General features: G+C 67.0%; 58 protein-coding genes (2 of these 58 cut by a window edge). 33 read left to right on the plus strand and 25 right to left on the minus strand.

Features of this window, described 5'->3' with window-relative positions; all coding sequences use genetic code 11:
* Positions 1–805 carry the 5' portion of an adenylosuccinate lyase gene (gene purB, locus KQ910_RS03570; protein WP_216957106.1) on the minus strand. It extends 605 nt beyond the left edge of the window, so 805 of the gene's 1,410 nt are visible here — the first part of the coding sequence; the start codon lies at positions 803–805; its stop codon lies beyond the left edge, outside the window.
* A 69-nt stretch (positions 806–874) separates the two neighbouring features.
* Between purB and KQ910_RS03575 the strand changes: the two genes are divergently transcribed.
* A complete protein-coding gene (locus KQ910_RS03575) occupies positions 875–2,503 on the plus strand; it encodes an acyl-CoA dehydrogenase family protein (protein WP_216957107.1) in 1,629 nt (542 codons plus the stop codon).
* Here KQ910_RS03575 and KQ910_RS03580 read toward each other — a convergent pair.
* Positions 2,500–3,849 carry an MATE family efflux transporter gene (locus KQ910_RS03580; RefSeq protein ID WP_216957108.1) on the minus strand — a complete coding sequence of 450 codons (1,350 nt, stop codon included), beginning with the start codon at positions 3,847–3,849 and terminating at the stop codon, positions 2,500–2,502. The genes KQ910_RS03575 and KQ910_RS03580 overlap by 4 nt on opposite strands.
* 239 nt (positions 3,850–4,088) lie before the next feature.
* Here KQ910_RS03580 and KQ910_RS03585 point away from each other — a divergent pair, with 239 nt between their 5' ends.
* From KQ910_RS03585 to ychF, 7 genes are all read left to right on the plus strand, one after another.
* The gene (locus KQ910_RS03585) at positions 4,089–5,558 is read left to right on the plus strand and encodes a M81 family metallopeptidase (RefSeq protein ID WP_216957109.1); all 1,470 of its coding nucleotides are present in this window, start codon (positions 4,089–4,091) and stop codon (positions 5,556–5,558) included.
* Between the two features lie 86 nt (positions 5,559–5,644).
* On the plus strand, positions 5,645–6,034 hold the full coding sequence (locus KQ910_RS03590; protein WP_216957110.1) for a RidA family protein: 390 nt from the start codon (positions 5,645–5,647) through the stop codon (positions 6,032–6,034).
* Positions 6,035–6,059: 25 nt separating this feature from the next.
* A complete protein-coding gene (locus KQ910_RS03595) occupies positions 6,060–6,248 on the plus strand; it encodes a hypothetical protein (protein WP_216957111.1) in 189 nt (62 codons plus the stop codon).
* On the plus strand, positions 6,245–7,177 hold the full coding sequence (locus KQ910_RS03600) for a ribose-phosphate pyrophosphokinase (protein WP_216957112.1): 933 nt from the start codon (positions 6,245–6,247) through the stop codon (positions 7,175–7,177). The genes KQ910_RS03595 and KQ910_RS03600 overlap by 4 nt, the downstream gene beginning before the upstream one ends.
* A 76-nt stretch (positions 7,178–7,253) precedes the next feature.
* On the plus strand, positions 7,254–7,937 hold the full coding sequence (locus KQ910_RS03605) for a 50S ribosomal protein L25/general stress protein Ctc (protein WP_216957113.1): 684 nt from the start codon (positions 7,254–7,256) through the stop codon (positions 7,935–7,937).
* 27 nt (positions 7,938–7,964) lie between these two features.
* Complete coding sequence (gene pth / locus KQ910_RS03610; RefSeq protein ID WP_216957114.1) at positions 7,965–8,606, plus strand: aminoacyl-tRNA hydrolase; 642 nt, start codon at positions 7,965–7,967, stop codon at positions 8,604–8,606.
* 3 nt (positions 8,607–8,609) lie between these two features.
* Complete coding sequence (gene ychF, locus KQ910_RS03615; RefSeq protein ID WP_216957115.1) at positions 8,610–9,707, plus strand: redox-regulated ATPase YchF; 1,098 nt, start codon at positions 8,610–8,612, stop codon at positions 9,705–9,707.
* Between the two features lie 233 nt (positions 9,708–9,940).
* Here ychF and KQ910_RS03620 read toward each other — a convergent pair whose 3' ends face one another.
* Positions 9,941–11,872, minus strand: a complete 1,932-nt coding sequence (locus KQ910_RS03620; protein ID WP_216957116.1) for a PhoX family protein — start codon at positions 11,870–11,872, stop codon at positions 9,941–9,943.
* A gap of 153 nt (positions 11,873–12,025) precedes the next feature.
* Here KQ910_RS03620 and KQ910_RS03625 point away from each other — a divergent pair, with 153 nt between their 5' ends.
* A complete protein-coding gene (locus KQ910_RS03625; RefSeq protein WP_216957117.1) occupies positions 12,026–13,396 on the plus strand; it encodes an esterase-like activity of phytase family protein in 1,371 nt (456 codons plus the stop codon).
* Here KQ910_RS03625 and KQ910_RS03630 read toward each other — a convergent pair whose 3' ends face one another.
* The 5 genes from KQ910_RS03630 to KQ910_RS03650 form a co-directional block, all read right to left on the minus strand.
* On the minus strand, positions 13,397–14,905 hold the full coding sequence (locus KQ910_RS03630) for a tripartite tricarboxylate transporter permease (protein WP_216957118.1): 1,509 nt from the start codon (positions 14,903–14,905) through the stop codon (positions 13,397–13,399).
* Between the two features lie 12 nt (positions 14,906–14,917).
* Positions 14,918–15,391, minus strand: coding sequence for a tripartite tricarboxylate transporter TctB family protein (locus KQ910_RS03635; RefSeq protein WP_216957119.1), 474 nt, complete (start codon positions 15,389–15,391; stop codon positions 14,918–14,920).
* The gene (locus KQ910_RS03640; RefSeq protein ID WP_216957120.1) at positions 15,391–16,371 is read right to left on the minus strand and encodes a Bug family tripartite tricarboxylate transporter substrate binding protein; all 981 of its coding nucleotides are present in this window, start codon (positions 16,369–16,371) and stop codon (positions 15,391–15,393) included. The genes KQ910_RS03635 and KQ910_RS03640 overlap by 1 nt, the downstream gene beginning before the upstream one ends.
* Positions 16,372–16,382: 11 nt before the next feature.
* A complete protein-coding gene (locus KQ910_RS03645; protein WP_216963539.1) occupies positions 16,383–17,306 on the minus strand; it encodes a tripartite tricarboxylate transporter substrate binding protein in 924 nt (307 codons plus the stop codon).
* 139 nt (positions 17,307–17,445) lie between these two features.
* Positions 17,446–18,069 carry an FMN-binding negative transcriptional regulator gene (locus tag KQ910_RS03650; protein WP_216957121.1) on the minus strand — a complete coding sequence of 208 codons (624 nt, stop codon included), beginning with the start codon at positions 18,067–18,069 and terminating at the stop codon, positions 17,446–17,448.
* A 67-nt stretch (positions 18,070–18,136) separates the two neighbouring features.
* Here KQ910_RS03650 and KQ910_RS03655 point away from each other — a divergent pair, with 67 nt between their 5' ends.
* The 3 genes from KQ910_RS03655 (at position 18,137) to KQ910_RS03665 (ending at position 21,049) form a co-directional block, all read left to right on the plus strand.
* Positions 18,137–18,808: a dienelactone hydrolase family protein gene (locus KQ910_RS03655; RefSeq protein ID WP_216957122.1), complete on the plus strand. Its 672-nt coding sequence runs from the start codon at positions 18,137–18,139 to the stop codon at positions 18,806–18,808.
* 112 nt (positions 18,809–18,920) lie between these two features.
* On the plus strand, positions 18,921–20,159 hold the full coding sequence (locus KQ910_RS03660) for a CaiB/BaiF CoA transferase family protein (protein WP_216957123.1): 1,239 nt from the start codon (positions 18,921–18,923) through the stop codon (positions 20,157–20,159).
* Positions 20,156–21,049 carry an HpcH/HpaI aldolase/citrate lyase family protein gene (locus tag KQ910_RS03665; protein ID WP_216957124.1) on the plus strand — a complete coding sequence of 298 codons (894 nt, stop codon included), beginning with the start codon at positions 20,156–20,158 and terminating at the stop codon, positions 21,047–21,049. Before KQ910_RS03660 ends, KQ910_RS03665 begins: the two co-directional genes overlap by 4 nt.
* Before the next feature lie 27 nt (positions 21,050–21,076).
* Here KQ910_RS03665 and KQ910_RS03670 read toward each other — a convergent pair whose 3' ends face one another.
* Genes KQ910_RS03670 through petA form a run of 3 tightly spaced genes read right to left on the minus strand, consistent with a single transcriptional unit; the run spans position 21,077 to position 23,723 of the window.
* Positions 21,077–21,874, minus strand: a complete 798-nt coding sequence (locus KQ910_RS03670; protein WP_216957125.1) for a cytochrome c1 — start codon at positions 21,872–21,874, stop codon at positions 21,077–21,079.
* Positions 21,875–21,879: 5 nt separating this feature from the next.
* Positions 21,880–23,115, minus strand: a complete 1,236-nt coding sequence (locus tag KQ910_RS03675) for a cytochrome b (RefSeq protein WP_216957126.1) — start codon at positions 23,113–23,115, stop codon at positions 21,880–21,882.
* A gap of 41 nt (positions 23,116–23,156) precedes the next feature.
* Positions 23,157–23,723, minus strand: a complete 567-nt coding sequence (petA, locus tag KQ910_RS03680) for a ubiquinol-cytochrome c reductase iron-sulfur subunit (protein WP_216957127.1) — start codon at positions 23,721–23,723, stop codon at positions 23,157–23,159.
* Between the two features lie 159 nt (positions 23,724–23,882).
* Here petA and KQ910_RS03685 point away from each other — a divergent pair, with 159 nt between their 5' ends.
* Both KQ910_RS03685 and hemF read left to right on the plus strand, forming a co-directional pair.
* Complete coding sequence (locus tag KQ910_RS03685; protein ID WP_216957128.1) at positions 23,883–24,341, plus strand: tRNA (cytidine(34)-2'-O)-methyltransferase; 459 nt, start codon at positions 23,883–23,885, stop codon at positions 24,339–24,341.
* Positions 24,338–25,264 carry an oxygen-dependent coproporphyrinogen oxidase gene (hemF, locus tag KQ910_RS03690; protein ID WP_216957129.1) on the plus strand — a complete coding sequence of 309 codons (927 nt, stop codon included), beginning with the start codon at positions 24,338–24,340 and terminating at the stop codon, positions 25,262–25,264. The genes KQ910_RS03685 and hemF overlap by 4 nt, the downstream gene beginning before the upstream one ends.
* A gap of 68 nt (positions 25,265–25,332) precedes the next feature.
* Here hemF and KQ910_RS03695 read toward each other — a convergent pair whose 3' ends face one another.
* The 5 genes from KQ910_RS03695 to KQ910_RS03715 are packed head-to-tail and all read right to left on the minus strand — an operon-like array spanning position 25,333 to position 28,974.
* The gene (locus KQ910_RS03695) at positions 25,333–26,481 is read right to left on the minus strand and encodes an AAA family ATPase (RefSeq protein WP_216963543.1); all 1,149 of its coding nucleotides are present in this window, start codon (positions 26,479–26,481) and stop codon (positions 25,333–25,335) included.
* Positions 26,482–26,483: 2 nt separating this feature from the next.
* Positions 26,484–26,888, minus strand: a complete 405-nt coding sequence (locus KQ910_RS03700; RefSeq protein ID WP_216957130.1) for a hypothetical protein — start codon at positions 26,886–26,888, stop codon at positions 26,484–26,486.
* Positions 26,885–28,099: a CCA tRNA nucleotidyltransferase gene (locus KQ910_RS03705; RefSeq protein ID WP_216957131.1), complete on the minus strand. Its 1,215-nt coding sequence runs from the start codon at positions 28,097–28,099 to the stop codon at positions 26,885–26,887. The genes KQ910_RS03700 and KQ910_RS03705 overlap by 4 nt, the downstream gene beginning before the upstream one ends.
* Positions 28,096–28,329 (minus strand): hypothetical protein, encoded by a 234-nt coding sequence (locus KQ910_RS03710; protein ID WP_068192718.1) that lies wholly within the window; start codon positions 28,327–28,329, stop codon positions 28,096–28,098. The genes KQ910_RS03705 and KQ910_RS03710 overlap by 4 nt, the downstream gene beginning before the upstream one ends.
* A gap of 18 nt (positions 28,330–28,347) precedes the next feature.
* On the minus strand, positions 28,348–28,974 hold the full coding sequence (locus KQ910_RS03715) for a CoA pyrophosphatase (protein ID WP_216957132.1): 627 nt from the start codon (positions 28,972–28,974) through the stop codon (positions 28,348–28,350).
* Between the two features lie 68 nt (positions 28,975–29,042).
* On the opposite strand from KQ910_RS03715, the gene KQ910_RS03720 reads away from it, so the two are divergent.
* From KQ910_RS03720 to KQ910_RS03740, 5 genes are all read left to right on the plus strand, one after another.
* Positions 29,043–30,056 carry an AAA family ATPase gene (locus KQ910_RS03720; protein ID WP_369408284.1) on the plus strand — a complete coding sequence of 338 codons (1,014 nt, stop codon included), beginning with the start codon at positions 29,043–29,045 and terminating at the stop codon, positions 30,054–30,056.
* Between the two features lie 33 nt (positions 30,057–30,089).
* Complete coding sequence (locus KQ910_RS03725; RefSeq protein ID WP_216957134.1) at positions 30,090–30,986, plus strand: DUF58 domain-containing protein; 897 nt, start codon at positions 30,090–30,092, stop codon at positions 30,984–30,986.
* 4 nt (positions 30,987–30,990) lie between these two features.
* Entirely contained in the window at positions 30,991–33,783 is a 2,793-nt protein-coding gene (locus KQ910_RS03730; RefSeq protein WP_216957135.1) for a DUF4159 domain-containing protein, read from the plus strand.
* On the plus strand, positions 33,780–35,864 hold the full coding sequence (locus KQ910_RS03735; protein ID WP_216957136.1) for a hypothetical protein: 2,085 nt from the start codon (positions 33,780–33,782) through the stop codon (positions 35,862–35,864). Before KQ910_RS03730 ends, KQ910_RS03735 begins: the two co-directional genes overlap by 4 nt.
* A gap of 92 nt (positions 35,865–35,956) precedes the next feature.
* Positions 35,957–36,490 (plus strand): hypothetical protein, encoded by a 534-nt coding sequence (locus tag KQ910_RS03740; protein WP_216957137.1) that lies wholly within the window; start codon positions 35,957–35,959, stop codon positions 36,488–36,490.
* Between the two features lie 11 nt (positions 36,491–36,501).
* Here KQ910_RS03740 and KQ910_RS03745 read toward each other — a convergent pair whose 3' ends face one another.
* The 3 genes from KQ910_RS03745 to KQ910_RS03755 are packed head-to-tail and all read right to left on the minus strand — an operon-like array spanning position 36,502 to position 39,274.
* Positions 36,502–37,242, minus strand: a complete 741-nt coding sequence (locus KQ910_RS03745) for an SDR family NAD(P)-dependent oxidoreductase (RefSeq protein WP_216957138.1) — start codon at positions 37,240–37,242, stop codon at positions 36,502–36,504.
* Complete coding sequence (locus KQ910_RS03750) at positions 37,239–38,210, minus strand: Bug family tripartite tricarboxylate transporter substrate binding protein (protein ID WP_216957139.1); 972 nt, start codon at positions 38,208–38,210, stop codon at positions 37,239–37,241. Before KQ910_RS03750 ends, KQ910_RS03745 begins: the two co-directional genes overlap by 4 nt.
* Positions 38,211–38,233: 23 nt before the next feature.
* Positions 38,234–39,274 carry a LacI family DNA-binding transcriptional regulator gene (locus KQ910_RS03755; RefSeq protein WP_216957140.1) on the minus strand — a complete coding sequence of 347 codons (1,041 nt, stop codon included), beginning with the start codon at positions 39,272–39,274 and terminating at the stop codon, positions 38,234–38,236.
* An 81-nt stretch (positions 39,275–39,355) separates the two neighbouring features.
* Here KQ910_RS03755 and KQ910_RS03760 point away from each other — a divergent pair, with 81 nt between their 5' ends.
* From KQ910_RS03760 to KQ910_RS03785, 6 genes are all read left to right on the plus strand, one after another.
* Entirely contained in the window at positions 39,356–41,017 is a 1,662-nt protein-coding gene (locus tag KQ910_RS03760) for a flavin-containing monooxygenase (protein WP_216957141.1), read from the plus strand.
* On the plus strand, positions 41,014–41,553 hold the full coding sequence (locus tag KQ910_RS03765) for a VOC family protein (RefSeq protein ID WP_216957142.1): 540 nt from the start codon (positions 41,014–41,016) through the stop codon (positions 41,551–41,553). The genes KQ910_RS03760 and KQ910_RS03765 overlap by 4 nt, the downstream gene beginning before the upstream one ends.
* Before the next feature lie 210 nt (positions 41,554–41,763).
* Complete coding sequence (locus KQ910_RS03770) at positions 41,764–42,480, plus strand: pirin family protein (RefSeq protein ID WP_216957143.1); 717 nt, start codon at positions 41,764–41,766, stop codon at positions 42,478–42,480.
* Between the two features lie 59 nt (positions 42,481–42,539).
* Positions 42,540–43,166: a 2-hydroxychromene-2-carboxylate isomerase gene (locus KQ910_RS03775; protein WP_216957144.1), complete on the plus strand. Its 627-nt coding sequence runs from the start codon at positions 42,540–42,542 to the stop codon at positions 43,164–43,166.
* 83 nt (positions 43,167–43,249) lie between these two features.
* Entirely contained in the window at positions 43,250–44,023 is a 774-nt protein-coding gene (locus tag KQ910_RS03780) for an SDR family NAD(P)-dependent oxidoreductase (RefSeq protein ID WP_216957145.1), read from the plus strand.
* Positions 44,024–44,062: 39 nt separating this feature from the next.
* Positions 44,063–44,587, plus strand: coding sequence for a hypothetical protein (locus KQ910_RS03785; RefSeq protein ID WP_216957146.1), 525 nt, complete (start codon positions 44,063–44,065; stop codon positions 44,585–44,587).
* Positions 44,588–44,754: 167 nt separating this feature from the next.
* Here KQ910_RS03785 and KQ910_RS03790 read toward each other — a convergent pair whose 3' ends face one another.
* Entirely contained in the window at positions 44,755–45,510 is a 756-nt protein-coding gene (locus tag KQ910_RS03790) for a glucose 1-dehydrogenase (RefSeq protein ID WP_216957147.1), read from the minus strand.
* Positions 45,511–45,582: 72 nt separating this feature from the next.
* Here KQ910_RS03790 and KQ910_RS03795 point away from each other — a divergent pair, with 72 nt between their 5' ends.
* Both KQ910_RS03795 and KQ910_RS03800 read left to right on the plus strand, forming a co-directional pair.
* A complete protein-coding gene (locus KQ910_RS03795; protein ID WP_216957148.1) occupies positions 45,583–46,179 on the plus strand; it encodes a 2-hydroxychromene-2-carboxylate isomerase in 597 nt (198 codons plus the stop codon).
* Positions 46,176–46,613 (plus strand): OmpA family protein, encoded by a 438-nt coding sequence (locus tag KQ910_RS03800; protein WP_216957149.1) that lies wholly within the window; start codon positions 46,176–46,178, stop codon positions 46,611–46,613. The genes KQ910_RS03795 and KQ910_RS03800 overlap by 4 nt, the downstream gene beginning before the upstream one ends.
* A 173-nt stretch (positions 46,614–46,786) precedes the next feature.
* Here KQ910_RS03800 and KQ910_RS03805 read toward each other — a convergent pair whose 3' ends face one another.
* The 5 genes from KQ910_RS03805 to KQ910_RS03825 all read right to left on the minus strand — a co-directional run bounded on the left by KQ910_RS03805 (position 46,787) and on the right by KQ910_RS03825 (position 51,039).
* Positions 46,787–47,779 carry an NADPH:quinone oxidoreductase family protein gene (locus KQ910_RS03805; RefSeq protein ID WP_216957150.1) on the minus strand — a complete coding sequence of 331 codons (993 nt, stop codon included), beginning with the start codon at positions 47,777–47,779 and terminating at the stop codon, positions 46,787–46,789.
* A 34-nt stretch (positions 47,780–47,813) separates the two neighbouring features.
* A complete protein-coding gene (locus KQ910_RS03810) occupies positions 47,814–49,649 on the minus strand; it encodes a carbamoyltransferase family protein (protein WP_216957151.1) in 1,836 nt (611 codons plus the stop codon).
* Positions 49,650–49,667: 18 nt separating this feature from the next.
* Positions 49,668–49,820 (minus strand): DUF5989 family protein, encoded by a 153-nt coding sequence (locus tag KQ910_RS03815; protein ID WP_216957152.1) that lies wholly within the window; start codon positions 49,818–49,820, stop codon positions 49,668–49,670.
* Positions 49,821–49,838: 18 nt separating this feature from the next.
* The gene (locus KQ910_RS03820; protein ID WP_216957153.1) at positions 49,839–50,282 is read right to left on the minus strand and encodes an SxtJ family membrane protein; all 444 of its coding nucleotides are present in this window, start codon (positions 50,280–50,282) and stop codon (positions 49,839–49,841) included.
* A gap of 82 nt (positions 50,283–50,364) precedes the next feature.
* Positions 50,365–51,039: a TetR/AcrR family transcriptional regulator gene (locus tag KQ910_RS03825; protein WP_216957154.1), complete on the minus strand. Its 675-nt coding sequence runs from the start codon at positions 51,037–51,039 to the stop codon at positions 50,365–50,367.
* Between the two features lie 116 nt (positions 51,040–51,155).
* Between KQ910_RS03825 and KQ910_RS03830 the strand changes: the two genes are divergently transcribed.
* The 6 genes from KQ910_RS03830 to KQ910_RS03855 all read left to right on the plus strand — a co-directional run.
* Positions 51,156–51,821 carry an HAD-IA family hydrolase gene (locus tag KQ910_RS03830; RefSeq protein WP_216957155.1) on the plus strand — a complete coding sequence of 222 codons (666 nt, stop codon included), beginning with the start codon at positions 51,156–51,158 and terminating at the stop codon, positions 51,819–51,821.
* Positions 51,822–51,825: 4 nt separating this feature from the next.
* Entirely contained in the window at positions 51,826–52,377 is a 552-nt protein-coding gene (locus tag KQ910_RS03835) for a regulatory protein RecX (protein ID WP_216957156.1), read from the plus strand.
* Between the two features lie 33 nt (positions 52,378–52,410).
* The gene (gene arsC / locus KQ910_RS03840; protein ID WP_216957157.1) at positions 52,411–52,761 is read left to right on the plus strand and encodes an arsenate reductase (glutaredoxin); all 351 of its coding nucleotides are present in this window, start codon (positions 52,411–52,413) and stop codon (positions 52,759–52,761) included.
* A 4-nt stretch (positions 52,762–52,765) separates the two neighbouring features.
* Positions 52,766–54,433, plus strand: coding sequence for an adenylate/guanylate cyclase domain-containing protein (locus tag KQ910_RS03845; RefSeq protein ID WP_216957158.1), 1,668 nt, complete (start codon positions 52,766–52,768; stop codon positions 54,431–54,433).
* 61 nt (positions 54,434–54,494) lie between these two features.
* Positions 54,495–54,977: a tetratricopeptide repeat protein gene (locus KQ910_RS03850; protein WP_216957159.1), complete on the plus strand. Its 483-nt coding sequence runs from the start codon at positions 54,495–54,497 to the stop codon at positions 54,975–54,977.
* A 125-nt stretch (positions 54,978–55,102) separates the two neighbouring features.
* Positions 55,103–55,492: the beginning of an indolepyruvate ferredoxin oxidoreductase family protein gene (locus KQ910_RS03855; protein WP_216957160.1), read on the plus strand. It continues 3,132 nt past the right edge of the window; 390 of the gene's 3,522 nt are visible here — the first part of the coding sequence; the start codon lies at positions 55,103–55,105; the stop codon falls past the right edge of the window.

Consider the following 55,492-nt stretch of genomic DNA (forward strand, 5'->3'; position numbering starts at 1 on the left):
ACGTGTCGTGCGGCTCGATCTGGGTCGTCACTTCGTTCAGCGCGAGGCGCACGGAATGCCCGCCGGCCGATCCCGGGCGGTTGAGGCGTTCCACGAAGGTGTGCGCAAACGCCAGCCAGTCGACCTGCGGCAGCGCCACCATCTGGGCGTTGTAGTTGGCCGTGGGGCCGCCCCACTTCACCAGCACGGGGTTGCTGCCGAGATAGGCGACCTGACGGGCAAGACGCGTCGCGAAGACGTTCATCTCCTTGCCGAAGGTGGTGGGCGTCGCGCTCTGCCCGTGGGTGCGCGCCAGCATGGCGGTGTCGGCGTGCCGCCGGGCGAGGCCCTCGATCTCCTTCGCGACCTTCGCGAGCGACGGCAGCATGACCATCTCGACGGCGCCGCGCAGGCAGAGCGCGTGGGCGGTGCTGTTCACGTCCTCGGAGGTGAGCGCGAAATGCACCCATTCCAGCACGTCGGCCAGGCTCGATCCCTTGAGCTTCAGCTTGATGAAGTACTCGACCGCCTTGACGTCGTGATTGGTGGCGGGGATGCCGGCATGACCCTCGCGCTCGAATTTGCGGATGATCCGCGCATCCTCGATCGAGATGTCGGGCAATGCCTTCAGCAGGGCCGTCTCGGCCGCCGTGAGCGGGCGCATGCCGACGCCCCTGGTCTCGGAGAGGGCGGCGAGATATTCGCACTCCACGACGACGCGCGCCTTCATGAGCGCGTACTCGCTGAAATAGCCTGCCAGCGCCTCGGAGGTGGTGCGATAGCGGCCGTCGATGGAGCTAACGGCGGTAAGGGAATCGAGCTGCATGCCGGCCACATAGCACAGCCGGCGGCCGGCTGCTTGCCCTCCCCGGGACAGGGGGGTCAGACTGGCCCGATGAGCATCTCAGGCTTCCTCGAAGACGCCTCGTTCAACCAGTCGCCGGGCTTCGGCGACGTCGACCTGTTCTCGGCCGACCGGCCTTTGGCCGACGCGGCGATGCGGGCGGGCCTCGACCTCGCTTCCCTGTCGGCCTGCGGAAAGGACTACGGCGCCAGCGACACGCTCGATCTCGGGCGGATGGCCAACGAGAACCCGCCGAAGCTCCGCACCATGGACGGCAAGGGCAACCGCCTCGATCTGGTCGAGTTCCATCCCGCCTATCACGCGTTGATGCAGAAGAGCATCGGCCACGGCATCCACGCCTCCGCCCATGACGGCAGCGACCGTCCGGCGCCGATGTCGGCCCGCGCGGTCCGCCTCTATCTCGCGACGCAGGCAGAGAGCGGCCATATGTGCCCGATCACCATGACGCATGCCTGTCTGGGCGCGCTGCGGTCCGAGCCGGCGCTGCTTGCGAAGTGGCTGCCGAAGATCCAGACCCGCACCTACGATCCGCGCCCTCTGCCCTGGTGGGAGAAGAACGGCGTCACGCTGGGCATGGGCATGACCGAGCGCCAGGGCGGCACCGACGTGCGCGCCAACATCACGAGCGCCACCGCACATGGCGACCATGTCGAGATCAGCGGCCACAAATGGTTCATGTCGGCGCCGATGTGCGACGCCTTCCTCGTGCTCGCCCAAGCAGAAGGCGGCCTCACCTGTTACCTGATGCCGCGTTACCGGCCGGATGGCTCGCAGAACACGATCCGCTTCCAGCGGCTGAAGGACAAGCTCGGCAACAAATCCAATGCCTCCTCCGAGGTCGAGTTCCACGACGCCTGGGCCGAGAGGGTCGGCCCAGAGGGCGGCGGAATCCGCACCATCATCGAGATGGTGAACCTGACGCGTCTCGACTGCGCCATCGCCTCGGCCGGCCAGTCGCGCATCGCGCTCAGCCAGGCGATGCATCACATCCGCAACCGTTCGGTCTTCCAGCGGCGGCTGGCCGACCAGCCTTCGATGCGGTCCGTCACGGCCGACATGGCGCTGGAGCTCGAAGCGCAGGTCGCGCTGGTCTTCCGCCTCGTCCGCGCCGCCGAGCATGCGGCCCACGATCCGCGCGAGGCCGCCTATGCGCGGCTGCTCACGCCCGCGGTGAAGTTCCTCGTCTGCAAGAGCACGCCGCAGCTCGTCTATGAATCGCTCGAGTGCCTGGGCGGCAACGGCTACACCGAGGACCTGCCGCTGGCGCGCTACTTCCGCGAATCGCCGCTTAATGCCATCTGGGAAGGCTCTGGCAACGTCATGGCGCTCGACGTGCTGCGCGCTGCTGGCCGCCATCCCGAAGCCGCCACCGACACGCTCTCACGGCTGGTGCGCACCGCCGACCAGGCCTTCAAGGCCGGCCCGTTGGCGCAAGCGCTGGAGCAGGTGTTGAAGTCGGGCGAAGCCGAACGCCGCGCGCGTTTCGTCTGCGAGAGCCTGGCCAAGCTCGCCGCCGTGGCGGCGCTGGTCGAAGCAGGCTCCCCCTTCGCCGCCCTCTATGCCGAGACACGCCTTGGCGGCTCGCCCTTCGCGCAGTTCGGCAGCGCCGATCTCGTTGGCAGCGAGACGGCACTGATGGACCGCGCGCTGGCGGCCTAGCGCTTCGCGGGAAGGCGCGACTGCCAGGGCCGCAGCAACAGCATGCCGCCCATCACGACGCCGTAGACGGCGAGCCCGATTCCCATCGCCCAGAACAGCGCATCGAGCCCCTGCCCCAGCTCGATCGCGAGCCAGCCGCCGCCGACGGTAACGACCAGCCGCACCAGCACGGCCGCGACCGGCACGGTCATGCGGCCGGCGCCCTGGCTGCCGAAATGCAGCGTCAGACCAAGGCCGTAGAGGATGTAGAAGGGCGCCGCGCGCGTGAGATAGCCGACGCAGGCGGCGATCGTTGCGGGATCGCTCGTGAACAGCAGCGACCATTGCTCCGGCAGGAGCGCGATCGCGCCGCCGATCGTGCCGATCACCCCGGCGGCAAACAGGCTGCCGGTCCAGGCGATGCGACGCGCGCGCGCCCAGCCGTCGGCGCCGGCGGCGACGCCGATCAGCGTCAGCATCCCGGTGCCAATCCCGTAGGAAATCGCGCCCATAAGATTCTCCAGCCTCGAGCCGATGGCGTAGCCCGCCAGCGCCGACGTGCCGAAGCGGCCGACCAGACCGGTCAGCACCATCGTGCCGATGCCGCCGACCACCGTGACGGCCGAGGAGGCGAGGCCGACGCCCATGATTTCCGCGAACAGGCGGCGCTGCAGACCGCGACCGCCGAGCGACGGCACGAAGCCCAGCCGGCCGCCCCAGATCGCGCGCGCCGTCAAGGCAAGCGACACGGCAGAGGCCGCGACGCCTGCAGCCGCGAAGCCCGCGAGCCCCCAGCCGGGCCAGCCACCGATGCCCAGCCCCAGCAGCGCCGACAATGGCACGTAGACCGCCGAGCCCACGACGCCGAAGCGCGCCGCCAGGACCGTGTTGCCCACGCCCCGCAGGATGGCCGACGTGAAGTTGGTCGCCCAGACGAGAACGCCGAGGCTGAACCAGAGATCGCTGTAGGCGCGCGCCTGCTGCAGCACGGCGCCCTCGCCGCCCATCATGCGGTAGAGGAGCGGCGCCGCCGTCCATGCGAACAGCATGCAGAGCGCGGCAAAGACAAGCGCCAGCGTCATCGCGTGGATGACCAGCGCCTGGGCATCCTCGCGCCGGCCGCCGCCCAGCGCGCGCGCCATGGACGCGGCGACGGCGCCGCCCAGCCCACCCGAGGAGACGTTCATCACCATGACGACGAAGGGATAGACCAGCGCGAAGGCCGCCAGCGCCCCGCTGCCCAGCCGCCCGATCAGCCAGATCTCGGCCAGCACGACGGCGATCTGCACCACCATGAAAGCAGTCGTGGGACCGGCGAGCCGCAGCAGCGAACGCCCGATGGGCGCGACGAGGAGAGGATGGGACACGAGGGAATTCCGGCTGGAGCGGCAACGGCGGTAACGGCGGTAACGATGCACCAGGTCCCTGGCGGGACTGGCAATGAGGGATCGTTAAAGTCGTCGGCTCATGTGCGGAGTCTCCGAAGCGGCTAGCACTATGACCTCGCATGCGCGCGCCGACAAGCTGACCGCTTTGCCCGACGGTGCCGCGCCGGTACACTCCGACGCCAGCTTTCCAGCCAATGTTCAGCGAGTAACTCGTTCCAATGAAGAAGATCTTCACCGCGTGCCTCGGCACGGAGACCAATACCTTCGCGTCGATCCCGACCGGGCACGGCCTGTTCGAGGAGACCTGCCTCTTCCGCAAGGGCAGCTACGGCAAGAACGTCCCCATGTTCGGTGCACCGCTCGACGTCTGGCGCAAGCGCTCCGAGGCCAAGGGATGGCAGGTGGTCGAGAGCCTCTGCGCCTTCGCCCAGCCGGCCGGCAAGACCGTGAAGAAGGTCTATGAGGCGTTCCGCGACGAGATCGTCGCCGATCTCAAGGCGGCGATGCCGGTCGACGCGGTGTTCCTGTCGATGCACGGCGCCATGGTGGCCGAGGGCTACGACGATTGCGAAAGCGACCTGCTGGCCCATGTGCGCAAGGTCGTCGGGCCGGATGTTCCGGTCGGCGTCGAGCTCGACCTTCATTGCAACGTCGGCGAAGGCACGATGCGCGACGCAACGGCGCTGGTCCTCTTCAAGGAATACCCGCATGTCGACGTGTCGGACCGCGCCGACGACCTGTTCAACGTCATGGAAGGCGCCATCGAGGGCCGCACAAGGCCGGTGATGGCCACCTGGGACTGCCGCATGATCGGCGTGTTTCACACCACGCGCGAGCCGATGCGCGGCTTCGTCGACAAGCTGATGGCAATGGAAGGCAAGGACGGCGTGCTCTCGCTCTCCGTCGCCCACGGTTTCCCGTGGTCCGACATCAAGGAGATGAGCAGCCGCATCATCGCCGTCACCGACGGCGACAAGGCCAAGGCGGAGAAGCTCGCCAAGGAACTCGGCCAGGAATTCTTCGCCATGCGCCAGGCGACGCAGCCGCCCTACGTGACGCTGGAGGCCGCCATGGCGAGGGTCAGTTCGCACAACCTGCCCAAGCCGATGGTGCTGGCCGACGTGTCGGACAATGCCGGCGGTGGTGCTGCCTCGGATTCGACCTTCATCCTGAAGTCGCTGCTCGACGGCAAGGTGAAGGACGCGGCCATCGCCATGTTCTGGGATCCCGGTGCCGTGAAGCTCGCCTTCGAGGTGGGCGAAGGCGCCGAGCTCGACATTCGGCTGGGCGGCAAGCTCGGGCCGCAGTCCGGCCCGCCGATCGACGCACGCGCCAGGGTGCTGAAGCTTGAGAAGGACGTGTTCATCCAGTTCGGCGGCGCCCGCAAGGGCACCAACCCGATCGGCGACGTGGCCGCCCTGCAGATCGAGGGCGTGACCGTGATCGTCAACACCAAGCGCTCGCAGTGCCACAGCCTCGACTGCTTCACCAAGCTCGGCATCGACCCCTCGACCAAGAAAGTCGTCGTCGTGAAGTCGATGCAGCACTTCCATGCCGCCTACGCCCCGATCGCCAGCGAGGTGGTCTATGTCGCCGCCCCCGGCGCGCTGGTGCCGGACTGGTCGCTGCTGCCCTACACCAAGGCCGACAAGACGCAGTGGCCCTTCGTCGCCAACCCGCACGCGTGAGGCATCTCGCCCTCGCAAGCCTTGTGGCTACGGCGACGGCAAGCCTCGCCGCAGCACAGTCGTCACCTGCCCTTTCGCCCAACGGCGTGCGGACACTCAGCCCGCCCGGCGCCATCAAGGCCGAGGGCACCTGGAGCCTCGGCGCCCGGGCCGGCGACTTCGTCTTCGTCGCCGGTATGCAGGGCGTCGATCCGGCGACCAACAAGCTGGTCGAGGGCAACGAGGCGCGTATCCGCCAGGCCTTCCTGAACATCAGGCTGATCGCCCAGTCGGAAGGCGCCAGCCTGCAGGACTGCGTGCGGCTCACGATCTACGTGAGCGACCTCGCCACGGTCGCACCGCTGGTCGACAAGGTGCAGGCCGAACTCTGGGGCAAGCCGCCCTACCCGCCGCGCACCATGTTCGAGGCCAGGAAACTGTTCGACGGCGACATCATCGAGATCGACAGCGTCTTCTACGCGCCGCAGAGGAAGTGACCTCATTGGCGACGCGGAGGGAGGCATGGCGACCTTCGAACCGCGCCGCGTGCTGCGCCTTGCCGAGGCGGCGAAAACCCCGCATTGCAGGGCGTTTACAGACCTTCGACTCATTGGTATGTTCCGCCCCGTCGCGGCCCGGGATGGCCGTTTTGTCGTTTTAGATCAACGGCTTAACGATTTCCCGCCCCGGCGCGAGGGACGCGATCCATGAAGATTCTCACCGGCAACAGCAATCGACCGCTGGCCGAAGCCATTTCCGCCAAGCTGGCCCTGCCGCTGGTGAAGGCCAATATTCGCCGGTTCTCGGACAACGAGATCTTCGTCGAGATCCTGGAAAACGTGCGCGGCGAGGATGTTTTCGTCATCCAGTCGACCAGCTTCCCGGCCAACGACCATCTGATGGAACTGCTGATTACCATCGATGCGCTGCGCCGCAGCTCGGCCCGCCGCATCACCGCGGTGATCCCCTACTACGGCTACGCCCGCCAGGACCGTCGCACCGGCTCGCGCACGCCGATCTCGGCCAAGCTGGTCGCCAACCTGATCACTCATGCCGGCGCCCATCGCGTGCTGACGCTCGACCTGCATGCCGGCCAGATCCAGGGCTTCTTCGACATCCCGCTCGACAATCTCTACGCCGGCCCGGTCTTCTCGAAGGACATCAAGGAGACCTTCTCCAACCGCAGCCTGACCGTCGTGTCGCCCGACACCGGCGGCGTGGTACGCGCCCGCGCCATCGCCAAGCGCATCGACGCCGACCTCGCAATCATCGACAAGCGCCGCGAAGCCGCCGGCGTCAGCGAAGTGATGAACGTGATCGGCGACGTGAAGAACCGCGACTGCATCCTGATCGACGACATCGTCGATTCGGGCGGCACGCTGTGCAACGCCGCGGTCGCGCTGATGGACCAGGGCGCCAAGTCGGTTTCCGCCTACATCACGCATGGCGTGCTGTCGGGCGGCGCGGTGGCCCGCGTCGCGGCCTCGCCGCTCGAGAAGATGGTCATCACCGATTCGATCATGCCGACCGAGGCGGTGCGCGTCTCGCCGAACATCCGGCCGCTCAGCATCGCGACGCTGATGGCCGAGGCGATGAAGCGCATCACCGACGAGGCATCGGTTTCGAGCTTGTTCGACTGAGGAATTTCAAGAGATCCGGCGATGGGCACCCCTGGAGGCCACGCCGCGATAACAGAGCAACCCAAGGAGATGTGAGATGGCAGAGACGACCAAAGTCGTCGCGAAGATGCGGGACCGGGCCGGTAAAGGGGGCGCCCGTTCCAGCCGTCGCGATGGACTGATTCCCGCCGTGATCTACGGCGACAAGCAGCCCCCGGTGATGATCGCCGTCGAGCCGAAGACGATCGAGCGCGAGCTTCACAAGGAAGGCTACTTCAATCACCTGATGAAGATCGCCGTCGATGGCACGGACTACGACGTCCTGCCGCGCGACGTGCAGGTCGATCCGGTGACGGACAAGCCCCTCCATCTCGACTTTCTGCGCATCGGGCCTGAGTCGATCATCACCGTGCAGGTGCCCGTGCACTTCCGCAACGAGCTGGCGTCGCCCGGCATCAAGCGCGGCGGCGTGCTGAACGTGGTGCTGCACGAGATCACCGTGCGCACCAAGGCCAGCTCCATTCCGGAGTATTTCGAGGTCGACCTGACCGGTCTCGAGATCGGCCATTCGATCCACATGTCGACGCTGAACATCCCGGAGAGCGTCCGGGTCGTGACGCGCGACAAGAACGCGACCGTGGCCTCGATCGCCGCCCCGACCGTGGCCCGCGAAGCGGCCGCGACGGAAGCGGCTCCGGCCGATGGTGCGGCGCCGGCGGCGGGTGCAGCGGCGGCGGCTCCGGCAGCAGGCGCCAAGGCGCCCGCTCCGGCGAAGAAGTAACAGGCGGGCGAAGGCTCCGCTCCGTCGATGCTTCTGCTGGTCGGGCTCGGCAATCCCGGGTCGCGCTATGCGGGGCACCGGCACAACGTGGGATTCATGGCGGTGGACGAGATCGTCCGCCGCCGTGTCTTCTCCCCGTGGCGTTCGCGTTTCAACGGCGAGGTGGCCGAGGGCCATCTGGGCGGCGAGCGCGTCATCGCCCTGAAGCCGATGACGTTCATGAACGAATCGAGCAAGGCCGTGGGCGAAGCCGTGCGCTTCCTCAAGGTGCCGCTCGACCGGCTGGTCGTCTTCCACGACGAACTCGACATCGCACCGGGAAAGGTGCGCATGAAGAAGGGCGGCGGCGCCGGCGGGCATAACGGCCTGCGCGACATCGACGCCCATGTCGGCAAGGATTACCGCCGGGTCCGTATCGGCATCGGCCACCCCGGCCACAAGGACCTGGTGCTGCACTGGGTGCTGCGCGACTTCGAGCGCGATGAGCGCGACCCGAAGGACGGGTGGCTGCCGAAGGTGCTGAACGCGCTGGCCGAGGAAGCGGCGCTGCTGGTCGAAGGCGGCGCCAAGGCCGACGAGAAATACATGAGCCGGGTGGCGCATCTTGCGCCGCCTCCCGATCTTCCGGCCCGCCTCGACATCAAGGGCGCCCAGGACAGCAAAGAGTAGAACATGGGTTTCAATTGCGGAATCGTCGGCCTGCCCAACGTCGGCAAGTCGACCCTGTTCAACGCGCTGACCGCCACGCAGGCGGCGCAGGCGGCCAACTATCCGTTTTGCACCATCGAGCCGAACGTCGGCCGCGTCGCCGTGCCCGATCCCCGGCTCGACAAGCTCGCGGCCATCGCGGGCTCGGCCAAGATCATCAACACCCAGCTCGAATTCGTCGACATCGCCGGTCTGGTGAAGGGCGCCTCCCGCGGCGAGGGGCTGGGCAACCAGTTCCTGGGCAACATCCGCGAGGTCGATGCGATCGTCCACGTGCTGCGCTGCTTCGAGGACGGCGACGTCACGCACGTGAGCGGCAAGGTCGATCCGGTGAGCGACGCCGAGGTCGTCGAGACCGAGCTGATGCTGGCCGACATGGACAGCCTTGAGAAGCGCCTGCCCAACCTCGAGAAGAAGGCCAAGGGCGGCGACAAGGAATCGGGCGCCGAGGTGCCGGTCGTGAAGAAGGCGCTCGACGCGCTGCGCGATGGCAAGCCGGCCCGCGAGGCCAAGCTCACCGACGACGAGCGCGCGATCTTCGCCCGCCTGCAGCTCATCACCGCCAAGCCGATGATGTACGTGCTGAACGTCGAGGAAAGCTCGGCCGCCACCGGCAACGAGCACAGCGCCAGGGCCGAGGCTTTCGCCACGTCGCGCGGCATGCCGTCGGTCGTGATCTCCGCCGCCATCGAGGCCGAGGTGGCACAGCTCCCGGCCGAGGACCAGAGCGACTACCTGTCTTCGCTCGGCCTCGCGGAAACCGGCCTCGCCCGCGTCGTGCGCGCGGGCTACGCGCTGCTCGACCTCGTGACGTTCTTCACGGTGGGCCCGAAGGAAGCGCGCGCCTGGACGGTGCGCCGCGAAGCCACCGCACCGCAGGCGGCCGGCGTCATCCATACCGACTTCGAGAAGGGCTTCATCCGCGCCGAGACGATCGCCTTCGACGACTATGTCACGCTGAACGGCGAGTCCGGCGCACGCGATGCCGGCAAGCTCCGGCTCGAAGGCAAGGAATACGCCGTGAAGGACGGCGACGTATTTCATTTCAGGTTCAATGTCTGAGGCGCCTCAGCGCCTCAGACATTGAACCGGCGAACGGCAGCGCTTGTCATCAAGCACGAGAGTTCGCACCGCGCAGAATGGATAAGAACCCTCTTCCCCATTCAGATGGGGAAGTGCCCCGTCATACGGGGCGATGGGGTCATGCGCGTCGGCACCGACCACTCTGACCCCTCCGTCGGCGATTACGCCGACACCTCCCCATTTGAATGGGGAGGCAAGCACGGAGTCCGTCGCTACGTACCGATCGTCCCCCCGCCCTTCTTCGTGATCGCGATCACCGACGGCCGCGGCGGCATGCCGTCCTTGAAGTCGGGCCAGCGCGTCGAGGGCTTCTCGTAGCTCGAGCCGCGATCCTCGCCGGGATGCTGGATGGCGAGGAACAGCGTCTTGTCGTCCGGCGTGAAGATCGGCCCGCACACTTCGGCGCCCGTCGGCGCCTGATAGAAGCAGCGCGTCAGCGCCCGGCCGAAGCCCACCGTGTCGGCGGCATAGAGGCCGTCGGCGATGCCGGCGGCGGAAGGGCCGCCGTCGGTCGCGATCCAGATGCGGCCCTTGCTGTCGAAGGCGATGTTGTCGGGACAGCTCAGCCAGCCATTCTCCGAGGTCGCGCGATGATAGCGGGCGCCGGCGTCCTGGCCGGGCTTGCCGCCCAGCAGGAAGATCGACCAGGTGCCTTCCGGCGCGGCATGGTCGCCGTCCTTGGGCGCGATCTCGAGGATATGGCCATGATCGTTCGAGGCCCGCGGATTGGCCTTGTCGACCTGGTCGGGCTTGCGCCGGCCGTTGTTGGTCAGCACGACATAGACGCGGCCGTTGACCGGATTGGTTTCGATATCCTCCGGCCGGTCCATCGGCGTCGCCTTGAGCAGGTCGGCGGCCAGCCGCGTCCTCACCAGCACGTCGCCCTGGGTTACGAAGCCGTTCGTGGCCGTCAGCGGCCCCTGCCCCTGGACCAGCGGCAGCCACTCGACCTTGCCGTCGGCATCGAAACGCGCGACCGAGAGCGTGCCCTCGTCCAGCAGGTTCCTGTTGGACGCCCGATCGTTCGGGTTCCACGGCTTGGACGTGACAAACCGGTATACATATTCGAACCGCTCGTCGTCGCCGCTGTAGAACACCACACGGCCGTCCTTCGCCAGCGCGTAGGTGCAACCCTCATGCTTGAAGCGGCCGAGCGCGGTGCGCTTGATCGGCACTGCCGCGGGATCGTAGGGATCCGTCTCGACCACCCAGCCGAACCGGTTGGGCTCGTTCGGTTCCTTGTCGAAGTTGAAGCGGTCGACATGCTGGCCCCAGGCATTGGTCGCCTTGGCCACTCCGTAGCGCTTGCCGAGCTCGGTATCGGCCAACCGCGCCGCGTCGCCATCGAAGTAGAAGTTGAAATTCTCCTCGCAGGTCAGCCACGTGCCCCAGGGCGTGCTGCCGCCGGCGCAATTGCCGAACGTGCCCAGCACGCGCGTTCCCGTGGGATCGGCGGACGTCTTCATCTTGTCGTGCCCAGCGGCGGGGCCTGAAATCTCCATCGGTGTCGTCGCGGTGAGACGGCGCGCGAACCTGCTGTCGGGCACGACTTTCCAGCCGGCGCCCTCGCGCACGATCTCGACGATCGCACCGCCGACCGACGCCATCTCGACCGCGACCTGCTCCCGCGTGGCCTTGAGCGCGGCGCCGCGACCGGCGCCGAGGCCGGGAAACATGAGGTTGGCGTTCGTGTACTCGTGGTTGGCGACCATCAGGAAGCGGTCGCCGCTGCGGCTGCCGGCCGGCATCGGGTAGAGGCCGAGATAGTCGTTGTTGTAGCCGAACCGCTTCTCCTGCTCCGCAGCCGTCAGAGCCGCCGGATCGAAAGCCGCGCCGCCGCCGATGAGGGGATCGCCCCAGCGGATCAGCACCTGCATCTTGTAGCCTTCGGCGACATGCTGCGTGTCGTCGAGCGTGTGCGCGAGTTCCTTGAACGTGAGCGTCGAGGGACCGTTCACCTGGGCCTGCGCGTCGGTGCTGGCGAACGGGCTGCCGAGCGAGGCGGCGACGCTCACGCCTGCGAGACCGCGCAACGCGTCGCGCCGGCTGAGGCGCCGCTCGATCAAATCGCCGATCGACGGCTCGGTACTGGCATTCACGCCGATATCGTCGGGATCGATGAAGTCATCGCTGTGCGCGGCCATGCCAACTCCTGGAAACAGCCTGTCTGGTAACCGGCGATGGTGGCGTTTCCGTTACGAGTTTGCCCGGCCTCCGGCGCGATCCACAAGCACCGTCAGCAAACCGTAGCGCGATGCCTGTAGCAGGCGGATGTCACACCTCATGAAGAGACCGACATGAAAACACATCTGCTGCTTGCGACCTCCGCCACCGCCTTGCTGCTGGCCGCGTTCCCCGCCTCGGCCCAGACCAAGTTCCCGGCCACGCTTGAAGGGCACGCGATCCTGCCGGCCATGACGCTCGTTCCTGCCCCGGCCGACGCGCCGCAGGAGCTGCAGATCTCCGGCCGCTATGCCGGTCCGGCCGGGCAGAGGACCGACACGCCCGAGAGCGTGCAGGCTTTCTCCGCCCTCTCCGACAAGGCAGCACCACGCCCGACCGGCCTCATGCTGCCGCTGAAGGGCCAGGCCGTGCAGGGCCTGTCCGGCATCAGGAACATGAAGGACGGCACCTTCCTGACCCTGACCGACAACGGCTTCGGCTCGAAGGCCAACTCGCCCGATTCGATGCTGATGTTCCACGTGCTGAAGCCCGACTGGAAGAGCGGCGCCGTCGAGCGCGTCTCGACCACCTTCCTCAGCGATCCCGACCGCAAGGTACCGTTCCGCATCGTCAACGAGAACACGCCCAGACGTTACCTGACCGGCGGCGACTTCGATCTCGAATCGGTGCAGCCGATCGGCGACGCGCTGTACTTCGGCGAGGAATTCGGCCCCTTCCTGATCAAGACCGACAAGAGCGGCAAGGTCCTGCAGGTCTTCGAGACCAGGGTCGACGGCAAGGTCGTGCGCTCACCCGACCATCCCGCGATGACGCTGCCGGGCGCGCCCGGCGCGGTGAAGTTCGAGGTCCGGCGCAGCAAGGGCTTCGAGGGCATGGCGGCCTCGCCTGACGGCAAGTTCCTCTATCCGCTGCTCGAGGGCCCGCTGGTGACCGAGTCGGGCGAGATGGAAGCGAAGGACGGCAAGCGCTTCCTGCGCATCCTCGAATTCGACGTGGCCAAGGGCGAGTACACGGGCAAGAGCTTCAAGTACACGCTCGAGGCGCCGGGCAATGCCATCGGCGACTTCAACATGATCGACGCCAGCACCGGCCTGATCATCGAGCGCGACGACACCGAGGGCGACACGGCGCAAGCCTGCAAGGACGGCACCGTGAAGGCCGACTGCTTCAACGTGCCGGCGAAGTTCAAGCGCATCTACAAGATCGACATGAGCCAGGCCGATACCGACGGCTTCGTGAAGAAGGTCGGCTACATCGACCTGATGGACATCCAGGATCCGAACAAGGTCGCGCGCGCAGGTGCCAAGGACGGCAAGCTCACCTTCCCGTTCTTCACCATCGAGAACGTCGACCTGGTCGATGCCGACCACATCATCGTCGGCAACGACAACAACCTGCCCTTCTCGTCGGGCCGCGCGCTGGGCAAGTCCGACGACAACGAGCTGATCCTGCTCAAGGTCACAGATCTGCTGAAGGCCAAGTAGCTAGTCGGTCGCGTCCAGTGCCACCTTCTCGCGCTTCTTGCGGAGCGCGGGAAGGAGCGGCGCGATCAGCAGGACCGCCGCAACCAGCAGGCAGACCAGGGATATCGGGCGGACCACGAAGATGTCGAAGGTCCCCTCGCTCAGGATCAGCGACTTCCGCAGATTGTTCTCGAGCATCGGGCCGAGCACGAACGCCAGCACCAGCGGCGCTGCCTCGTAGCCGAACTTGCGCATCAGATAGCCCAGCACGCCGGTACCGATCATCACGAAGACGTCGAACACGGCATTGCCGGAAGCGAACACGCCGACGATGCAGAACATCAGGATCAGCGGGAACAGAATCCTGTAGGGCGCCTTGAGGACCTGAACCCACATGCCGATCAGCGGCATGTTGAGCACCAGCAGCATGATGTTGCCGACATACATGCTGGCGACGATGCCCCAGAAGATCTGCGGATTCTGGCTCATCATCAACGGCCCGGGCTGCAGCCCGTGGATGACGAAGGCGCCGAGCAGCAGCGCCATCACCACATTGGGCGGAATACCCAGCGTCATCAGCGGTATGAACGCGCCACCGGCGGCGGCGTTGTTGGCGGACTCAGGCCCGGCCACGCCCTCGATGGCGCCCTTGCCGAACCGCTCGGGCGTCCGCGACAGCTTCTTCTCGATCGCGTAGGACGCAAAGGACGAGATCACGGCACCGCCGCCCGGCAGAATGCCCAGCAGGAAGCCCAGCACCGTGCCGCGCGCCACCGGGCCGGCGCTCGCCTTCAGGTCCTCCTTCGACGGCCACAGGCTGCCGATGCGCGACTGGACGATGTCGCGACGGATCTGCTGCTCGATGTTCGTCAGTATCTCGGCAACCCCGAACAGGCCCATCACGACCGGAATGAGGCCTATGCCGTCGACCAGCTCCAGCCGGTCGAAGGTGAGTCGCGGCATGGCATTGATCTGGTCGAGGCCGATCAGGCCGATGACCACGCCAACGGCCGCCATCAACAGCGCCTTCGCCATCGATCCCTGCGTCAGGAAGCTGAGGATGGAAAGGCCGAGCACCATCAGGCTGAAATACTCCGGCGGGCCGAACGCCACCGCGACCCTGGCCAGCATCGGCGCCACCAGCATCAGCGCGACGATGGAGAAGGTGCCGGCGACGAAGGAGCCGAGCGCGGCGATACCGAGCGCCGGACCGGCGCGCCCGCGCTTGGCCATCTCGTGGCCGTCGATACAGGTCACGACCGAGGCGGCCTCGCCCGGGATGTTGACCAGTACCGCCGTCGTCGATCCGCCATACATCGAGCCGTAGTAGATGCCCGCCATCATGATGATGCCGGACTCCGGCGTGCCCGAGAGCGTGACGGGCAGCAGCAGCGACATGGCCGAGACGGGGCCGATGCCCGGCAGCACGCCGACCAGGGTCCCGATGAAGACGCCGATGAAGCAATAGAGCAGGTTTATCGGATCGAAGGCGACCAGAAAGCCCTGGCCCAGGCCGGCGATGACGTCCATTTCAATCGCCCATCAGAACGGGATGAAGTCTTCGATCCATATGCCCTTGGGCAACTGGACGAGGAGCACTTTCTCGAGGACGTACCAGACCCCGACTGCAGCGATCACCGAAATCGGGATCGAAAGCGCAGGTCGCACCGGATCAACCACCGTCATCAGGAAGAGAAGCAGGGCGAGGCTGCAGATCACGAAGCCCAGCCGCTCGAACAGGAATCCGAAGGCGATCAGCGCGAGGACGACCAGCAGGACGTTACGCCACCGGGCGCCCCGCCACAGGTCGTCGAGCAACGGCCCGCCGCCCCGCGCGCCCCCGATCGCGATGAACGTGGCGAAGGCCGAAATGATGAGACCCAGCCAGAAGAAGACGAACCCGGAGCCCGGCTCCCGCAGCGTGCCGAGTTCGAGAAGCCAGCCCTGCCAGGCGACGAAGACACCCACCGCCAGCCAGAACAGTCCACCCCAGAACTCAGCGCGTCGCAGCATCATCAGTTCTTCTTGGCGAGGCCGAGCTGGTCGACGACGCCGCGCTGCTCGTCGAACTGCTGTTGGGCGAACTTGGCGTAATCCGCCGTGTTCATGTAGCGCTTGGGATAGTCATACTTGGCCATCAGTTCGACCACCTTGGGATCTTCGAGCGCGGCCTTGAAGGCGTCGTGCAGCTTCTGCACCACCGCCGGGTCCATGCCCTTCGGCCCCGCGAGGCCGAACGGCGAGTCGAGGATCAGGCCGAAGCCCAGCTCATTCAGCGTCGGCGCGTCGGGCCAGCGGGGATTGCGCTTCTCCGTCCAGATGCAGAGCAGGCGGAACTTGCCGGCATCCACCAGGGGCGCCCAGCCGGTGGCATCGGCGTCGGCCATGACATGGCCGCCCTCCAGCGCCGCCCAGCCCTCGGGACCGCCCTTGAAGGGCACATGGGTGAACTTCACGCCGGCCTTCTGGGCGATCTGCTCCATGCCGATATGAAGCGACGTACCGGCGCCCGGCGTGGCGTAGGTGAACTTGCCGGGATTGGCGCGCGCGAACTCGATCACATCCTTGAAGGACTTGAACTGCGAATCGGCACGAACGACGACGCCGAACGTGTAGCCCGACGTGTGAAGGATCCAGGTGAAATCCTTCATCGGGTCGTACGGCGTCTTCTGCATGTGCGGGAGACGGAACAGCGTCACCGGCATCTGCGCGATCGTGTAGCCGTCCGGCTTGGCGGCGGCGGCCATGCTGGCTGGACCGCTCGTGCCCGATCCGCCGACACGGTTGTCGACGACGACCGGCTGGCCCAGAAGCTTGCCGGCGGCATCGGCCATGGCGCGGTGCCAGAGGTCGACGCCGCTGCCCGCCGGCCACGGCATGATCAGGGTGATGGGCTTGCTGGGAAAATCCTTGGCACCCTGGGCTTGCAGGACCGCTGGAGCGAGAAAGCCGGCGGCAAGAGCTCCCGACGAAGCGAGAAGTGAGCGACGACGCATGGCGGCCCTCCTCAGCTCTTCGCCAGGCCGAGCTTCTCCAGCGCGACCTTTTCCTCGGCATAGAGCTGGCGCGCGAACTTGTCATAGGCCACGGCGGGCATGTAACGCGGCGACATGTCGTATTTCTCGAGCGTCGCGATGACGTCCTTGTCCTCGAGCGCGATCTTGAAGGCCTCGTCGAGCTTCTTGACCGTTGCCGGGTCCATACCCTTCGGGCCGCCCATGCCGAACGGCGAGTCGAACACCATGTCGAAGCCGAGATCCTTCAGGGTCGGCACATCGGGCCAGTTCTTGGTGCGCTTCTCCGTCCAGACGCAGAGCAGGCGGAGCTGGCCGGCGTCGACCAAAGGCTTCCAGCCCGTCGAATCGGCCTGCAGCGTGGTGTGCTTGCCCAGCACGGCGGCATTGGTTTCGGCACCACCCTTGAACGGCACCATGGTCCACTTGATTCCGGCCTGGGCGGCAATCCGCTCCATGCCGATATGCAGGGACGTGCCCGCGCCCGGCGTACCGTAGGTCACCTTGCCCGGATTGGCCTTGGCGAACTCGATGACTTCCTTGAACGTCTTGTAGGGCTGATCAGCCGCCGTCGTGACACCGAACGTGTAGCCGCTCAGGTGCGAGACGTAGGTGAAATCCTTCAGCGGATCGAACGCCGTCTTCTGCATCACCGGCAGGCGGAACACGGAAATCGGGAGCTGCGAGAGGGTGTAGCCATCGGGCCGGGCCGTGGCGGCCATCGTTGCCGGTCCCAGCGTGCCCGAGGCACCGCCCTTGTTGTCGATCTGGAACGGCTGACCCAGCACCTTGCCGGCGCGCTCGCACATGGCGCGGAGCGTGATGTCGCTCGATCCGCCGGCGGGCCACGGGACGATGAACGTGATCGGCTTGCTGGGGTAGGTCTGCGCGCGGGCGGCCGGCAGATAGAGCGGCATGCCGACGCCGGCAGCAATCACGGTTCCCAGACCCCGCTTCACGAGACCACGGCGACGAATCGTCATTTTATTTCCTCCACTGTTTGCGGAGGAAATTGGCCGATGGCTTACACGATGTAAAGCGATTGCAGGGCGTGTGTTACGGCAACACCCGCTTCATCCAGCGGGCGGTGGCCTGCGCGTCCTGGCTGTCGCTGGCGTCCAGCCGGTCGATCACGCGCTGCCGGTCTTCGAGGTCGCGGTTCTGGCTGAGCTTGATCTTGGTCTGGAGTCGCGCGAGCGGCATGCGGAAGGCGACGATGCCGCGGGTCTGGGCCTCGGCATTGCCCGGCGGCAGGCGATCGAGATTCCATGACGAAGGATCGGCGCCCTCGTAGGCCGTCGATAGCCGGGTGAGGATGTCGAGCGCACCCTGCGTGTCCTCGACGATCTGCGGCCGGCCATAGGCATGGACGGTGACGTAGTTCCAGGTCGGCACCTTGGGGCCCGGGGCGTACCAGGTGGGCGAGACATAGGCGTGCGGCCCCCAGAACAGCGCCAGCGATTCCGCCGGCCGCTCGAACAGCTTCCAGTGGGGATTGGCGCGGGCCAGATGGCCGATCAGCGCGCCGTGCTCGCTGCCGTCGTCCTGCCAGAGCAGCGACAGATGGGTGGCGAAAGGCGCGCCGGCCTCGTCGGTCGTCATCAGCAGCGCCCAGCTATGGGCCTGCATGACTTCCCGGCCGACCGCTTCGTCGCCTGCGAAATGCTTGGGGAGATACATGGCTCTGATTCCTTGAACGGCGCGTGCTTACCATGGTCCAATGCCGGCCACAGAGGGAGGAATATTCATGGGCGACGATATCCGTCTTAAGTCTGCCGCCGGCGAAATCGGTGCTTACCTGGCCACCCCGGCGGGCACGCCGAAGGGCGGCATCGTGGTCATCCAGGAGATTTTCGGCGTCAACCAGCACATCCGGGCCGTGACCGACAAGTTCGCAGCCGCTGGCTACCTCGCCCTCGCGCCGCGCTTCTTCGACCACATCAAGCCGGGCATCGAGCTGGGCTATACGCCCGACACCATCGCCGAGGGCCGCGGCTACGTCATGACGCCGGGCTTTACCGACAAGGCCGTTCAGGACGTCCAGGCGGCGATGGACGAGCTGAAGAAGCGTGGCGTGAAGAAGGTCGGAGTGACCGGCTACTGCTGGGGCGGCACGATCAGCTGGCTGGCCGCGACCCGGCTCAAGCCCGACGCGGTTTCCGCCTACTATGGCGGCGGCATCCATGGCGCGAAGGCTGAGAAGCCGACCGTGCCGACTCAGCTTCATTTCGGCGACAAGGACATGCACATCCCGATGGCGCACGTGAACGAGCTGCGCGCGCTGCATCCCAATGTCGAGATCTTCGACTATCCGGCCGATCACGGCTTCCATTGCGACGAGCGCGGCAGCTGGGACGCCGCCGCCTCCAAGAAGGCGATGGAGCGCACGCTCGAATTGATGGCCAAGCACGTCGGCTGACGCACGACACCGTTCCCACCACCATTGTCATCCCGAGCGTAAGCGAGGGACCCTTCCAGGCATCGCCAAGGGTCCCTCGCTGCGCTCGGGATGACAGGATTTTCGCTCCAAGATGCCCAGCAAACGTCCCGCCAAGAAATCATTCACCCCCGAGGCGCGTGGCCCGTTGAACGGGGTCCGCGTCGTCGACCTGTCGCGACTGGTCGCCGGCAATGTGCTGACGCTCCAGCTCGCGGACTTCGGCGCCGAGGTCATCAAGATCGAGCCGCCGGAGGGCGACACGCTGCGCTCGTGGAGGGTGAAGGGTGTCGAGACGGCGTGGAAGGTCTACAGCCGCAACAAGAAGAGCGTCGGGCTCGACCTGCGCTCGGATGCCGGCCGCACCATCGTGCGCGAACTGGCGAAGACCGCCGCCATCCTGGTCGAGAGTTTCCGGCCGGGCGTCATGGAAGACATGGGCCTCTCGCCCGCCGAGCTGCACGCAATCAACCCGAAGCTTGTGATCCTGCGCATCTCCGGCTGGGGCCAGGACGGGCGCTATCGCCACAAGCCGGGCTTCGGCACGCTGATCGAGGGCTATAGCGGCTTCGCCTCGATGAACGGCTTCGCCGACCGCGAGCCGGTGCTGCCGCCGATGTATCTCGCCGACTGCATGGCCGCGCTGAACGGCTACGGTGCCGTCCTGGTCGCGCTGCGCGAGGTCGAGATGAACGGCGGCAAGGGCCAGGTGCTCGACCTGCCGCTGTTCGACCCGCTCTTCTCGATGCTGGGTCCGCAGGCCGCCAATCACCGGCTGACCGGCGAGGTCAAGATCCGCACCGGCAGCCGCTCGACCAATGCCGCGCCGCGCAACGTCTACCAGACGAAGGACGGAAGCTGGGTCTGCCTCTCGGCTTCGACGCAGGGCATGGCGATGCGCGTGCTGGCCAAGATCGGCCGACCGGAGCTGGCGGAGGATCCGCGCTTCGCGACCAACATCGAGCGGGTGCGCAACGGCGTCGAGCTCGACCGGATCATCGGCGAGTTCATCGGCGCCCGCGATCTCGACGAGAACCTGCGCTACTTCGACGAGGCCGGCGTCACCATCGGCCCGGTCTACGACATCTCGCAGATCGTGCAGGACGATTATGTGCTGGAGCGCGAATCGCTGATCGAGATCGAGGACGAGGAGATGGGCGAATTGCCCACCCATCCGGTCGTGCCGCGCATGTCCGGAACGCCGGGCGCCCTGAAGAACGCCGCACCGAAGATCGGCGAGGACAACGAGGCGCTGCTGAAGCCGATGCTGGGCGCCGCCGAATACGACAGGCTGTGCGCGTCGGGCACCATCTCGCGCGGGAAGAAGAAGTGAACCGGCCTGTCCCGCCCGTCTGGCGCTCGATCCTCTACGTTCCCGGCAACGTCCCGAAGTTCATCGACAGGGCACACGAACGCGGCGCCGATTGCGTGCTGGTCGATCTCGAGGACAGCGTGCAGCCGGCGCAGAAGCCCGAGGCGCGGGCGATGCTGCCGGAGACGATGAGGAAGGTGGTGCGTGGCGGTGCCGACGTCGCGGTGCGAATCAACCGACCGCTGCGGCTGGCGATCCCCGACATCGAGGCGGCGGTGCGGCCCGGCCTCTCGGCCCTGTTCGTCACCAAGACCGAGGGGGTGCAGCATCTGCGGCTGCTCGACGAGATGGTGACCGAGCTGGAGCGCGAGCGCGGCATGCCGGTGGGTGGCATCGGCTTCGCCGCCATGATCGAGCATCCGCGCGCCCTGCCCGAGCTCGCCGACATCGCCGAGCGCGGCCCGCGCCTCGTCGCCATGATGCTGGGCGGCGAGGATTTCGCGCTGGAGACGGGCTCCGTGCCGGGCGACGAGACGCTCGAGTTCCCGAAGCGCATGGTGGCCTTCGCGGCCCAGGCGCACGGCGTGTCGATGATCGGCATCCTGGGCACGGTCGCCGACTATTCAGACCCCGCCGCTTACCGGAAGAGCGCCGAACGGGCGCGCCGCTTCGGCTTCTCGGGCGGCACCTGCATTCATCCCGGCCAGGTCGGCGCGCTTAACGAGGCGTTCACGCCGACGGCGGACGAAGTGGCCTATGCGCGGAAGCTGATCGCGGCCGACGAAAAAGCCGCGGCTGAGGGCCGCGGCTCGTTCTCGGTGGATGGCAAGATGATCGACATCCCGGTGATCGATCGCGCCCGCCGGCTGTTGGAGCGGCACGCAGCGATCGAGCGGCGTCTCGGGCGTTAGCGCCGGTCGGCGCCAACACCCTTGGCGTCAGTGCTTGTCGGCCCACACCATGCGCTTCACGGCGTACATCAGGCCGGCCAGCGCCAGGAGGAACAGGATGACGCGAACGCCGGTGCGCTTGCGGTCTTCCATGTGCGGCTCGGACGCCCAGGCCAGGAACTCGGTGACGTCGGCGGCTTCCTGATCAAGCGTGGCCTTGGTGCCGTCGGCGTAGGTCACCTTGTCGTCGCTGAGCGGCGGCGCCATGGCGATCTTGTGGCCCGGGAAGTACTTGTTGAAGTTGTCGTCCTTCTTGACGTCGAACTCCTTGATCTGCTCCGGCGTCAGCTTGTCGTACGGAACGTAGCCCGTGAGGATTCCGTAGATGAAATCGGGGCCGTACTGGCGCGCCTTGACGATGACGCTGAGGTCGGGCGGCGCCTTGCCGTTGTTGGCGGCGGCCGCGGCGGCCAGGTTGGGGAACGGCTTCTTGAAGCGATCCGAGGGACGGGCCGGCCGGTCGACCGGCGCGCCGTCGTCGTTGAGATCGGGGACGGAGATGTCCTTGATCAGGCCCTTCACCTGGTTCTCGGTCAGGCCGAGGTCGGTGAGGTTGCGATAGGCCACCAGCGACAGCGAATGACAGGCGGCGCAGACTTCCTGGTAGACCTGGAAGCCACGCTGGGCCGCAGCACGGTCGTAGGTGCCGAACGGACCCTGGAAGTGCCACTTCCGGGCAGGCGGCTGCTCGGTCCCGCCAGCCGCGATGGCGACGGTACCGGTGGCGAAGGCTGCGAGCGCGATGGCGCCAGAGACCAACAGATTGCGGGCGAACGGCTTGCGCATGGCTCTTATACCGCCTTCTTCTTGAGTACCGCGTCGGCGATGCTGGGAGGCAATGGCAACGGCCGTTCGATCTTGCCCAGGATCGGCAGCAGCACGAGGAAGTGGGCGAAGTAGTACAGCGTCGCGAGCTGCGACAGCGGCACCCAGAAGCCTTCCGCCGGCTTGGAACCGCAGATGCCCAGGACGATCACATCGACCACCAGGAACATCATGAACCACTTGTAGATCGGCCGGAACGTGCAGGAGCGCACGCGCGAGGTGTCGAGCCACGGCAGGACGAACAACACCGCGATGGCTCCGAACATCGCCAGCACGCCGCCCAGCTTGTCGGGAATGGCGCGCAGGATCGCGTAGAACGGCAGGAAGTACCATTCCGGCACGATGTGCGCGGGCGTGACCAGCGGGTCGGCCGGAATGTAGTTGTCCGGATGGCCCAGATAGTCGGGCGCGAAGAAGACGAACGCGGCGAAGACGATCAGGAACACCATGACGCCGAAGCCGTCCTTCATCGTGTAGTACGGATGAAAGGGGACGGTGTCCTGCGGGCCCTTCGGGTCGATACCGGTCGGGTTGTTCGAGCCGTGCACGTGCAGCGCCACGACGTGCAGCGCGACCACCGCCACGATGATGAACGGCAACAAGTAGTGCAGGGCAAAGAAGCGGTTGAGCGTCGGGTTATCGACGGCGAAGCCGCCCCACAGCCAGATGACGATCGACTCGCCGACGACCGGGATCGCCGAGAACAGGTTGGTGATGACGGTGGCGCCCCAGAAGCTCATCTGGCCCCACGGCAGCACGTAGCCCATGAAGGCCGTCGCCATCATCAGCAGGAAGATGACGACGCCCAGGATCCACAGCAGTTCGCGCGGCGCCTTGTAGGAGCCGTAGTACATGCCGCGGAAGATGTGGATGTAGACGGCGATGAAGAAGAACGACGCCCCGTTCATGTGCAGGTCGCGGATCAGCCAGCCCTGCGGCACGTCGCGGTCGATGCGCTCGACGGCGTCGAAGGCCATCAACACGTGCGGCGTGTAGTTGGTCGCGAGCACGATGCCGGTGGCGATCATGAGGACCAGCATCACCGTGGCGATCGCGCCGAAGTTCCAGAAGTAGTTGAAGTTCCGAGGCGTCGGGAACGTGTGATATTCCTTCTCGATATACGAGAAGATCGGCAACCGGTGATCGATCCAGGAGATCACCTTGTTATTGAAGACCGGCGGCGTGCCGTGAGACGAGGCCATTCTGGGAACTCCAGCGAGATCTGAGCGGGCGATCTGGTCGATCAGCCGATGCGGACGAGGGCGTCGGAAGTGAACAGGTAATCCGGAACCACGAGGTTCTTGGGTGCCGGTCCTTTGCGGATGCGGCCCGACGTGTCGTAGCTCGAGCCGTGGCAGGGGCAGAACCAGCCGCCGTACTCACCCTTGGGATCGCCCGCCTTGTTGCCGAGCGGCACGCAGCCCAGGTGGGTGCAGACGCCGATCATGATCAGCCACTCCGGCCGGACCTTCTTGGCGGTGTCGGTCACGCGCTTGTTGTCGGTCTCGGGATCCGGAAGCTGCGACATCGGCACAGCCTCGGCTTCCTTGATTTCGGCCTCGGTGCGGTGCCGGATGAACACCGGCTTGCCGCGCCACTTCACGGTCACCGCCTGGCCGACCGCGATCGGCGTGACGTTCACCTCGATGGTCGACAGGGCCAGCGTGTCCGCGGCGGGATTGAGGTTATTGATGAAGGGCCATGCGACGGCCGCGGCACCAACGGCGCCAAGAGCGCCCGTCGCGACCATGAGGAAGTCGCGCCGTGTCGGTTCGCTGTGCCCGTGGGCTGTCGTGCTTGAAGAAGCCATGATTACTCTCTTCCGTCCCCCCGAGGAGATGGCGGGTATATAGCCGGGAAAGCCCCTTTTGTTTCAAGGCTCTGTTGGTCGCAGGCCCGATGAGCGGCATTCTGTGACAGCGTGCCGCAGAAAAGTCACTTTCGCCCTGCGGTCTGTTTGGGAAAGTTCATGCGTTTGGCCCTTTTCGAGCCGGATATTCCGCAAAACCTCGGCGCCTTCATCCGGCTGTCGGCTGGGATGGGCGTTCCGTTGGACGTGATCGAGCCCTGCGGCTTCCCGGTCGACGACAAGAGAATCCGCAGAGCGGCCATGGACTACTACGATCTGGCCCGCCTGACCCGCCATGCGTCCTGGGCGGCGTTTTGCCGGGACCGGCCCGCCGGCCGGCTGGTCCTGTTGTCCACCGCCGGCGCGACCCGGCTTCCTGAGGCGGTTTTCCGGCCCGACGACATCCTCCTGCTCGGCCGCGAAAGCGCCGGGGTGCCGCCCGAGGTCCATGAGAGGGCCGATCTGCGCGTGCGGATCCCGCTCCAGGCCGGGGCGAGGTCGCTCAATGTCGCCCTGTCGGCCGCGATGGTATTGAGCGAGGCCCTTCGCCAGACCTCGGGATTCGAAAAGCTCGCATGACCGCCAAGCCAAACCGCACCGCCACCAGCCCCAACGGCCCCTCTCCGCTGCCCGACGAGGCGACGATCGCCCGCCGCAAGGAGGAGGCCGCGACCTGGTTCGCCGGCCTGCGCGACCGCATCTGTGCCGAGTTCGAGAAGATCGAGAACGAGCTTCAGGGCACCCACAGCGACAGGGCGCCCGGCCGCTTCGAGCGCAAGACCTGGCAGCGCGACAAAGGCGAGAACGGCGAGGATCGCGGCGGCGGCACCATGTCGTTGATGCGCGGCCGCGTGTTCGAGAAGGTCGGCGTCAACATCTCGACCGTGTTCGGCGAGTTCAGCCCCGAGTTCCGCGCCCAGATCCCCGGCGCCGCGCAGGACCCCCGCTTCTTCGCAGCCGGCATCTCGCTGGTCGCCCATATGCAATCGCCCAAGGTGCCGGCGGTTCACATGAACACGCGCTACATCGTGACGACGCGCAGCTGGTTCGGCGGCGGTGCCGACCTCACGCCGATGGTGCCGCACGAGCCCGACACGCGCGACTTCCACTCAGCGCTACGCGCCACCTGCGACGCGCACGATCCGTCCTGCCATCCGAACTTCAAGGAATGGTGCGACGAGTACTTCTTCCTGCCGCATCGCAACGAGCCGCGCGGCGTCGGCGGCATCTTCTACGATTATCTCGACAGCGGCGATCATGCCCGCGACTTCGCCTTCACGCGCGCCGTCGGCGAGACCTTCCTCGACATCTATCCCAGGCTGGTCCGGCGCCACATGAACGAGCCGTGGACCGAGGCCGAGCGCGCGCACCAGCTCACGCGCCGCGGCCGCTACGTCGAGTTCAACCTGCTGCACGATCGCGGCACGCGATTTGGACTGATGACCGGCGGCAACGTCGAGGCGATCCTGATGTCGCTGCCGCCCGAGGTGCGCTGGCCTTAAAAATATCCCGTCGTCTCGGCCGGAGCCTCGCGCAGCGAGGCGTAGCGGAGAGACGACGGGATTTTTTTCTATCGCCCCGGCCAGTTCCACATCGGGCGCTCCTCGCCCTCGGCGACCGTTTCGCCCAGTTCCTTGGCGAGCGTGATGCGTCGTCCGCCGGCTTTCGTCAGCGCCGCGACGAGGCGTTCGGCGTGTGACACCACGATCACCTGCGATCGTTTCGCTGCGCTCGCGATGAGGCGCGCCAGCGGCGCCAGCAGGTCGGGATGCAGGCTGGTCTCGGGCTCGTTCAGGATCATCAGCGACGGCGGCCGCGGTGACAGGAGCGCCGCCACCAGCAGGAGATAGCGCAGCGTTCCGTCCGACAGCTCCGTCGCCTTCAGAGGCCGCAGCAGCCCGTGCTGCAGCATCTCGACTTCGAAATAACCGTCGCTCACCGCGACATCGACCGAGCCGCCGGGAAAGGCATCTGCCACGGCGGCTTCGAGTTCGCCCTCGATCCCGATCTCCTGGATGGTCGCGAGGGCGGCGGCGAGATCGGCACCGTCGCCGGCGAGTACCGGCGTGCGCGTGCCGACCTGCCGGCGGCGGGCCGGTGCGTCGATATCGGTGCGGAAGTGGTCGTAGAAACGCCAGTCGCGCAGTTGCTCGCGCAACGACAGCAGCTCGGCGCCATCCTCGGGATTGGCGCAATGGGTGAGCATGCTGTCGAACGGCTGGAGGTGCGTGTAGGCCTGCCGGCGCTGCCCCTTGCGATCGCGCAGGGTAACCGAGGGACCGAGCCGCTCGGCGAAGGCGTTGGCGCGTTGAAGGACCAGCCCGGTCCAGAGAGTTTCCGTCTTGATCACGGGATCGCGGCCGAACAGGCCGCCCGGGATCGGCAGGCCGAGGTCGATCGCATAGCCATACGACTCGGACGAGAAGCCGAGCTTCAGGCTGATCGACGCCTTGCGCACGGTGCCCTGCACGGCCTGCTCACCACGCTTCATGCCGCGCGAGAACTGCTCGGGCCCCGCCCACAGCACGGAAGAAATGCCGCCTTCGAGCGCCAGCGACGGGATGATACGGCCCTGCGCGACATCGGCCAGCAGCCGCAGCGCGCGATAGAGGCTCGACTTGCCGCTGCCGTTGGCGCCGGTCACGACGGTCAGCGGCTCGATCTCCAGCCGCACGTCGCGCAGCGAGCGATAGCCTGAGATGCAGAGCCGCGAGACGATGCTCATCGTCGTGCGGCCAGCGCCCATCCTGCAACGACGGGCGCCACGAACAGCACGAGCACCAGCAAAGGATAGGGCGCGCCCCACCAGAAGCCGAGACGGTCGAAGAAGGCCTCGGCGCCCTCTTCATAGGCGAGGCGGGCATAGAGAAAGCCGGCCAGCATCGTCGAGGTCGGCCACAGCAGCGCCGCCAGCAAAGACGCCTCGAACCAGTTGTCGCCCCGCGTGCGCCCCGCATGGATGATCGCCATCATCGCGACATAGGGAATCGGCACCAGCGCCTTGTACCATTCGACCGCGCGCACCGAGAGCGTGGCGGCGATCCAGGTGTCGCCCACGAAGTCGTTCAGCACGACGAAGATCGCGATCGCCAGCCAGAGCGCTAAGGTGACGGCGGGCCGGATCATGACGCGGCGCGGACCAGGCGTTCGAGTTCGGCCAGGCAGGCCGCGCGATCGGCCGTGAAGTCGCCGTCGATCCACCAGCGCTCGACCGTTTCGATCAGGCCGCCGACTTTCGGGCCGGGCTTCAGTCCGAGCTTCAGCGCGTCACCGCCGCTCACCGGCAGTTCGGGCGGCGTCCAGCCGCGCGCCATCGCAAGCGCGCCGCGCCAGTCGCCCGGCGCCTCGGTCGCCAGCAGCAGGCGGTCGGCATAGAGATTGCCGCCCAGATCATAGATCTGCGCCCGCCAGGCCTTCGGTCCACCGGCCACGTCGATCACTGGATCGGAGTCGAGCATCACCTCGAGCCGCAGGGACTCTTGCGTCGAGAGCCTCAGCCGCTTGCCGATCACGGTGGCATCGGCCTCGCGCGACAGGATCGATGCGAAACGGCGCAATGGATCGGGCTTGTCCTCGCGCGCGATCAGCGCCCGAAGACGGGCCGCGCCGTCGCATTCGGGCAGCCAGTGATCGAGGATCGCGGCTTCGCGCATCGCATCAACCGTGTCGGACGGCGCCGGTGCGTCGAGCAGGCGCAGGAATTCCTTGCGCACCCGTTCGCCCGAGAGTCCGCGCAGGCCGCCGGCATTGCGGCGGCAGGCCATGAAGCCTGCCGCGTCGAACGGCGGCCGGCCTAACCAGGCATGGAACCGGAAGAAGCGCAGGATCCGCAGCTTGTCTTCGGCGATACGCTGATCGGCATCGCCGATGAAGCGGACGTGCTTTGCGGCTAGATCGGCGCGGCCCTCGAACGGATCGTAGAGCGTGCCGTCGAGATCGGCGTAGAGCGCGTTGAAGGTGAAGTCGCGGCGACTCGCATCCTCCAGCCAGTCGTCGGTGAAGGCGACGACGGCATGCCTGCCGTCCGTCTCGACATCGCGGCGCAAGGTGGTGAGCTCGTACGGAGCTCCGGCGATCACCGCCGTCACGGTGCCATGCTTCAGGCCTGTGGGCACCACCTTGATCCGCGACGCCTTGAGGGCGAGCATCACCGTCTCAGGCGGCTTGTCGACGGCGAGGTCGGGCTCGTTGGTCAGCGTCACCCCGCGCACGGCGTCGCGCACCCAGCCGCCGACAAAGCGCGCGGTGATGCCGGCGGCGCCCAGCGCGCCGAACAGCGTATGGACCGCCGTGTCGCTTGCCCACGGCGGCGGTTCCAGGCGGCCGGATGGCTTCATGATGCGAAGAGCCCGCCGTAGCCCTGGTCCTGGGTGAAGAACATGACGATGAAGCCGACGATGGCGCAGGCGAAGCCCGCGATGCCCAGCCAGGTCATCGGCATGTCCTGCCACGATGGCAGCGTGCCGGCGATCCTGCGCTCCTGCTTGATCTTCACCGCCCAGGCCCAGAGAAAGAAGGCGCAGAACGGCGCCAGCACCAGGGCGAGTATCAGAAGGACGACGCGCATGAAGACTCCCGGCCGGCGTCAGGCGCCGGCGGTCAGGATGAAGTGGAGGTTCTTCAGCATACCCGCCGTGGCGCCCCAGATGTAGCGTTCGCCATAGGGCATCGCATAATAGCGCCGCTCGCGGCCCTGCCAGACCCTGCTGTCGATGCGGTGATTGCGTTCGTCGAGGAAGTGGGCCAGCGGCACCTCGAACACGTCGGCAACCTCGCGCGGGTCTGCACGGGTCGTGAATCCCGGCGTGACCATGCCCACGATCGGCGTGATCTCGTAGCCCGTGCCCGTCCTGTACTGATCGACCGTGCCGATGACCTCGATGAAATCGCGGGTCAGGCCGACCTCTTCCTCGGTCTCGCGCAGCGCCGTGGCGATGGCGTCGACATCCTCGGCCTGCCGGCGACCGCCGGGAAAGGCGATCTGGCCGGCATGGCTCGGCATGTCCTCCGTGCGCTGGGTCAGCAGCACGGTGATCCCGGGCTCGCGGCGCACCAGCGGCACCAGCACGGACGCGGGACGCCAGACCTGCGGCATCGACGCGACGCCGTTTAGTGAAAAGTCGCTGCCGAGGGGCGGCGTCGCGACGGGCAAGCCGGATGCCAAACGCCGGCTGCGCTCGCTCACCCGCCGCACAATTTCGTCAACTGTCATGCCCTTGTTCCGGCCTCAATTCTGGGCTTCCCTCAATTATAATTCCCATCGACGACAGGAGCGCCCTGGTGGCCCCCGACACATCGACTGCTACCGACGCCGACGCCCAGGCCGCCCTCGCCGACATCGAACGGCTGGGCGGACAGCTCCGCGCCGCTCGCGCCTCCATCGGCAAGGTCATTTATGGCCAGCAGGACGTGATCGATCAAACGCTGGTTGCCCTCCTGTCGGGCGGCCACCTCCTTCTGATCGGTGTCCCGGGTCTCGCCAAGACCAAACTCGTCGACACGCTGGGCGTCGTTCTGGGTATGGAAGCCAAGCGCATCCAGTTCACGCCCGACCTGATGCCGGCCGACATCCTGGGCTCCGAGGTGCTCGAGGAGAGCGAAGGCGGCCGGCGCACCTTCCGCTTCCTGCAGGGTCCCGTCTTCGCCCAGCTGCTGATGGCCGACGAGATCAACCGCGCCAGCCCGCGCACCCAGTCGGCGCTGCTCCAGTCGATGCAGGAGCGGCACGTGACCGTGGCCGGCAAGCGCTACGACCTGCCCGCGCCGTTCCATGTGCTGGCGACCCAGAACCCGCTGGAACAGGAAGGCACCTATCCGCTGCCCGAAGCCCAGCTCGACCGCTTCCTGCTTCAGGTCGACGTCGGCTATCCGGACGAAGAGGCCGAGCGCCAGATCATGATCGGCACCACCGGCGCCGAGCAGGCGGTCGCTACGCAGGCCCTGTCGCCCGGCGACCTGATGGCCGCCCAGGCGCTGGTTCGGCGCCTGCCGATCGGCGAGAGCGTCGTCGACGCCATCCTGAAGCTGGTGCGTGCCGGCCGTCCCGAACACACCGATCTCGACGTCGTGCGCCAGCGCGTCGCCTGGGGTCCCGGTCCGCGCGCCAGCCAGGCCTTCATGCTGGCCTGCCGCGCCCGCGCGATCATCCAGGGCCGCCTCGCGCCGTCGGTCGACGACGTCGTGGCGCTGGCCGGGCCGATCCTGCGCCATCGCATGGCCGTCAACTTCTCCGCCCGCGCCGAAGGCGTCACCGTCGAGTCCGTCATCGCCCAGATGTGCGCCCGCCTCGGGTAAACGTCTGGCCTAGGCATTGCACTGCGGGTGTTCATGGCTTCGCCTTCAACCCTCCATCGGTCGCTCGAACTCGCCGGCACGCTGCCCGCTCTGATGGTGGCCGCCGATCGCGTCGCCGCGACCGTCATCCAGGGCGTGCACGGGCGTCGTCGCGTCGGCCAGGGCGATGCCTTCTGGCAGTACCGGCCCTATCGCGACGGCGACAGCGCGAGCCAGATCGACTGGCGCCAGAGCGCGCGCAGCCGGCATCTGTTCGTGCGCGAGACCGAATGGGAGGCCGCCGCCAGCATCTGGCTGTGGCGCGATGCGTCGCCCTCGATGCAGTACGCCTCGCTCAAGAACATCGACACCAAGGCGGTGCGCGCCGAACTCCTCACGCTGGCCGTCGCCAGCCTGCTGGCCGATGCCGGCGAGCGCGTCGCCGTGCTGGGCGGCGGCATGCGCCCCGCCTCCGGCCGCGTCGCGGTGCGGCGCGTCGCCGAGACCCTGCTCGACGAAAGCCGCGATACCACGCGCACGCCGGCCAGCCTGCCGCCGATGGTGCCACTGCCCGCCCACGGCACGATCGTGCTGGTGTCCGACTGGCTCGACCCGCTCGAGAAGATCGAGGAGATCATCCGCTACTACGCCAGCGTCGGCGTGCGCGGCCATCTCGTGCAGATCCTCGATCCCGCCGAGGAAGAGCTGCCGTTCGACGGTCATGTGAAATTCGAGGGCCTCGAAGCCGAGGGCCAGCACACGATCCGCCGGGTCGAGGCCGTGCGCGCCGCCTATGGCGCGCGACTCGCCGCCCAGAAGGAAGGCCTCAACCGCCTGGCGCGGCCGGCCAACTGGACGGTGCATCTGCATCGCACCGATCGCTCGCCGCAGACCGTGCTTCTGTCGCTTTACCTCGCTATGGCCGACATGGGTCGGCTGAACATGGCCTGATGACATGCTGAGTCTCGGCGCGTTTGCCTTTGCCGCTCCCGGCATGCTGGCCCTGCTGTTGGCCCTCCCGGCGATCTATTTCCTGCTGCGGCTGATCCCGCCGCTGCCCAAGCTCGTGCGCTTCCCGGCGATCCGGCTGCTGGTCGGGCTCGAGCCCGCCGAGCAGACGCCGATGAAGATGCCGTGGTGGCTGTTGCTGCTGCGGCTGCTGCTCGCCACCGCGCTGATCCTCGCCGTGGCGCGCCCGCTGCTGAACCCGCAGGCCGACCTGCCGGGCCGCGGCCCGCTGCTGCTGGTGATCGACGACGGCTGGTCGAGCGCGCCAGGCTGGGCCACGCGCACCGCCCATGCCGAGCGGCTGATCCAGCGCGCCGAACGCGCCAACCGCCCTGTCGTGCTGGTCGGCACCGCGCCGGCGCCGCTCGATGCCCCCGCGGTTCGCCGTGGCGCGATGCGGCCCGACGAGGCGCGCACGCTGCTGCGCGCCTTCCGCCCCAAGCCCTGGTCGACCGATCGCACGGCCGCGGCCACCGCCATCGACCAGATGCAGATCGATCCGGGCGCCTATGCCGTGTGGCTGAGCGATGGCCTCGAGGACGAAGGCGCGACCCGCCTCGCCGAACGCCTGCGTCGCTTCGACGGGCTGCAAGTTCTGCTGCCCGACCAGGCAACGACGCCGCTCCTTCTGCTGCCGCCTGTCGCCGAAGGCCGCGACCTCAAGGTGCGGGCGCTGCGCGCCGCCGCCGACGGCCCCCGCAAGACCGCGATCCAGGCGTCCGACGAACAGGGCCGTGTCGTGGCCCGCATGGATCTCGACTTCGCCGCGACCGCGACGCAGGGCGAAGGCGTGCTGGCCATCCCGCCCGAGCTGCGCAATCGCATGGCCCGCCTCGACATCGAGGCGCAGGGCGGGGCCGGCAGCACTATCCTGCTCGACGAGCGTCATCGCCGCCGGCCGGTCGCCATCCTGGGCGAGCGCGCCACCGCAGGGAACCAGCCACTGCTACAGGAGATCTACTTCCTCGAGCGCGCCCTCGATCCCTATGTGAGCTTGAGCATCGGCGATCGCGAATCGGTCCTGACGCGCAACACCGCCGTGCTGCTGATCCCCGACGGCGCGGCACCGTCGGCCAACGACCGCGAGGAGATCGCGAAATGGGTCGAGCGCGGCGGTGTCGCCGTGCGCTTTGCGGGCCCCAACCTCGCGGCCGGCGCCGACAACCTCGTGCCGACCAAGCTGCGCCTCGGCGACCGTGCGCTGGGCGGCATCATGAGCTGGGGCCAGCCCAGTTCGCTGGCCGAGTTCCCACCCAACAGCCCCTTCCTCGGCATTCCGATCCCCAAGGACGTGCGCATCTCGCAGCAGGTGCTGGCCGAGCCGACGCCCGACCTCGCCGACAAGACCTGGGCGCGCCTGGCCGACGGCACGCCGCTGGTCACCGCCGAGAAGCGCGGCCAGGGCTATCTCGTGCTGATCCACACCACCGCGAACACCGGCTGGAGCAACATGTCTTTGTCGGGCCTGTTCGTGAACATGCTGCAACGTCTCGTGACGCTGTCGCGCGGCGTTGCCGGCGACGGCGTCAACAAGGCGCTGAAGCCGTGGCGTACGCTCGACGGCTTCGGCCGCCTCGGCGCGCCGCCCGCCGGCATCCAGATCCTGCCGCCCGACGCCGTCGAGACCTTCCAGCCCAGGCCCTCCTCCCCGCCCGGCCTCTATGGCGACGAGAACGCCCAGGTCGCCTTCAACATCGGCGGCCGCATTCCCGCGCCGAAGCCGCTGGCGCTGCCGAGCGGCATTTCGACGGACAGGCTCTCGGAAGGCGGCGAGACCGATCTTTCCAAGTGGTTCCTGCTGGCGGCGCTCCTGCTGCTGCTCGCCGACCTGCTGATCTCGCTGTGGCTGCGCGGCCTGCTGCCCAAGGCCGTCCGCTTCGGCCGCGCCGCACCGGCCGCACTCCTTCTCGGCGCTCTCGTCTTCACGAGTTCACCCGACGTTGAGGCGCAGCAGCCCGCTCCGCCGCAACGTCCCGGCACGGCGGCGACGGCGCCGGCGGCAAGACCCGGCCCGCCACCGCTCACCGACGAGCAGGCACTGAAGGGCTCGCTCGACATCCGCCTCGCCTACATCGTCACCGGCGACAAGGAAGTCGACGACATCAGCAAGGCCGGGCTCGAAGGGTTGAGCGAGATCCTGCGCAGCCGCACCTCGGTCGAGCCGGCCGATCCGGTCGGCCTCGATCTCGAGCGCGACGAACCGCGCCTCTATCCGCTGATCTACTGGCCCGTGACCTCGACGCAGCCGCCGCTGTCGCCGCGCGCGCAGGCCGCGCTCGACCGCTACCTGCGGACCGGCGGCATCATCTTCATCGACACGCGCGACCAGCACATGACGTTCGATCGTCCGGCCGGGGGCAATCCCGATCTCAAGCGCCTGCTGGCCGGCGTCGAGACGCCGCCACTGGTCGCCATGCCGCCGGACCATGTGCTGAGCCGGGCGTTCTATCTTCTGTCGGACATGCCGGGCCGCTGGCAGGGCGGAAAGCTCTGGATCGAGTCGGGCGGCGGCCGCGTCAATGACGGCGTGACCACCATCCTGATCGGCTCCAACGACTATGCCGGCGCCTGGGCCACCGACCAGCGCGGCCGCGGCCTCAATCCGGTTTCGCCGGGCGGCGAGACGCAGCGCGAGATGTCGTACCGTTTCGGCGTCAACCTCGTGATGCATGCCCTGACCGGCAACTACAAGGACGACCAGGTTCACCTGCCTGACATCATGCAGAGGTTGAGGCGATGAACATGACATCGGCCGTCTCGGTCGCCTTCGATCCGCTGCTGCCGTGGACGGTGCTGGCCGTGCTGGGCGCGGTCGGACTCGTTCTTGTCCTGCTCGGTCTGCGCGCGGGCGCGCGCGGCACGATCTGGCGGCTGGGCTCGCTCGTCGTCGTGCTGGCGGCGCTGGCCAATCCCTCGCTGATCGAGGAGCAGCGCAAGCCCATCGCCGACGTGGCGCTGGTCGTCGTCGACGACAGCGATTCCATGGCGATCGGCGAACGCCGCCAGCAGGTCCAGACCGCGCGCGAGTCGCTGAAGCGCAAGCTCGGCCAGCAGGACGGCTTGGAAGTGCGCGAGGTCGTGCTGCCGCCGTCGCAGATCCAGTTGGGCAGCGAGCGGCCGGGCGGCACGCGCCTGATCGACACGATGCGCTCGGCCCTGATCGAGATTCCGCCGGAGCGACTGGCCGGCGTCGTTCTCTTGAGCGACGGCCAGGTCCATGACCTGCCGGCCGGCGTGCCGCCGGAGCTGGGCGGCGCGCCCGTGCATGCGCTGATCGCCGGCAAGAAGAACGAACGCGACCGGCTGATCGTGCTGGAACAGTCGCCGCGCTTCGGCGTGGTCGGCCGCGACGTCGTCGCCAAGTTCCGCATCGACGATCCCGCCGGCGGCACCGCGCCGGTGACGCTGTCGGTCGGCGGCGAGGTCGTGAAGCGCATCGACGTGCCGGTCGGCCGCTCGGTCGAGCTGCCGATCACCGTCGGCAACCCCGGCGCCAACGTCGTCGAGCTGGAAGTCGGCCCCGGCCAAAACGAGCTCACCCTCGACAACAACCGCGCGCTCTTCACCATCAACGGCGTGCGCGACCGGCTGCGCGTGCTGCTGGTCTCGGGCGAGCCCTATCAGGGCGAGCGGGCGTGGCGGAACCTGCTGAAGAGCGACCCCGCGGTCGATCTCGTGCACTTCACCATCCTGCGCACGCCGCAGAAGGACGATTTCACGCCGGTGCGCGAACTGTCGCTGATCGTCTTCCCGATGCGCGAGCTGTTCGAGCAGAAGCTCAAGGAATTCGATCTGATCATCTTCGACCGCTACGAGTCGGGGAACCTGATCACGCGCGACTACTTCCGCAACATCACCGAATACGTGAAGGGCGGCGGCGCCCTGCTCGTCTCGGTCGGTCCCGTTTTCGCGACCCAGCGTTCGCTCTATCGCACGCCGCTGGGCGCCATCCTGCCCGGCGCACCAACGGGCGACGTGGTGGAAACCGGCTTCAAGCCCAAGGTCACCGAGATCGGCCAGCGTCATCCGGTGACGGCCAATCTCCCGCAGGCCGGCGATCCCAACAAGGAGCCGGAATGGGGCCGCTGGTTCCGCCTGATCACGTCGCGCACCGAGCGCGGCAACGCCGTGCTGGCCGGTGCCGAGGAGAAGCCGCTGGTGATCCTCGACCGCGTCGGCGAGGGCCGCGTGGCGCAGCTTCTGTCCGATCACCTGTGGCTGTGGAATCGCGGCATCGACGGCGGCGGCCCGCAGCCCGAACTCGTACGCCGCGTTGCGCACTGGTTGATGAAGGAACCCGATCTCGAGGAAGAGGCGCTGCGCGCCACGGCGATCGGCGGCCGCATCGAGGTGACGCGCCGCACGCTGGCCGCCACCTTCCCGCAGGTCACCATGACCTCGCCTGGCGGCGCCACGCGCACGCTCGACCTGCGCCAGACCGCGCCGGGCCTCGGCCTCGCCGTGGTCGATGTCGACAAGCCCGGCCTCTATCGCTTCGACGACGGCACGCTGCGCACCGTCGCCGCGGTCGGCAGTCCCGATCCGCTGGAATTCTCGGACGTGCGCGCGACCGACGCGAAGCTGAAGCCGCTGGTCGAAGCAACGGGCGGCGGGCTGATGTGGATCTCCGACCAGTCCGAGCCCGACATCCGCACCGTCCGCCCCGGCCGCGCCGCCGGCGGATCCGACTGGATCGGCCTGCGCCGCAACGAGGGCTACACCGTCGCCGGCATCAACCAGCTTCCGCTGCTGCCGGGCATCCTCGTGGCGCTCGCCTTCCTGATGGCCATCGCCAGCGCCTGGTGGCGCGAAGGGCGTTAAGCGCTCTTCCCATCAGTGGCACGCGGTTCGCGCCGGCTCTGCCTTCGTGCCAAGCTTCGGGCCGTCATCACGCTTTGTCGGACGAGACCGGCATGACTCGCATACAGCGCTTCACGCTTTGCTCGGTGTTTTGGATGGTCGGGCTGGCAGTCCTCACTAGCGGCATTTTGATCGCAGCCGATACACGGGACCACTACCTTCTCGCCAGAATCGCCGAGACCTTCGGCATGACCCTCACTGGGCAGAACTGCAACATCGCGATCGGCGCCAGGATACTATTCTGGTTACTACTGGCCGTCGAACTCGTGATCGCGGCGCGTGCGGTCTCGTTGAAGCTGACCGCATCGGAACAGGCTCATTTCCAGAAGGCGTCGACAGCGCCCCTCGAGACCTCGCGGGACCGCCTCCTGATCGCCCTGATATTTCCGATATTCGTGGCCGCTTTCTATTTCATTTCCTATTCGGTCGGTCATCACAGCGGCGGCCGGTTCAAGCTGTGCTCCACCGCGCCGGGCACGCAGCTTGCGTACCATTGGTACCTCCTCGTGGCGTCTAGCGGGCGAGCAGCAATGATCGCACTGGCCTGCCTCCTCTATTTCAGGCGCAAGGCGTTAGCTGCCTCTTGAGGCCGCGCTACTCAGTAGGTCGCCCGACCGCCCGAGATGTCAAAGACGGCGCCGGTCGAGAAGGAACAGGCCGGCGACGACAGCCAGAAGGCCAGTTCGGCAACCTCTTCAGGACGCACCATGCGCGCCATCGGCACGTTGGCCAGCAGCTTTGCGCGCCGCTCGTCGGTGAGTTCACCGAAGATCGCCGTCTCGGAGGCCGAGGGCGAGATCGCGTTGACCAGCACGCCTGAGGTCGCGAGTTCCTTGCCCATCGACTTGGTGAGCGCGATCACGGCGGCCTTCGACGCGACATAGGCCGCGACGTTCGGGTTGCCGTCCTTGCCCGCGATCGAGGCGATGTTGACGATGCGGCCGTAGCCGCTCGCTACCATGTCGGGCACTGCCGCCTGGCAGCAGCGGAACGTGCCGTTGAGGTTGATGTCGAGCACGCGGTGCCACTGCTCCTCGGGATAGGAGGCGATGCCGGCCGAGGGACCGAGGATGCCGGCGCTGTTCACCAGGATCGACGGCGTGCCGAGCGCCGCCTTGCTCGCCGCCCAGGCCGCGCGCACGGACTGGGTATCGGTCACGTCGACGGCGAAGGCCTTCGCCGACGCGCCGATCTCCCCTGCGATACGCTCAGCACCGGCGAGATCGACATCCCACAGCGCGACCCGCATGCCTTGCTTTGCAAAGCGATGCGCGATGGCGCGGCCCAGTCCGCTGGCCGCACCCGTGACGACGGCCACCTGCTGCGTGATGGAGCTCACGGCTTGATGTTCGCCTGCTGCGCGATCTTGCGCAGGGTCGCGATGTCCTTGGCGGTCTGCGCCTTTAGATCGTCGGGGCTGATGGTCGAGGCGGTCATGCCGAACTCGGCCCAGCGCGCCTTGATGTCGGGCATCGCCAGGATCTTCATCAGCTCGGCGTGCAGCCGCTGCACGATCGGCTTGGGCGTGTTGATCGGCGCCATCAGGTCGTAGCGCCAGACGAAGTCGAAATCGACGCCCTGCTCCACGAAGCCCGGCACGTCGGGGAAGTTGATCGAGCGGCGCGTGCAGGAGACCACCACCTTGACCTTGCCCGACTTCACCATCGGCACCGCCGACTGAACGTCGGAGAAGCCGAGCTTGATGTGGCCCGCCGCCACGTCGTTCAGCACCGGCGCGGCGCCCTTGTAGGGCACATGGGTCATGTTGATGCCGGTGCCGGCGCGGATGATCTCGGCGCAGAGATGGCCGGTGGAGCCGTTGCCCCAGGTCCCGTAGTTCACTTCACCGGGCTTGGCCTTGGCCAGCGCGATCACGTCGCGCAGGTCCTTCACCGGATAGTCCGGACTGGCCACCATCACGACCGTGGCCGAGCCGATGTCGGCCAGGTGCTCGAAGTCCTTGATCGGATCGTAGGGCAGGTCGGGCAAAACCGCCGGATTGACGACGACGGTGCTGGCCGATCCGAGGACCAGCGTATAGCCGTCCGCCGGCGCCTTCTGCGCCGCTTCCATCGCGATGATGCCCGACGCGCCGGGCTTGTTGTCAACCACCACGGTCTGGCCGAGCGCGGTGCCGAGCTTCTCGGCCAGCGCACGCGCCACCAGGTCGGTGCCGCCGCCCGCCGCGAACGGCACGATCAGGCGGATCGGCTTGGTCGGCCACTTGGCGTCGGCCGTCTGCGCGAGCGCCGGTGTCGCGAGGCCCAAGGCCAAAGTCAGGGCAAACGCCCTCCGCAGCAGTCTCATTCTTTCCTCCACATGGTTCTTGATTACGTCGTCTTCGGCGGCCCGCAGGACTCCCGCAGCACGAGGTCGACCGGAAGCAACGCCCGCGACTGTCCCTCGCCCGAAGCGCCTTTCAGCCGTTGCAGCAACAGCTCGGCAGCCGCGCGACCGACATCTTCCAGGCTCCAGCGCAGGGCCGTGATCGCCGGCGTGTGCACGGCGGCGAGATCGGTGTCGCCCACCGCGATTACCGACAGGTCTGCCGGGATGGAAAGCCGGAGGTCGCGGGCGGCGCGCAGCGCACCGGCCAGAATGCGGGTGCCGAGCGCGATGATCGCCGTCGGGCGCCGCTCGCGTTGCAGCAGCGCGAGCGCATCGCCCTGGGCGAAATCCATGGACGATTCCTGGAGGCAGATCTCGGCGCCCGCCGGGTCGATGTCGGCCTCGGCGAAGGCCGCGTGGAAGCCCGCGATGCGCTCGCGTCCCGGCCGCATGCGGGCGCCCGGCGTCAGCAGGGCGATGCGGCGATGACCGAGACCGATCAGGTAGCGGGTCGCCGTCCGAGCACCCTCGCGATGATCGACCAGCACCGCAGGCCACGGCGAACCCTCGTCTTGAGGCACGTCGCGATCGAGGATGACGACTGGCGCGCCGCCGGCGGCGAGTTCGCACCATGCCCGGTCGTTCTCGTCGCTGCCCGGCGCGACCAGGATCCCGTCGAGGCGACGGCTGCGAAAGGCGGCGACCATCGCCCGTTCGCGCGCGGGATCGTTCACGGTGTTGGCGACGACCATCAGCAGGCCGGCGTCGCGCAGCCGCGCCTCGGCCGCCTGCACGATGCTGGCGTAGAGCGGATTGGCGACGTCGGAGACGAGACAGCCGACCATGCCGGTGGTGCGCGTGCGCAGGCTGCGCGCCAGGAAATCCGGCTGGTAGCCGAGCTTCTCCGCCGCCGCGGCCACGTCGCGCGCCACCCGGGCACTGACGTTCTTGCCGCCGTTCAGCGCGCGCGACACCGATCCGACCGACACCCCGGCGGTCCGCGCAACGTCGCGAATCGTGGCCTTGGAAACGATTTCTGCCATACGAAGTCGCATAATTGACATCGAGGCCAACGCTTGCAAGGTTAAATTGGAAACGTTTCCATATTCGGGAGTTTGCGGAGCATGGCGGCGAGCGTCCAGGAACATGCGGGTGCGATCGAGACCGGCATCGACGACTGCGATGTCGTGGTGGTGGGCGCCGGCTTCGGCGGGCTCTATGCGTTGCACAAGCTGCGGGAGATCGGCCTGTCGGTGCGCGGCCTCGAGGCGGCGCCGGACGTGGGCGGCACCTGGTACTGGAACCGCTATCCGGGCGCGCGCTGCGACGTGCCCAGCCTCTTCTATTCCTACAGCTGGTCGCCGGAGCTGCGCCGCGAATGGCGCTGGACCAACCGGTACGCAGGCCAGGACGAGATCCTGCGCTACGCCCAGTTTGCCGCCGACCGCCTCGACCTGCGCAAGCTGATCCAGTTCGACACCCGGGTCGCCGGCGCGACGTTCGACGAGACGTCCGAGCGCTGGATCGTCGAGACCGATCGCGGTAGCCGCCTGCGCGCCCGCTTCGTCATCATGGCGACCGGCGCCCTGTCGGTGCCCAACACGCCCGACATTCCCGGCGTCGCCGACTTCAAGGGCGAGATCTTCCATACCGCGAGCTGGCCGCAGGAGCCCGTCAGCTTCGAGGGCAAGCGCGTCGGCATCATCGGCACGGGATCGTCCGGCATCCAGGCGATCCCGATGATCGCCCGGGCCGCCCGGCAGCTCGTGGTTTTCCAGCGTACGCCCAACTTCTCGGTGCCGGCGCGCAATCGCCCGCTGACCGACGAGGACCACAGGAGCTTCGACGACGGGCTGGAAGCCTATCTCGCGAGCCTCGAGCAATCCGACTTCGGGCGCGTGCCGCCGACCGCGTTCACCGCCGACGTGCCGCCGCGCGACGTCCAGTGGAAGCACTATGAGAAGCTCTGGCAGGACGGCGGCAGCGGCGGCTTCCTGAAGGCCTTCCCCAACATCCTGGTCCATCCGGACGTCAACGAGGTCGCCGCCGACTTCGTGCGCCAGAAGATCCGCGAGACGGTGAAGGATCCGAAGACCGCGGCGGCCCTCTCGCCCGAAGGCTATCCGTTCGGCGTGAAGCGCCTGTGCGTCGATACCGACTACTTCGACACCTACAACCGCCCCAACGTCGAACTCGTGAACCTGCGCGACGAGCCGATCGAGAAGATCACGGCCGATTCCGTCGAGACGGCATCGCGGCATTTCGAGCTCGATGCGCTGGTCTTCGCGACCGGCTTCGATGCCGTGACCGGCGCCCTGCTCGCGGTCGATATCAGGGGACGGGGCGGCGTCACGCTGAAGGACGCGTGGTCGGAAGGACCCCGGACCTATCTCGGTCTCACCGTCGCGGGCTTCCCGAACATGTTCACGATCACCGGACCGGGCAGCCCGTCGGTCATCGGCAACGTCATCACCAACTGCGAGTATCACGTCGACTGGATCGCGGAGTGCCTGACCCACATGCGACGGCGCAACCTCGGCACGATAGAGCCCGATCGCGATGCGCAGACGGCCTGGGGCACGCATGTCGCCGAGGTCGCCGACCGCACGCTCTTTCCCAAGGCCAATTCCTGGTACCTGGGCGTCAACATTCCGGGCAAGCCACGCGTGTTCATGCCGTATATCGGCGAGGGCTATCGCACGACCTGCAAGGAGATCGTGGCCGACGGCTACAGGGGCTTTACGTTCGGGGCCTCGCCCGGACGCGAGCGGGCGGTGGGCAAATGAGCCGCCTGTTCGGCCCGGTCCGCCAGAACGGCTATGTCGTGCGCGACATCGAGGCCGCGATGGCGCACTGGATCGACGTGCTCAAGGTCGGCCCGTGGTTCTACATCGATCGCGTGAAGACCGACTGGTTCCGCCATCGCGGACAGGACTCGCCCCTCGAACTCAGCGTCGCGCTCGCCAATGCCGGCGACCTGCAGATCGAACTGATCCAGCAGCGCAACGACGCGCCGTCGATGTACAAGGAGTTCCTCGATTCCGGCCGCGAGGGTCTGCAGCACCTGGCCTTCTGGTCGACCGATTACCAGGCCCTGTACGACCGGGCACTCAGCCTCGGTTACACGATGGGCCATGAAGGCCAGATCGGCGGCGAACGCGGCCGCTTCGCCTACTTCGACACGGGGGCACCATCTGGCGCTTTTGCCGGCACCGTCGTGGAGATCTCCGACATCAGCGGGAGCAAGGGCCGCTTCTTCGACCATGTGCGGAAATGCGCGCTCGGTTGGGACGGTACCGATCCGATCCGTCCTGTGCGCTAGTATTGCCTCCCCATTCAAATCGGGAGGTGCCCCGTAGGGGCGGAGGGGTCATAAAATTCCAGTGATCGTTCTTCCTTCGGCGCTCTCGGACATTGCCCAAAGCAATGTCCTGCCGCTCCTGGGGCTGAGCTCCGCTCAGCCCACCGTTACCAGCCAGAAACTTGATCGCATTCCTTGTAAGGCCATTTTGGGGGCAACAAGGAGAACACCATGATCGAGCTCAGACCCTTCGAGAAATTGGGCAAGTCGGACCACGGCTGGCTCAAGGCCAACTTCCACTTCAGCTTCGCGGACTACCGCAATCAGGACCGTGTCCACTGGGGCGCGCTGCGCGTCTGGAACAACGACCGGATCGCGCCGCAGTCGGGCTTCCCGCCGCACCCTCACCGCGACATGGAAATCGTGACCTATGTCATCAAGGGCGCGATCACGCACAAGGACCATCTCGGCAACGAGGGCCGGACCGAAGCGGGCCAGATCCAGGTGATGAGCGCGGGCAGCGGCATCCAGCACGCCGAGTACAACATGGAGCAGGCCGAGACCGAGCTGTTCCAGATCTGGATCCTGCCCAACAAGCAGGGCGTGCCGGCGCGCTGGGAGACGGTGCAGTTCCCCGCCGACGCGCGCGACGGTAGGCTGGTGCCGCTGGCTTCGGGGCGCGGCGACGACGGGGCGATCCCGCTCTATGCCGACGGCTCGCTGATGGCCGGTACGGTGAAGGCGGGCCAGTCGACCCGGCAGACGCTGAACGGCAAGCCCGCCTATCTCGTGCCCGCCAAGGGCCGCATCGAGGTCCGCGGCAGCGACGGCACGGTCGTGACGGCCAATGCCCGCGACGGCGTGGCGGTCGTCGACCAGGACGAGATCGAGATCGTGGCACTCGAGGATGCGGAGATTGTGCTGGTCGAAACGGACCGGCTGAACTGAGCCCTTCTGTCCCTCCGCTCTCTCCCGCTAGGATGCTCCGGCATCTGTGCGGAGAGAGCGTGAAGGAAGTCGAGTATTTCTACGCGGCGCATTCCGCGTTCGCCTATCTCGGTTCGGCGCGATTCAGGGCGATTGTCGCGGCGGCCGGCCGACGGATCGCGCACCGACCAGTGGACCTGCGTCGCGTCGTGGCTGAAGCCGGTGCCGTACCTTTCGGCCGTCGCACCAGGGCACACGCGGCATATTACTTCGGCCGCGAAATCGAGCGCTGGAGCGAGGAGCGCGGCGCGCCGTGGCTGGGCCGGATACCCACCCATCACGCCAACGACATCACGCTGCCCAACTGCATGCTGATCGCGGGGCTGGTGCGCGGCATCGAGATCGATGATCTGGCTCATGCGATGCTGGAAGCGCATTGGCGAGACGACGCCGATCTGGCCGACCGGGACACCCTGGCTGCGATCGGACGAGGAGCGGGCGTCGATCCACTGCCGTTGCTCGATCTTGCCCTCTCGCCGGAGGTGAAGACGATCTACCAGGCCAATACGGACGAAGCGATCCGCCGCTCGGTATTCGGTTCCCCGACATACTTCGTCGATGGCGACATGTTCTATGGCCAGGATCGCCTCGACATGGTCGAACGGGCGCTACGAAAGCCCTATGCGGGAGTCTGGCCGCCGGCATAGGCCCCGCCCCGAGATCCAAGATCAATTGACGATAGAGACCGGGCGGGCTTTGATCCCGCCCGGTTTTCGTTTGGGAGAGACGCATGGCCTACAAGGGCTTCGATCTGACGGGCAAGGTGGCGCTGGTGACCGGCGGCAATGGCGGCATCGGCCTCGGCATGGCCGACGCGATGGCACAGGCCGGCGCGGGCGTCTGCATCTGGGGGACGCGCAAGGAGAAGAACGACGCCGCCGTCGAGCAGCTCAGGAAGCATGGCGGCAAGGTCCACGCCCAGATCGTCGACGTCGGCGACGAGAAGCAGGTGGCGGACGCCTTCGCCGAGACGGTGAAGGTGATGGGCCATGTCGACAACTGCGTCGCCAATGCCGGCGTCTCGGGCCGCGGCAAGGGCTCGATCCTCGAGATGGACTACGCCGAATGGCGCCGCGTCCTGCAGATCAACCTCGACGGCGTTTTCTTCACGTTTCGTGCAGCCGCCAAGCACATGGTCGAGCGCGGCCAGGGCGGCTCGCTGGTGGCGATGGCCAGCACCGCGGCCATCGAAGGTGCGGCCCGCTCCAGCCACTACGGCGCCAGCAAGGGCGGTGTCACCGCGATGGTGCGGGCGCTGGCCGTCGAGCTGGCGCGCTACAAGATCACGGTGAACTCGATCCTGCCGGGCTGGATCGAGACCGAGATGACGGCCAATGCGGTCGCCAACCCGAAGTTCGCGGGCAACGTCCTGCCGCGCATCCCGGCCCGCCGCTGGGGCAGCGGCGCCGACTTCGGCCCGATCGCGGTCTACCTGGCGAGCAGCGCCTCCGGCTACACGACGGGACGCGACTTCGTCATCGATGGCGGCTATACGTTGTTCTAGCCCGTCGCCACTACAGCATCAGTCTTTGGGGAAATACTCATGATGAATCGGTTTGCAACCGGCCTCGCCGTCCTCCTCGCCTTCGGCGCCCTGCCCGCCTTCGCGCAGCAGCAGCCCAAGCCGACGGCCGCCGCGGCGACCCCGAAGGCCGACGAGGACCGCTATGTCGGCTACTACTACCCGAAGCCGACGGCGATCGAGACCTACACCTCGCCGATGCAGACGATCGCCGGCGCCGAGCGCGCCCAGCGCGTGCAGTTCGCCACGGTCGTGTCGCAGGGCACCATCCAGTCGGCCTACCGCGTCCCCTACGCGGTCTTCGTGAAGGGCGAGAAGGCCGACAAGATGATCATCGTCGGCCTGCAGCCCGGCGAAATGAGCACGATCTTCCGTGCGCGCGCGATCCTCGCGAACATGACGACCATGTCGCGCCTGTCGCCGTTCTTCCAGGAGCGCACGATCGCCGAGGACGCGAACTTCTTCGACCTGCTGAAGCTGCTCGGCTTCCACCAGATCACGATCAGCGACGGCGACAAGTTCACTCATCAGGTGAATATTAAGTAAGCGCCTTCAGAGGCGCTGGCGGGCGGCAGCGCTTGTAATCAAGCGCGAGAGCCCGCACGGCCGGGTTGGCGCACCTCCATCTTTTCTGCACCGCACGGCGCCCGCGCTTCGGTCGCTGCGCTCCCTGCAGCGCTACACGCCGCCAGGCGCTCCGCCAGCGGAGCGCCTCATATGGCATTCATCCCGCCGTCGATGACCAGCTCCGCGCCGGTCATGAAGCGGGACTCATCGGAAATCAGGTAGAGCACGCCGTAGGCAATGTCCTCCGGCGTGCCGAAATGACCGACCGGCACGCGCTGGCGCGTGCGCTCGCGCGCCTTCTCGCTGGGGAGGATGCTCTCGCCCATCGGCGTCATGATGATGCCGGGATGGACCGAGTTGCAGCGCACCTTGTAGCCCTTGCGCGCGCAATCCATCGCCACCGTCTTGGTGAACTGCCGCACCGCGCCCTTGCTGGCGCCGTAGGCCGAGAGGTCGGGCGTGCCGAGGAAAGCCGCCAGCGAGGAGAGGTTCACGATCGAGCCGCCGCCCGAGGACCTGAGCGCGGGAACGCCATACTTGCAGCCGAGGAACACGCCCTCGACGTTGATCGACAGGATGCGGCGCCACTGGTCGAGGCTCTCGCCCTCGAAGGTCGAGGGGAATGGCCCGGCGATGCCGGCATTGTTCACGAGCCCGTTCAGCCGGCCCTCGCGCGCCATTATGTCGTCGATGATGCGCTTCCAGTCGGCTTCCTTGGACGTGTCCTGCTCCTCGAAGCGGGCTTGGCCCCCTATCTGCTGCACCGTCTCCAGGCCGCCCGCACGGTTCACGTCGGTCACGATCACCGTCGCGCCCTCCGCCGCCAGCAGCTGCGCGGATGCCCGGCCGATGCCCGACCCCGCGCCCGTCACCAGCACGACCTTGTCTGCCACGCGGCCCATGCGATCCTCCCTTGAACATTCTTGTCGCAAGGCTAGAAGCGGCGCAGGCTTGCCACAAGCAAGGAGGAACGGATGACCCGCACGCTGGAATTCTACTTCGACTATGGCAGCCCCTACAGCTATCTCGCCGACACGCAGGTCGAGGGGATCGCGCGGCGCGCGGGCGCAACGCTGGTGCGCAAGCCGATGCTGCTGGGCGGCGTGTTCAAGGCGACGGGCAACCATTCGCCGGCCGAGCTGCCGCAGAAATCCAAATGGAGCGGCTTCGACATGCCGCTGTGGGCGCGCCACTACGGCGTGCCGTTCCAGCGCAATCCCTTCTTTCCGGTGAATACGCTGGCGCTGATGCGCGGCGCCGCGGCGGCGCAGATCGACGGTACGTTCGAGCGCTATCATCCCGCGGTCTACAAGGCGATGTGGGTCGACGGCCGCAACCTGAACGACATGAAGGAGATCGCCGCCGTGCTGTCGTCGGCCGGCCTCGATCCGGCGAAGGTCGGCGCCCGCATCCAGGATCAGGACGTGAAGGATCGGCTCAAGGCCACTACCGAGGAAGCCGTCGCACGCGGCGTGTTCGGCGCGCCGACCTGCTTCGTGGACAACATGATGTTCTTCGGCAACGATCGCCTCCCCTTCGTCGAAATGGCCCTCAAGGGAGAGCTCAAGTGAAAAGAATCGGCGCCCTCCTCGCGGGCGGCATCCTGCTCGCCGCCACGCCGTCCTTCGCGCAGACCGTCGGCACCTGCCCGCGCGGCGGCGGCAGCAGCCAGCCGCAGCCGGTCCGCATCCTGTTCGACCTCAACAGTTCGCATCTCAGGCAGGCCGAGAAGCCGGCGATTGCGCAGGCGGTGAAGATCGCAAAGGATCGCCAGGTCTCGGCCGTCTGCCTGATCGGCCATACCGACAAGCTTGGCGACAAGGCCTACAATCTGAAGCTCGCCCGTGCGCGCGCCCAGACAGTGGCTGCCGAGATGATCCGCGACGGCTATCCCGCGAAGAACATCACCATCGTGGCCGATCCCGAGGCCTTCGGGAACATGAGCTTCGGCAGCGACAACGCCTCGGACATCGACCGCAAGGTGACGATCTTCTACGCGCGGTAGAGCACCGTCTCTCAAGCTTTCCTCCCCATTCAAATGGGGAGGTGGCGGCGTCATACGCCGACGGAGGGGTCATCCCCTTCCTCATCGCCGAGCGATGCCCCCTCCGTCGCGCTCTGAGCGCGACACCTCCCCACTTGAATGGGGAGGAAAAGAGCCGTGAAGGCTCGGTCTTGCTAGGCTCCCGAACCCATCTCGATCGCGACCTTGCCGACGACCTTGCGGTCGATCAGGACCTGAAAGGCTTCGGCCGCCTGCTCCATCGGGAAGCGGTGCGAGACGTTCGGGCGCATGACGCCCAGCGACGCGAGCCGCGGCAGTTCCTCGACATAGTCGCGGCCGAGCTCGGGCGAAAGGCGCAGGATGGTCTCGCCGGCGCGCACGCCCAGGACCGAGAGGCCCTTGATCAGGATGTGGCTGGACATGAGCCTGCTCGGCCCGCCCGAGGTGAAGCCGACGACCAGCAGGCGCGCGCCGTAGGCGGCGGCCCGCACCGACTTCTCCAGCACCTCGCCGCCCACCGGATCGTAGATCACGTTGCAGCCCTTGCCGTTCGTCATCTCCTTCACCGCGGAGACGAAGTCGCCGGTACGATAGTTCACGACCTCGTCGGCGCCGTTGGCCCGCACGACGGCCAGCCGCGCATCGTCGCTGCCCGTCGCGATCACGCGCGCACCGATGTGCTTGCCGAGCTGAACGGCCGCGAGACCGACACCGCCCGAGGCACCGTGCACCAGCAAGGTCTCGCCCTTCTTCAGTGCGGCGCGATGGACCAGCGAGTGATAGGCGGTCTGCGCGGCGACCCGGAAGCCGGCGCCCTCGGCAAAGGACCAGTCGGCCGGCAGGCGCATGAGGTGGCCGCTCGCCTTCACCTTCACGTACTCGGCAAAGGCGCCGGGGCGCACGCCGAAGATCACGCGGTCGCCCGCTTTCCAGCCCTCGACGCCGGCACCGATGGCGTGGATCGTCCCCGCGCCTTCCATGCCGGGCACGAAGGGCAGTTCGGGCTTGTGCTGGTAGCCGCCGGCCACCATCAGAACGTCGGGAAAATTGACCGAACCGGCGCCGACCCTGAGAACGATCTCGCCCGGTCCCGCTTCGGGGATCGGGCGTTCCTCGATATGGAGAACGGAAGGGTCGCCGAGGCGATCGCAAACCAAGGCTCTCATGAGGGGCGCGCGCATTACGGAAGCGCCCACCCGGCTAGTCGAGCTCGAAGGCGTTCTTGTAGTCGAGCTTCAGCGACGGATCCTGGTCTTCCTTGCGCAGCAGGCAGTTGCCGACCACGAGGACCTCGATCTCGCTGCCCATGAAGCAGCGCCATGCATCCTCAGGCGTGCAGACGATCGGCTCGCCGCGCACGTTGAACGAGGTGTTCACGATCACCGAGCTGCCGGTCTTCGCCTTGAAGGCCGAGATCAGGTCGTAGAACGGCTTGTTGGTCTCTTCGTGGACCGTCTGGATGCGGCCCGAATAGTCGACGTGCGTAACCGCGGGAATGTCGGAGCGCGGCACGTTCAGCTTCTCGATGCCGAACAGCGCGTCTTCCTCGGCGGTCATCTTGCGACGGCGTTCCTCGACAACCGGCGCGACCATCAGCATGTAGGGGCTGTCGGTGTGGAAATCGAAATACTTGTCGACGTCCTCGCGCAGCACCGCCGGCGCGAAGGGGCGGAACGACTCGCGGTACTTCACCTTGAGGTTCAGCGTCTTCTGCATCGACGGCGAACGCGCGTCGCCAAGGATCGAGCGGGCGCCCAGCGAACGCGGACCGAACTCCATGCGGCCCTGCATCCAGCCGACCGCCTTGTCGTCGGCCAGCGCCTGCGCGGTCTGGTCGATCATCTCGTCGCGGCTGAGGCGCGAGAACCTGGCGCCGACGGCGGTGAGCCGCTCGGCGATCTCGTCGTCGGTGAAATCCGGGCCGAGATAGGAGCCGGCCATGCCGTCCATGTGGCCGTTGAGCTTGCGCGGCTGGCCGAGGAAGCCGTGATAGGCGGCATAGGCCGCGCCGACCGCGCCGCCGGCATCGCCGGCCGCCGGCTGCACCCAGATGCCGTCGAAGATGTTCTCGCGCAGCAGCTTGCCGTTGGCGACGCAGTTCAGCGCCACGCCGCCGGCAAGGCAGATGTTCTTGACGCCGGTTTCCTTCTTCACCGACCGGCCGAGGCGGATCACGATCTCCTCGGTGACGGCCTGGATCGACGCCGCGAGGTCCATGTGATGCTGCGTCAGCTGTTCCTCGGCCTTGCGACGCTCGCCGCCGAACAGATCGCCGAACTTGTCGTTCGTCATCCGCAGGCCGGTGCAATAGTCGAAGTAGCTCTGGTCGAGGCGGAAAGTGCCGTCTTCCTTGAGGTCGACGATCTTGTCGAGGATCAGGTTCTTGAACTTGGGCTCGCCGTAGGGCGCGAGACCCATGACCTTGTATTCGCCCGAGTTGACCTTGAAGCCGGTGTAGTAGGTAAACGCCGAGTAGAGCAGGCCGATCGAGTGCGGGAAGTGGATCTCACGCAGCATCTCGAGCTTGTTGCCGCTTCCCATGGCCAGCGACGTCGTTGCCCATTCGCCGACGCCGTCCATGCAGAGGACTGCCGCCTCTTCATAGGGCGACGGGAAGAAGGCCGAGGCCGCGTGGCTCTGGTGGTGCTCGCCGAACAGCAGGCGCTTCTGCCAGTCGAAGTCGGGCTCCCACTTCTTCATCTCGTCGCGCAGCAGCATCTTCTGGAAGAGCTTCTCCTTCAGCCACAACGGCATGGCCATGCGGAAGGAGTTGAAGCCCCGCGGCGCGTAGGCGAGGTAGGTCTCAAGCAGGCGCTCGAACTTCAGGAACGGCTTGTCGTAGAAGGCGACGTAGTCGACGTCCTGAAGCTTGATGCCGGCGCGGTCCAGACAGAACTGGACCGCATTCTGCGGGAAGCCCGCATCGTGCTTCTTGCGGGTAAAGCGCTCTTCCTGCGCGGCACTGACGAGATGACCGTCCTCGATGAGCGCAGCCGCGCTGTCGTGATAGAAGGCCGAGACGCCGAGCACCCGCATGGAAGAGTCCTTAACCGCCTAGAACAGCGTGTAGATGAAGGGCGCAATGGCCGAACCCTTGGTGAGAACGATCAGGCCGCCGAAGATCACCATCATGACCAGGATCGGCAGCAGCCAGAACTTCTTGCGCTCGCGCATGAAAGCCCAGAGTTCGACAAGTATGGAGCCCATTGCTCTGTCCTTTCGCGATCAGAATTGGTTGCGCATGGATTGCGGCGGCGGCCCCGGAGGCGCGCGCTCGATCCAGTAGGTCTTGGCGTTGCGGTCGAGCTTCAGCCGCAGGAAATCCTTGCCGAAGGCACGCATCACCAGACCGATCGGCATGATGGTCACGAAGAACAGCAGTCCGAGGATCAGCGGGTTCATCACCTTGTAGAGGAGAAGGCCGAACTTCAGCCACAGCCGGTTCAGCGGGCCGAGCGCCCTGGGATAGACCAGCGCCACCACGAGGAAGGCCGCCGCGACCGGAAGCATCCACTTCCAGGCGGCGCCCTTCTCCATCCCGTGGTTCCACAGGTTGATCGCCGTCAGGATTCCGAAGAAACCCGCGAAAACGAACCCGAAACCGCGATCGGTGCCCGCCTTGACGTGCTCCTCACGCGAAAAGTCTTCATGAAGCTGGCTGGTCGCCATTTACCGAGGTTTCGTCAATTGATTGGGGCTCTTAACTCTCTGATCCCAAACGCCAAGTCAATCGGCGACCAGCAGGGAAAGGCTATTCCGCCGCAACCGAAGCGAACCGATGCGACAGGAGGGCCTGGAGCGTCATCCGCCAGACGGCGGCCGCCCGCTCGAAGCTGAGGTTGTCCCGGCGACGCAGCACGATCCACGCATCGAGGGAGAGGGCCGCACCGATCGCGTCCGCCAGTTCCTCGCGGGCCGGCTCGCTCAGGCCGGCAAACTCGGGCGCGAACGTCTCGAAGGTCGAGTTCCGGAGCTCCTGCTTGAAGGCCTGGCCGCGCTCGATCAGGGCCGGGTGGCCGACGAACTGGCCGGCGGCGACGCGCAGCGGGACGATCCCGTCGAACACTTCGGCAAGGTTCTGGACCACCGAGGCGATGCGGTCCGACAGCGGGCGGGTGTTGGCCGTCGGCGGCGGAACCACGATGTCCTGCCGGATGGCATCCATGACAGTTACAAAAAGTGACTCAACGTCGCCGAAATGCTGGAAGACCGAGCGAACCGATACATCGGCGCGGCGCGCGACGGCGACCACGGTGGGGGCCGTGCTGGTTTCGGCGATCATGAGCTTGGCGGCTTCGATGATCTTCCGACGGGTCTCGGCAGCCCGCCGATTGCGCCCGTCAGGACGAGCCGTCTGGTTCGTGTCCGTCGTTGCCGCCACTACCGCCACTGCGTTGCCGCGCGGCATCACCGCTGCTTCGCTCATGTGTAAATTCCTAATCCGGAGTTCAGGTCGATGGTCAACGAGCAACCAGTCGCCTATGGAGGGCGTGAGATAGGGGCCGACTGCGGCAGCAACAAGGTAAAGACCGTCGCACCACCATGAATACGAGCCATGCAAAAACCCCGCTCGCGGTCCTCTGGGACTTCGGCGGCGTGATCCTTTCCAGCCCCTTCGAGGCCTTCAACCGCTACGAAGCGGAGGCCGGTCTTCCCAAAGATTTCCTGCGCGGCCTCAATGCGCGCAATCCCGATACGAACGCGTGGGCGAAAATGGAACGAAGCGAGGTTTCCCTCGACGGCTTCGTCACGCTCTTCGAGGAGGAGGCCCGGCTCCAGGGGCACCGGGTCGAGGGCCTGAAGATTTTGCAGGCACTGAGCGGCGACATTCGGCCGCAGATGGTCGAAGCGCTCCGCCGCTGCAAGGCGGCGTTCCGGGTGGCCTGCATCACCAACAACGTGAAATCGGGCGAAGGGCCCGGCATGGCGCGCAGCCCCGAGAAGGCAAAAGCCGTGTCCGAGGTCCTGTCTCTTTTCGAGCATGTCGTCGAATCGAGCAAAATCGGCCTGCGCAAACCCGATCCCAAGATCTACCAGCATGCGTGCGACCTGCTCGGCGTCCCGCCGGACCGCTGCATCTATCTCGACGATCTCGGCATCAACCTGAAGCCGGCGCGCGCGATGGGGATGCGCACCATCAAGGTCGGCGATCCCGACGTCGCGATCGACGAACTGCAGGCGATGGTGGGCATCCCGCTCAGAGGCTGATGCCGTGAAGCGTACCGCCTCTCCGATCACGGCGAAGTATCTGCAGAACGCCGCCGTGTTCTATCTCGAGCGGTACGCCAGTTCGGCAGAGGGATTGCGGCGCGTCCTGCGCCGCCGGGTCTCCAAGGCCCGGATGCTCGAGGCCCCGGTGATGGAGAATGTCGAAGAAGCAATCGAGGCCGTCGTGCAGAAGTTCGTGACGGCCGGTCTTCTCGACGACAAGGCCTTCGCCCAGACCAAGGCCCGGTCGCTGCACCGTCGCGGCATGTCGGGCCGCCTCACCCGCCAGCGGCTGCAGGTCGCGGGCGTGGGTCGTGAGGATGTCGACCAGGCCATGACTGCGCTCGACGACGAACTCGGCACCGATCCCGCGAAGCGCGAGCTTCAGGCCGCCTTGGCCTTCGCCCGCCGGCGGCGCCTCGGTCCCTTTCGCCTGAAGGACCGCGACGACAACAAGGCGCGCGACCTCGCCTCGATGGCCCGCGCGGGCTTTGCCTATGCGCTGGCCCGCAAGGTGATCGAGGCCGCCGACCCCGATGCTCTGGACGAAGGCTGAAGGGCTCGCCATGGTTCGGCCAACGAGGAAACCATGACCGTCACGATCTGGCACAATCCGCGCTGCAGCAAGTCGCGGCAGACACTCGACCTGCTGAAGAGCAACGGTGTCGAGCCCACGGTGCGCGAGTATCTGAAGGAGCCGCCGAGCAAGGCCGAGATCGAGAAGCTCGTCTCGCAGGTCGGCGGCGATCCGCGCGAGCTGATCCGCGACGGCGAGGCCGAGTTCAAGGCGCTGAAGCTCAGGAAAGCGGACCTCGCCAAGGCCGACATCGTCGACGCCATCGCCGCACACCCCGTCCTGCTGCAGCGCCCGATCGTCGTGAAGGGCAGTCGCGCGGCGATCGGCCGGCCGCCCGAGGCGGTCCTGACTCTGCTGAAATGACGCCATGACCGGACGGCTTCGCCTCTGGTCGGGCTACGTCCTTTTCTTCTACGTCGTCACCCATCTCCTCAATCACGCGCTCGGGCTGATCTCGCTGCGGGTCCTCGAAGCAGGCCGTCACTGGTTCGCGTCCGTCTGGGGCAACCCCGTCGGGCTGACGGTGCTCTATGGCGCGATGCTCGTTCACTTCCTGCTTGCGCTGTGGTCGCTCTACCGGCGGCGCGCGCTGAAGCTGTCGCGCTGGGAATGGGCCCAATGGATCCTCGGTGCCTCGATCATCCCGCTGGGCGTGATCCACGTGGTCGGCACGCGGCTCGCCGAAACGTTCTACGACGTCCAGTCGGGCTATCCCTGGGTGCTGGGCTCGCTGGTCGCCGGCGGCTGGCCGGGCATCGTGCGGCAGTTCTCCCTGCCGCTGGTCGTGTGGATGCATGGCTGCATCGGCCTGCACTTCGCGCTGCGCCTGAAGCCCTGGTATCGCGGCTGGCTGCCACTGCTCTACGGTCTCGCGCTGCTGATCCCCGCCGCCAGCCTTGCGGGCGCGGCTGTCGCGCTGCGCGATGTCGCCGAGCTGGCGCAGCGCCCCGGCTTTCTCGAGATGCTGTTCCAGCAGGCGCGTGTTCCGGGCCCCGCCCAGATCGCCAATCTCTATTCGATCGCGTCCGGATTGGAGTACACGGCCCTTGCGCTGCTTGTCGGCGCGATCGCCGCGCGGCCCTTGCGCGACCTCTGGGAACGGCGGGCCGGCGTCGTGCGCCTCGATTACGACGAGCGTCGCAGCGTGACGCAGCCCGCCGGCCTCACGGTCCTCGAGATCAGTCGAATTGCCGGCATTCCCCATGCCTCGGTCTGCGGCGGGCGCGGTCGCTGCTCGACCTGCCGCGTGCGCATCACCGGAGACGACCGCCACAGGCTGCCGCCGGCCTCGCCGGAGGAGGCGAAGGTACTGGCGCGAATCGGCGCTCCCGCGAATGTCCGTCTCGCCTGCCAGCTACACCCACCGCCGGGCCACTATCGCGTGACCCCGCTGTTGCCGGCCGCTGCCGGACCCGTCGAGGCCTATCGCCGGCAGCCGCAGGCCCATGGCGGTGAGCGCTACATCGCGGTGCTGTTCGCCGACATACGGGGCTTCACGACGATCTCCGAAGGCAAGCTGCCCTACGACGTCGTGTTCCTGCTCAACCGCTACTTCCGCGCCACAGGTCAGGCGGTCGAAGCCGCCGGCGGGCGGCTCGACAAGTTCATCGGCGACGGCGTCATGGCGATCTTCGGCCTCAACCAGGATCCCCAGACTGCCTGTCGTCAGGCGCTCGATGCGGCACGGCGCATGGCGCTGGCGCTCGACGATCTCAACGAGGCGATGTCGGGCGATCTCGACGTGCCGCTTCGCATCGGCATCGGCATCCATGCCGGCCCCGCCATCGTGGGCGAAATGGGCTATGCGCGCGCCGCCCAGATCACGGCGATCGGCGACACGGTGAATACGGCAAGCCGGCTGGAATCGATGACCAAGGAATTCGCCGTCGAGCTGGTCGTCTCGCAGGAGCTGCTCGACCGTGCCGGCATCGATCTCGGCGACGCGCCCCGGCACGAGGTCGAAATCCGCGGCCGCCAGAGCCGGCTCGCCGTCCGGGCCGTCGCCAAGGCCGGCGATCTCACGGCAATGTCATAATATTTTCGTTGTCCGGCGGACGGTCCGGGCGACAATCCAGCAATCTTCAGGAGGTATTCCCATGCGCGCCCTTTTTGTTGCTGCAGCGATGACCGTGACGGCCCTTGGCTTGTCCTCGCCCGTCCTGGCCGCGGGCGGCGGCGGCTCCATGGAAACGCCGGCCAAGCCGGTCGATGCCAATTTCACGCGCGCCAAGGCGATGATCGAGGCACGCGACTACAGGGGCGCGCTGCCATTGCTGCAGCAGGTCGTGACGAAGGACCCGAAGAACGCCGACGCCTACAACCTGATGGGCTTCGCCACCCGCCAGTCCGGCGATGCCAACGGCTCGCTGCAATACTACCAGCAGGCGCTCGCCATCGATTCCCGCCACATCGGCGCCTACGAATATCTCGGCCAGGCGTACCTGATGCTGGGCCGGTTGCCGGAAGCCGAGCAGCAGCTCGCCCGCCTCGACTCGCTCTGCACCTTCGGATGCGCCGAATATCGCCAGCTCAAGGCCGCCGTCGCCGACTACAAGGCCGGCAAGCGCCCGACCAACTAGACGGACTCTCCTGAGCGAAATTCGGGGCGGCAGAAGCCTCAACGGGCTTTTGCGCCAGCGGCTCCGCCCGCTATGCTGCGGCAAATAAACGCCCGTTCACGCCGCCGCATCGGAGGGCTCCCGCCATGAGCACCATCACCCCAGTTCCGCTCGTTTTCGGCGACTACGCCCTTGAGGACCGCTACCGCCTCGGCAAGGGTCGCGTCTACATGACCGGCATCCAGGCGCTGGTCCGCCTGCCGATGATGCAGCGCCAGCGCGACCTCGCGGCCGGGCTCAACACCGGCGGTTTCATCTCCGGCTATCGCGGCTCGCCGCTCGGCATGTACGACAACGCGCTGTGGGGCGCGAAGAAGTACCTGAAAGAGAACAACATCCACTTCCAGCCCGGCCTCAATGAGGATCTCGCGGCGACGGCCGTCTGGGGCAGCCAGCAGACCAACCTGTTTCCCGGCGCCAAGGTCGATGGCGTCTTCTCGATCTGGTACGGCAAGGGGCCGGGCGTCGACCGCTCG

The organism is Reyranella humidisoli, from assembly GCF_019039055.1.
Taxonomy (GTDB): domain Bacteria; phylum Pseudomonadota; class Alphaproteobacteria; order Reyranellales; family Reyranellaceae; genus Reyranella; species Reyranella humidisoli.

Bases quoted from the DNA above. Each gene is read 5' to 3' on its own strand.
- KQ910_RS03575 (WP_216957107.1), top strand. From the start codon at position 875: ATGAGCATCTCAGGCTTCCTCGAAGACGCCTCGTTCAACCAGTCGCCG.
- KQ910_RS03585 (WP_216957109.1), top strand. From the start codon at position 4,089: ATGAAGAAGATCTTCACCGCGTGCCTCGGCACGGAGACCAATACCTTC.
- KQ910_RS03595 (WP_216957111.1), top strand. From the start codon at position 6,060: ATGGCGACCTTCGAACCGCGCCGCGTGCTGCGCCTTGCCGAGGCGGCG.
- KQ910_RS03600 (WP_216957112.1), top strand. From the start codon at position 6,245: ATGAAGATTCTCACCGGCAACAGCAATCGACCGCTGGCCGAAGCCATT.
- KQ910_RS03605 (WP_216957113.1), top strand. From the start codon at position 7,254: ATGGCAGAGACGACCAAAGTCGTCGCGAAGATGCGGGACCGGGCCGGT.
- pth (WP_216957114.1), top strand. From the start codon at position 7,965: ATGCTTCTGCTGGTCGGGCTCGGCAATCCCGGGTCGCGCTATGCGGGG.
- ychF (WP_216957115.1), top strand. From the start codon at position 8,610: ATGGGTTTCAATTGCGGAATCGTCGGCCTGCCCAACGTCGGCAAGTCG.
- KQ910_RS03620 (WP_216957116.1), bottom strand. From the start codon at position 11,872: ATGGCCGCGCACAGCGATGACTTCATCGATCCCGACGATATCGGCGTG.
- KQ910_RS03625 (WP_216957117.1), top strand. From the start codon at position 12,026: ATGAAAACACATCTGCTGCTTGCGACCTCCGCCACCGCCTTGCTGCTG.
- KQ910_RS03630 (WP_216957118.1), bottom strand. From the start codon at position 14,905: ATGGACGTCATCGCCGGCCTGGGCCAGGGCTTTCTGGTCGCCTTCGAT.
- KQ910_RS03635 (WP_216957119.1), bottom strand. From the start codon at position 15,391: ATGATGCTGCGACGCGCTGAGTTCTGGGGTGGACTGTTCTGGCTGGCG.
- KQ910_RS03640 (WP_216957120.1), bottom strand. From the start codon at position 16,371: ATGCGTCGTCGCTCACTTCTCGCTTCGTCGGGAGCTCTTGCCGCCGGC.
- KQ910_RS03645 (WP_216963539.1), bottom strand. From the start codon at position 17,306: ATGCCGCTCTATCTGCCGGCCGCCCGCGCGCAGACCTACCCCAGCAAG.
- KQ910_RS03650 (WP_216957121.1), bottom strand. From the start codon at position 18,069: ATGTATCTCCCCAAGCATTTCGCAGGCGACGAAGCGGTCGGCCGGGAA.
- KQ910_RS03655 (WP_216957122.1), top strand. From the start codon at position 18,137: ATGGGCGACGATATCCGTCTTAAGTCTGCCGCCGGCGAAATCGGTGCT.
- KQ910_RS03660 (WP_216957123.1), top strand. From the start codon at position 18,921: ATGCCCAGCAAACGTCCCGCCAAGAAATCATTCACCCCCGAGGCGCGT.
- KQ910_RS03670 (WP_216957125.1), bottom strand. From the start codon at position 21,874: ATGCGCAAGCCGTTCGCCCGCAATCTGTTGGTCTCTGGCGCCATCGCG.
- KQ910_RS03675 (WP_216957126.1), bottom strand. From the start codon at position 23,115: ATGGCCTCGTCTCACGGCACGCCGCCGGTCTTCAATAACAAGGTGATC.
- petA (WP_216957127.1), bottom strand. From the start codon at position 23,723: ATGGCTTCTTCAAGCACGACAGCCCACGGGCACAGCGAACCGACACGG.
- KQ910_RS03685 (WP_216957128.1), top strand. From the start codon at position 23,883: ATGCGTTTGGCCCTTTTCGAGCCGGATATTCCGCAAAACCTCGGCGCC.
- hemF (WP_216957129.1), top strand. From the start codon at position 24,338: ATGACCGCCAAGCCAAACCGCACCGCCACCAGCCCCAACGGCCCCTCT.
- KQ910_RS03700 (WP_216957130.1), bottom strand. From the start codon at position 26,888: ATGATCCGGCCCGCCGTCACCTTAGCGCTCTGGCTGGCGATCGCGATC.
- KQ910_RS03705 (WP_216957131.1), bottom strand. From the start codon at position 28,099: ATGAAGCCATCCGGCCGCCTGGAACCGCCGCCGTGGGCAAGCGACACG.
- KQ910_RS03710 (WP_068192718.1), bottom strand. From the start codon at position 28,329: ATGCGCGTCGTCCTTCTGATACTCGCCCTGGTGCTGGCGCCGTTCTGC.
- KQ910_RS03715 (WP_216957132.1), bottom strand. From the start codon at position 28,974: ATGACAGTTGACGAAATTGTGCGGCGGGTGAGCGAGCGCAGCCGGCGT.
- KQ910_RS03725 (WP_216957134.1), top strand. From the start codon at position 30,090: ATGGCTTCGCCTTCAACCCTCCATCGGTCGCTCGAACTCGCCGGCACG.
- KQ910_RS03730 (WP_216957135.1), top strand. From the start codon at position 30,991: ATGCTGAGTCTCGGCGCGTTTGCCTTTGCCGCTCCCGGCATGCTGGCC.
- KQ910_RS03735 (WP_216957136.1), top strand. From the start codon at position 33,780: ATGAACATGACATCGGCCGTCTCGGTCGCCTTCGATCCGCTGCTGCCG.
- KQ910_RS03740 (WP_216957137.1), top strand. From the start codon at position 35,957: ATGACTCGCATACAGCGCTTCACGCTTTGCTCGGTGTTTTGGATGGTC.
- KQ910_RS03750 (WP_216957139.1), bottom strand. From the start codon at position 38,210: ATGAGACTGCTGCGGAGGGCGTTTGCCCTGACTTTGGCCTTGGGCCTC.
- KQ910_RS03755 (WP_216957140.1), bottom strand. From the start codon at position 39,274: ATGGCAGAAATCGTTTCCAAGGCCACGATTCGCGACGTTGCGCGGACC.
- KQ910_RS03760 (WP_216957141.1), top strand. From the start codon at position 39,356: ATGGCGGCGAGCGTCCAGGAACATGCGGGTGCGATCGAGACCGGCATC.
- KQ910_RS03765 (WP_216957142.1), top strand. From the start codon at position 41,014: ATGAGCCGCCTGTTCGGCCCGGTCCGCCAGAACGGCTATGTCGTGCGC.
- KQ910_RS03770 (WP_216957143.1), top strand. From the start codon at position 41,764: ATGATCGAGCTCAGACCCTTCGAGAAATTGGGCAAGTCGGACCACGGC.
- KQ910_RS03780 (WP_216957145.1), top strand. From the start codon at position 43,250: ATGGCCTACAAGGGCTTCGATCTGACGGGCAAGGTGGCGCTGGTGACC.
- KQ910_RS03785 (WP_216957146.1), top strand. From the start codon at position 44,063: ATGATGAATCGGTTTGCAACCGGCCTCGCCGTCCTCCTCGCCTTCGGC.
- KQ910_RS03790 (WP_216957147.1), bottom strand. From the start codon at position 45,510: ATGGGCCGCGTGGCAGACAAGGTCGTGCTGGTGACGGGCGCGGGGTCG.
- KQ910_RS03795 (WP_216957148.1), top strand. From the start codon at position 45,583: ATGACCCGCACGCTGGAATTCTACTTCGACTATGGCAGCCCCTACAGC.
- KQ910_RS03805 (WP_216957150.1), bottom strand. From the start codon at position 47,779: ATGAGAGCCTTGGTTTGCGATCGCCTCGGCGACCCTTCCGTTCTCCAT.
- KQ910_RS03810 (WP_216957151.1), bottom strand. From the start codon at position 49,649: ATGCGGGTGCTCGGCGTCTCGGCCTTCTATCACGACAGCGCGGCTGCG.
- KQ910_RS03815 (WP_216957152.1), bottom strand. From the start codon at position 49,820: ATGGGCTCCATACTTGTCGAACTCTGGGCTTTCATGCGCGAGCGCAAG.
- KQ910_RS03820 (WP_216957153.1), bottom strand. From the start codon at position 50,282: ATGGCGACCAGCCAGCTTCATGAAGACTTTTCGCGTGAGGAGCACGTC.
- KQ910_RS03825 (WP_216957154.1), bottom strand. From the start codon at position 51,039: ATGAGCGAAGCAGCGGTGATGCCGCGCGGCAACGCAGTGGCGGTAGTG.
- KQ910_RS03830 (WP_216957155.1), top strand. From the start codon at position 51,156: ATGAATACGAGCCATGCAAAAACCCCGCTCGCGGTCCTCTGGGACTTC.
- arsC (WP_216957157.1), top strand. From the start codon at position 52,411: ATGACCGTCACGATCTGGCACAATCCGCGCTGCAGCAAGTCGCGGCAG.
- KQ910_RS03845 (WP_216957158.1), top strand. From the start codon at position 52,766: ATGACCGGACGGCTTCGCCTCTGGTCGGGCTACGTCCTTTTCTTCTAC.
- KQ910_RS03850 (WP_216957159.1), top strand. From the start codon at position 54,495: ATGCGCGCCCTTTTTGTTGCTGCAGCGATGACCGTGACGGCCCTTGGC.